Source organism: Desulfovibrio sp. JC010 (genome assembly GCF_010470675.1).
In the GTDB taxonomy this organism is placed as follows: Bacteria; Desulfobacterota; Desulfovibrionia; order Desulfovibrionales; family Desulfovibrionaceae; genus Maridesulfovibrio.
Genome location: NZ_VOIQ01000023.1, coordinates 1 through 42,095, shown reverse-complemented (window position 1 = coordinate 42,095; position 42,095 = coordinate 1). Strand labels below are relative to the sequence as shown.

Here is a 42,095-nt window from a genome sequence, read left to right as displayed (position 1 = left end):
CGCTGGCAAAGCTCATAAAGTTGCGATGGTCGCATCAATGAGAAAGTTACTTGGCATTTTGAATGCCCTAATTGCTAACGACCAATATTGGTCTGAGCAGCCTGCGTAGCTTGACTTTTGCCACCGTTGCTCCGGCGGCTCTCCGAGGGCCAGAAAAACTTTTTATTAAGGCTTCGCCGCTGGTTACGATTAATAATTATTAAACTAAAAAGCCCGGATTTGATTTCAAATCCGGGCTTTTAATTTCAGTAAATAAAAATTACTTAACTTTCGTATTATCTTCCACGTCCACGCCTTCGGGCGGGGTGAATTCGAATACTGAGTCATCCACATCGGGATCGATTTCAATGTTGCTCATGGCAACTTCATTTCCGTTGCCGTAGAAGTCAACTACCAGCACTTTGCTCATCATTTTTTTATCAGGATCAATCCACGCGAAAGCCAGCACCATGCCTGTTTCAGGTTCAAGGGGCAGCAATTTGAGCTTGATCAGCCCGTTGTCATCGCCCTGATTTTCAACCACAAAATCCTCTTCCAGCTTAGCCTGCCCGGAGATGAATTTGATCATGGTTTTGGAATTGAAAAGCTGCTTGGTGCGGTATTTCAGGGCCAGCTCATCTTCCGGAAAATAATCCCAGACAATAGATTCGCCCACAATGAGCAGTTCCGGTTCCGGTTTCACGGATTCCCAGCGCAGCAAAGAAGGTTGCTTGAAAACAATTTTGCCGGAACGGATGTCCTGTTCCTTACTTGCGGCATTGGTCAAAGTCTGGGTAAAATCCGCACTGAAAGTTTTAATGGAATCGTATGTTTTCTGAATCTCGGTGGTCAAATCATCAGCAATCGCTACTGTGCTGAAGGAAAGCAGAGCCGAGATAACAAGTATTAAAATCCTGAATCGCATTATTCTCCTCGTGAATTCGGGTTCATCTACAGAACCACCCTTAACCCTTTTGGATTGATTATGAAAGTACAACCTGTATCACAAATTTCCCGCCGCTTGATCGAAGCCGAGCTTTACGGCGAACTCTACGCAACCATGTCCGAACAGCTGGGTAAAGAACAAGCCCTGCAAATCATAACCGAAAACCTGCAAAAATCAGCCCGCAAAGCCGGACAGGGATTCGCCGCATCCGTAGACACGCCGAATCTCGAACATTTTTCCACAGTGGTGGAAATCTGGAAAAAAGAAGACGCCATCGAAGTCAGCGACATCTCCATCAACGGCAATGAACTGACAATCAAAGTAGTCCGCTGCCGCTATCAGGAATCATACCGCGAAATGGGCTTGCCCGAAGAACTATGCACCCTGCTCTCCTGCTCCCGCGACGAACCTTTCGCCAAAGGCTACAACGATAAATTAAGCATGGTCAGAGACACCACCCTCGCAGAAGGCGGAGACTGTTGCCCGTTTAAGTTTATTTGGAAATAACCTAAAAAAAGACCACAATATTTTTAATATTGCGGTCTTAAAATTTAAACTGCGAAGCATAATAAAAGTTTTTGGGATTCTTGAACCCTTTTTACAAAAAGGGTTTAAGGCCCCCGGCAGGCCTCGTAGCCGTTCGGCGAGAAGCTTTGCTTCGAGTCTTACGGATACGCGAGACCTGTGGTGTCGCCGAAGGCTAATCTTTAGTAACAAGTACTATGCGCGGCTTGCTGCCATCCTGCGGGCCGAGAATGCCGTCCTGTTCCATCTGTTCGATAAACCGGGCAGCTCGGTTGAATCCGATGCGGAAACGACGCTGCAGGAGAGAAATAGAAGCTTTGCCCTGCTCCATAACAAACTGAACGGCCTCGTTGTAGACCGGGTCATCGGATTCTCCGGGCATTGATCCGGCACCGGGTCCGGACTGGTCGGAATCTTTCCAGTCAGTGAAATCGAGTTCGAAATCCTGCGGATATTTCTTCTTCCAAAAATCCACTACGCCCTTGATCTCGTCATCTTCAACAAGGGCACCATGCAGCCTGCGCAGCTTGGAACCGCTGGGTTTGAAAAGCATGTCACCGCGTCCAAGCAACTTCTCCGCACCGACCATATCGAGAATGGTGCGTGAGTCGTGCTTGGAGGTTACCTGAAAAGAAATACGGGTCGGGAAGTTAGCCTTGATCAGCCCGGTTACGACATCAACGGACGGACGCTGGGTGGCGAGGATGATGTGAATCCCGGCAGCACGGGCCAGCTGCGCCAGACGCACGATGCTGATTTCCACTTCCTTTCCGGCAGTGAGCATGAGGTCGGCCAGCTCGTCCACAATGATGACCAGATACGGCATGGGTTCAAGATCTTCCAACTCTTCTGGAAGATCATCACCGGACTTGGCCAGCTTTTCGTTGTAACTGGCGATATTGCGCACGCCGAGGCGGGCCATATTCTCGTATCGCTTGTCCATCTCAAAGACGGCCCATTCAAGGGCGGACTTGGCAAGGGCCATATCGGTGACCACGGGATGCACAAGATGCGGCAGGCTGGCATACACAGCCAACTCAATGCGTTTGGGGTCGATGAGCAACAGCTTGAGCTCTTCCGGTCCGGCCTTGTAAAGCATGGACATGAGCAGACCGTTCAGGCAGACACTTTTACCGGCCCCGGTAGCCCCTGCAACGAGCAGGTGCGGCATTTTTGCGAGGTCGGCGGAAACTGGTTCACCCTGAATATCCTTACCAAGAGCCATGGTCAGCGCGGACTTGGACTTGGTAAAACAGCTGTGCTCAAAAATTTCACGTAAATATACAGTCTGGCGATTGTCGTTGGGAATCTCGATACCGACAGAATCCTTACCCGGAATGGGGGCTTCGATACGCACCGCAGTGGCTTTTAAAGCAAGAGCGATATCGTCAGTCAGGTTGGCAATTTTACTGACTTTTACACCCGGAGCAGGACGAAATTCAAACATGGTTACCACCGGACCGGGGATAACCTTCTGAACTTCACCGTCAATATTAAAATCCTTCAAGCAGACCTTTAAGGCTTCGGTCTTTTCCTCAAGATCCTTGGGATCAAACTGCACCCCGGCAACCTTGGGCTCGGCCAGAAAATCAAGGGCGGGAAAATCAGTGCTGGTGTCAATCTTCTTGGCTTTGGCTTTTTTGGGTTTGGCCTTGGCTTTTTCTTTCTTGGCAGGCTTATCGTCGAAAGGCTTAAGAACAAGGGCATCGCCCTCTTCTTCTGCATCCGCCGCTTCAGCTTCCTGCTCTGCTTCAAGTTCGGCTTCAGCCTCACGGCGGGCCTTTGCTTCGGCCTTGGCCTTTTTGCGCTCGGCCCGCTTGATCTTCTGCTCCGCCTTCATGCGCTTAGCCTTGCGCTCCACACGCTCCTTATTCTTAAGGAAGAAATCTGTAAGCAGAGAACGTATACGCTTGCCGATGGAGGCCCAGCTGAGATTAAGGGTCAGCTGAATCCCGGCAAGGCTGATAAACAGCCAGACCAGAAAGGCACCTACGGGGTTCAGGTATTTGAAAGACCACTTGGAAAATAAGCCTCCCAAAAAACCGCCCTCATGAACGGCAAGAACTTTCTGATACGGCACCAGCCACGGATGAGAGGCCCAGGCCAACAGGCAGACATAAAGAAGGATAAGTCCTATCCAACGCCACCACGGCTGACGCAGGCCGGGAAGAAATGAAGTAATTCCGAGAAAAAGAAAATAAAACGGAACCAGCCATGAACCGAGTCCGAGAAAATCCACCAGAATCCCGGCGGAATAAGACCCGGCGGGTCCGATGAGATTTTTGACTTTCCAGCTTCCGCTGACAGCCTGATTGAGGGTCGGGTCCCCCGGATGGTAGGAGTACATGCTTATAAAAAGAAATACGGCTAAAAATAACCAGAACATGCCGGAAATCTCTTTTGCGAATCTTCCGCTTGGCAGTGTCTCATCCTCCGTTTGGTCCCGGATAAGGGCTGGTGAAAATCAATTTTCGGGGAGCAGTAAGCCCCCCGAAACAAGTAAGTATCAAATTACTTTTCGCGACCGAGATATTCGCTGGAACGGGTATCAACCTTGATTTTGTCACCTTCGTTGATGAACAGGGGTACGTTGATGCCCAGTCCGGTTTCGAGGGTGGCGGGCTTGGTTGCGTTACTTACGCGGTCACCCTGCACACCGGGATCGGTCTGGGCAACTTCAAGGATTACGGAAGCAGGCAGGTCAACACCGATCACATCACCATTGTAAAGCAGAGCCTTGTTGGTTTCGCCTTCTTTCATGAAACCGCCGGCAGTAGCGATAACGTCAGCGGCAACGTTCATCTGCTCGTAGGATTCGAGGTCCATGAGCACATAATCTTCACCGTCTTTGTACAGGTACTGCATTTCTTTGGTAGCCATGTCGGGCTTAACTACTTTTTCACCGGAGCGAAAAGTCTGGTCGGTGATGCGGCCGGTGAACATGTTGCGCAGCTTGGTACGTACAAATGCGCCGCCCTTACCGGGCTTGAAATGCTGGAATTCAACAATTTCGTAAGGTTTACCGTCAATTTCGATCTTCAGTCCGTTTCTAAAATCTTTAGTAGAAATCATATTTCCTCCAAATAAATATTTTTTGCAGGGCCATCAGTCGGCACCTTTAAGCCTTGCCCCGCTGTCTTAATCAGCTGTTACATGCGAAAACAATGCTTGAACGGCCAAGGCATAGCTCATTATTCCGAATCCGGCAATTACTCCAATGCACTGTTTTCCCATAAAACTTTGCTGGCGAACAGGATCTTCTGTCCGCGCCCAGATGTTGCTGATGTGCACTTCCACGCAGGGAACTTCAATCCATGCAAGGCAATCCGCAATGGCAAGACTGGTATGGGTATAGGCTCCGGCGTTGAAAGCAACCCCGTCAATTCCGTCTTCACGGGCTTTTTCCAGCCTATCAATCAAGGCTCCTTCAGAATTGGACTGGAAGAATTCCAGCTTGATTTCATCGGCTCTGTCACCCATTAACACTTTAAGATGATCGGGAATATCTTCAATTTTATCAGAGCCGTATATCTCAGGCTGACGTTTGCCAACATATCCGAGATTCGGCCCGTTCAGGATCAGGAAAGTTTTCATTGAATCCGCCTATTATATTAAGGTTTGGGTTCAGGTTATTGGAAAATATCCTTGTAATGATCGTCCGGCTTGACTAACCTTAAGAAATAAGTGAACTAGCCGGGTTTACGCAACCACGAATAATCAAGGAAAATTCCTTATGGATAATACACTCACACTAATTAAAACAGTCTACGAGATCAATCAGCTTGAAGAGCTGGCCGCGCCGCAGATCATTCTGGCCGGGCGTTCCAATGTCGGCAAGTCCTCGCTGATCAACTGTCTTGCCAACAGAAAAAAGCTGGCCAAGATCAGTTCCTCACCGGGCAAGACCCGCAGTCTCAACTATTATGAAGTAAGCCCGCACGGCTACTTTTTAGTAGACCTGCCCGGCTACGGCTACGCCCGCTGCTCCAAGACCGAGCGCGCAAAATGGGGCAAACTCATCGACAAATATCTGCTCGACAACCCGCATGTAGCTGCTGCCGCGGTACTGCTGGACAGCCGTCACACCCCGCAGCAGAACGATCTGGATCTCATTGCCTACTTCCGGCACTGCAACATCCCCATCCTGCCCATCATGACCAAATCGGACAAGACCAAGCAGAGGGATCGCGCAAAAGTCCAGAACAAATGGGAAGATATCCTCAAAGTCAAGCCGCTTTGCGTTTCCAGCAAAACCGGCATGAACCGCACCAGACTCTGGAATATGCTGGATGTTACCGCGATTCCCGAACTAGCCGATATTGAGGAAGAATCTGAATAAATAATATGCCTCCGGCGGCCCTGCCGGGGGCCTTAAACCCTTTTCGAAAAAGGGTTTAAGAATCCCAAAACTTTTTGTTAAGGCTTCGCCTAATAGGGATTCCAAAGGGGCTTAGCTCCTTTGGCCGTCGGAGACAAAATCATTTCATAAAAAGCGCGTAGCGTATCAACTTATCTCTTAAAATACTTGCCGAAATGCTCCGGCACAAAGACCCACGCGATACGCCCAAGTGCTAATCCACTAATCAATATATTCCCGAACCATGCTGCAACAATAGGCGGCAAGGCCCCGCTATCCCCTGCTGAGGCTCCGACCATAAACAGGGCGTAATAAGCAAAAGTCATCCCCAGCCCAAGGCCGATGTTCAGGTAAATATTCTCGCTGATTGTAATCAGTGCCAACGAAACAAGGGCCATGGTCAGCAGCGAAAAGGCATAAGCCCACTTGGAATGCCACGCCGTGACCAGCCGATCCACACTGGAACCGGACAACTTGAGCTGCTCGATGACCTGATCAAGTTGCCATAACGGCAGTTGGGCGGGGTCAATATCCGGATCAACCACCTTGAAGACATCAAGATTGAGCTTGATGGGCATGGTGAACATAGGGTGCTTGCGGGAAGCGAAACGATCCGGACTGAGTTCCACCGCATTCTCCAGCTTCCAACCGTACTTGCTGCTTACCTCGGCACTTTCTGAGGTGATAACCCGCTTGATTCCGCCGTTGCCTTCGGCAAATTCGTAGACGGTTATCCCCTTGGCCTGGTTGCCGAAGGGCATAACCTGCTTGGCCTCGACCACAAAACGCCCCTGCTTGAGCCAGATATTCTTGAGTACTCGCTTGTCGAGCATGCTTTTACGCACATCTTCTTTCCAGATGCGATAGGCCTCCTGCTCACCGTAAACCCCGATCACCTGCGAAAAAAGCAGCTGTCCAAAAGACCAGATCACGGCATAGATCACAAAAAACCTGAGAAACCAGATCAGCGACAGCCCTCCGGTACGCAGAGCCAGAAGCTCTTTGCTCCGGGCCATAACGCAAAGCTGCACGATCATGGAGATTAGGAACACTGCGGGTAGAATCTGGGAAAAGATGAGCGGCATCTTAACCAGAAAATACTTTAGTATGGTCCCCATGCCCAGCCCGGCCTCAATGAAATCGTCCAGACGGTCAAAAAGGTCGGAAAGCAGGTAAATTCCGGTTCCCACGCCGAGACAGACGCACATGAGGAAAAGGTTCTGCTTCAGCACATAGGACGCAAGGTATCCGGGAAGAATTCTGCGGATCATGCTTCTTTCCTCCTGAATTTCTTCAGGAACGGAATCCTGATGCTGAATGAATGCTCCATAACTGCCATCTTAAGCAATACCACCGAAATCACTGCAAATGTTATATTGGGCAGCCACAGGCCGACCACCGGAGTCAGCACCCCGCTCTCGCCGAAAGTAACTCCTAGTGAAAGCATGGTGTAGTAGACAAGAAACAGCCCCATGGAGATTATCAAACCGTACTGCTGTTTGAGTCCCCGGAAAATACAGGCAATGGGCACGGCAAACATACCAAGGACCAGACAGGCCACGGGCAGGGCCAGCCGTTTTTGAACCTCTACTTGAACTTTTTTGAAAAAACTGGGGTCAATCTCCCCGGCGCGATCCCCGGCCCGGCTGATGCGGACCAGCTTTTCCCATGACATTTCCTTGGGACGCAGTTCTGCCACATCATAACCTTTCAGGATGTTGGCAAGAGGGATACGCACATCATAATTCTTGAATTTAAGCACGGAAAGCTGGTCATTTTCCTGCTGGTAAATGCGTCCGTTTTCCAGATGGATAAGCAAGCGGCCCATCTTCGGATCGGTACGGATTTCACCCAGCGGAGCCACGATAGTGGCGGTCATGCCTTTACGGGTGTTATCACGCACGAAGACGGAACTCATCACCCCGGTCTCCTCGTCCACTCCATCGGCATAAAAGACCAACCCCGGGAAATTCTTATTGAATACTCCGGGCTGAATGGCCAACTGACTCTGGGTGCGGGCGAATTCCATAAGCGCGTTACGAAAATTTTCCGTCCCCCATGAAAGCCCGTAAAGGGAAAAGTAAAAATCCGCCCCGGTGCAGAGCAAGCAGAATATGATCGGTGCGGGCAGCAGTCGGTACAGACTCAAACCGCCGGATTTGAGCGCAGTAATCTCATTGTCCGCATTCATCCTCAAAAAAGTGAGGAAAATCGAAAGCATGGTTGCAATCGGGGTGAGCATGAGCAGGAAAAACGGGCACAGGTACATGAACAGCTTGGCTATTTCCAATGCGCCGAGACTCTGCCCCATAAACAAATCCCTGAACTGCAGCAACCTGCCGATGAGGATCAAGCCCATGAAACCTGAAATGCTCAGGGTGAATATGGATATGAGTTCTTTAAAAATATTGCGATGCAGAAGCTTCAATTTAGCACTCTACCGGATCGCCGTTGTTTTCAGCGTAAAAACGTTCCAGAAATTCCATATCCTTGGGAGAAAGATTGAATCTCATACCAGCCTCTTCAAGCAGTGATTTCAGGGACTTGCCGGTTTCAGCCTGCTGCTCGGAAATCCATTTAACCGCTTTTCTGGTCAGTTCACAGGGAGGCACTACAGTAGTCATATATAAAATCCTTGTTTAAGACGTAATTGATTAAGTTTCATCAGTACACCAGCTTGCCGCCCCTTGCAACTTTGTGCAGGCTGGCTTACCCAAGGCTGATAACTTGAAAACAAGGCCGGAACTTCCGGCAATCATAAAGGATTACTAATGACATCGCTATTTACTGCCGCAATTCTCGGCATTGTGGAAGGCTTGACTGAATTCCTCCCGGTCTCCAGCACCGGACACCTGATCATCACCGGACACCTGCTCGGCTTTACCGGGGAAAAAGCGGCCTCGTTCGAGGTTGCTATCCAGCTTGGAGCAATTCTGGCCGTGGTAGTGCTCTACTGGTCCCGTTTCTGGGGATTGATCGTGCCCAACCCGACCCAGAAATTTTCCGGCATCCGGGGACTCTACCTGCTTTTTCTGACCAGTCTGCCAGCTTCAGTGCTCGGTCTGCTGGCCCATGACTTCATCAAACAGCACCTTTTCAATCCGTATACGGTCGCATGGGCACTCGGCGTAGGGGCAATCATGATCCTGATTGTTGAGAAAAAGGACATCCGTCCCAATTGCTATTCCCTTGATGAGGTCACCCCCAAGCTGGCCCTCGGTATCGGCTGCTTTCAATGTCTGGCCCTCTGGCCCGGATTCTCCCGTTCCGCAGCTACCATCATGGGCGGCATGCTGCTGGGTGCCAAACGCCAGATCGCTGCCGAGTACTCATTCATTGCCGCAGTTCCTATCATGTTTGCCGCCACCGGGTACGACATGCTTAAAAGCTACAAGCTCTTCACCATGGCCGACATCCCCTTTCTGGCTGTCGGATTTGTTGTCTCTTTTCTCTCCGCATGGGCGGCAGTAAAGGTATTCATCTACCTGCTGGGCAAACTGACCCTGCGTCCCTTTGCATATTACCGTCTGGCCATTGCTCCTCTGGTGCTTTTTTTCTGGAGCTAGGAGACATAACCAATTGATATTCAGGTGAGTTTAAAAAAAAGTTTAAAAAAAGTTTATTTTTTACTTGCCAAGTATCGGCAGACTGTATAGAAAGACTCCTCGTTGGACGGGAAGTCCAGCCCACAAAAAGTGTGGCGAGGTAGCTCAGTTGGTTAGAGCATGCGGCTCATATCCGCAGTGTCGGGGGTTCAATTCCCTTCCTCGCTACCACGATAGTCATAAAGCCCTGCAAAATTTTGCAGGGCTTTTTCTTTTGTATTCGCGACAATTCATTATATAATTATTATACCGAAATTTTTGTCATTTTTTACTTGCCAAGCTGCTCAGGAATGTATAAACACTTTCCTCGTTGGACAGGAAGTTCAACCCACAAAGCGTGGCGAGGTAGCTCAGTTGGTTAGAGCATGCGGCTCATATCCGCAGTGTCGGGGGTTCAATTCCCTTCCTCGCTACCACGATAATTACAAGGCTCTGCAGATTTTGCAGAGCCTTTTCTTTTATCCTGTCCTGTACCCGCCTTTTAATCCAAGGGAATTATTTCCAAAGAACGCCCTTTCTGTTAGCATTCAGGTAATTTCATACTCAAAAACACAGGATTTACATTTTGAATAATGAATTCTCCATGCCCAAGCCCCCCTGTAAGCGCACCGGCTCATTTCTTTCACTGCTACTCTGCGCTCTTATTGTTTTTTCGGCACTGTTTGTTCTTCCCGAAAGCAGTCTTGCCGACAAGCAACTGGACAAGGTAACCCTGCAGCTTAAATGGTTCCACCAGTTCCAGTTTGCCGGATATTATGCTGCCCTTGAAAAAGGATACTACAAAGACGAAGGCCTTGATGTAACAATCATTGAACGTGACCTGCGCCACAACCCAATTGATCAGGTACTTGGCGGCAAGGCTGACTTCGGAGTCAGCAATTCTGAAATACTGCTGCATTACCTGAAAGGGAAAAAAGTGGTCCTGCTGGCTTCCATATTTCAGCACTCCCCTCTTGTGTTTATTTCCAAAAACCAACCCCTTATACATACAGCACAGGCGATTAAGGGGAAAACCGTACTCATGAATTCAGCTTCGCAGGATATTGAACTGAAAGTCATGCTGGAAAGAAGTGGTATTTCTCTCAGCGACATCCAGCTTGTGGACCGCTTTGCTGTGCCGGAAGATTACTTTGATCCGCAACTTGACGTCATTGCCGCCTATATTACCAACCAACCGTATTATCTAAAAAAAGAGAATGTACCTTTTTCCATTATATATCCCTACACCCATGGGGTTGATTTTTACGGTGACACGCTTTTTACCTCGCGCGCTCAAATTCAAAAACACCCGGAAAGGGTTGATAAATTCCTGAGGGCAAGCCTGAAAGGATGGCAATACGCCCTTGAACACCCTGAAGAATTAATTGATATCATCATCGACAAATTCGGCTCGTTAAAATCAAAAGGACATTTAACATACGAAGCAGACACAATAAAAACTCTGATCCTGCCGGAACTGATAAGCATAGGTCACAGCAATCCCGCCCGCTGGGAACATATCGGAGAAGAATTCATAAAACAGGGACTGGTTGATAATAACCGCAATCTCGATAACTTTTTCTTCAATCCCACAGCAGGAAAAGTAACTATCAAGGAAGAAACGGCTTTTATCGCCGCCGTAATATTCGGAACAATAATGATCATCCTGCTGGCCTCAATATTTGTTGCCGGAAAATTCAAACACGAAATCAATACCCGCAGAGAAATTGAAGAAAAGCTCAAAAAAAGTGAAAAGTACTACCGCAGCATATTTGAAAACAGTGGTGCCGCAACTCTCATTTATACTGTCGAGAATCATTTGATAAAAAGATGCAATGAACAATATGCGGAACTTTGCGGAATTCCCCGTGAAGAAATTGAAAACAAGAAAAAGTGGTCGGACTTCATTGCCCCTGAAGAACTGGAAAGGATGAGCGGTTTTGCTCAGACCAGATTTTCCGAAGAGCACAACACACCTAAATCATATGATTTTAAATTCATGCGTGCCAATGGTGAAATACGAAATGTTCACGCAAATATCGAAATTATTGATGACAGCAAAGACTGCATCGCATCGATCGTCGACATGACCGAAAAAGTCAAAACACAGGAGCTGCTTATCCAGACGGAAAAAATGGTCTCCGTCGGCGGTCTTGCAGCAGGCATGGCCCACGAAATCAACAACCCCCTTGCCGGAATTCTGCAGGCAGTTCAGAATATTTACCGCCGCATTTCAGCAGACGTTCCTGCCAGCGTGAAAGTTGCGGAAAAACACGGCTGCACATGCGAACAGATTAACGGATTTCTTGAAGAACGTGGCATAATAAGAATGTTGGATGGAATCCACAGCTCAGGTGAGCGGGCGGCAAATATTGTCCGGACCATGCTCAATTTTACCCGCCGCAACGATGAGGGCATGAGCAGCTGCAGCCTGAACCAGCTTTTTGACGATATCATGAACATAATCACCTGTGATTATGATCTAAAAAAGAAATACGACTTCAAACACACAAAAATAGTTAAAGAATATCAAGAAGATCTTGGCATGATCAGTTGCCTGCGCATTGAAATTGAACAGGTACTGCTTAACCTCGTAAAAAATGCAGCATTTGCCACCAACGAAATTGCCGACATCAGGACACCGACCATCACACTGCGGACCAGAACAGATGACAGATTTATCATTGCCGAAGTGGAAGACAACGGCCCGGGCATGAGCCCGGAAGTAAAAAGACGTATTTTTGAACCCTTTTTCACCACCAAATCACCGGGAGTTGGAACCGGCCTTGGACTTTCTGTTTCATATTTTATAATAACACAGAATCACAACGGAACATTTGAAATTGATACCGAAATAGGCCGTGGTTCAAGATTCACCATAAAAATTCCCAAAATATAACAGATAAAATTATGATAAAAAAAATAATGTTTTTCACACTTACACTGATGATGCTGAGCTGTGCCGCGTGCGCCAAGAAACCGGTGCTCTATCCTAATGAACAATACGAAGAAGCCGGAGAGGCCAAGGTTGCCGAAGATATTGAATACTGTCTCGCCTTTGCTGAAAAAAGTGTCGGCAAAGAGTCCAAAGGTAAAAAATCTGCCAAATCAGGCATTAAAGGCGGACTGATCGGCGGAGCTGTCGGATTAGGTATCGGACTGGTTACCGGAAGTCCCGGAACTTCCGCCCTTGCAGGAGCTGCCGGAGGTGCCGCAGGAGGTGCTGCCAGCGGAGCTATTGAAGATGATTCCAACTCCCTCTACAAAAAATTCGTGGAACGCTGCCTGCGAGAAAAAGGCTACGAACCCATGGGCTGGAAATAATTCAGAATTTAAAATCCCTCGTGAATGGGAATATATTTGGAGATTATCTTTCGGTAAACGCCTTCGCGCTTCATCTTTTTCAGTTCGGCACTTACTTTTTTAAAAGCTGCGGGATGTTTTTTCCGTGAAAAAGCAAGGTAGGTGTCTGACTGGGAATAAACCAGCGGCAATCCACTCTTGGGCTCAAGTATGGTTTCAAGCTTTCCCAGCAAATTGTTATCATTTAAGAAATTAAGCACCGGATAATAGTCGGCAAAAAAGAAATCGATCCTGCCGAGTAATAATTTTTTTGTATTAAGATCAAGATTGGGGACTTCCTCAATCCTTTTGAATCTGTTTTCTTTGAGAGCCCTATCCACTTTCGGGCCATAGTAAAACCCCCGGCCGACTCCGCCGATATACTTCTCAGCTCCTGCAAAATCAGGGGAAAAATACACGTCAGATCCGGCACTGCGCACAGCAACAACCTTCTCCGTGATCAAAGTAGTCTCAGGATAACGCAAGAACTCAGCACGCTCTTCATTATATCCGGCGTTGAAAACAGCATCAGCTTTCCCTTTCTTGACCATGGCCATGGCTCTTTTCCATGGGACAACTCTGATATCAGGTGTATAGCCGGCCCGCCTGGCTGCTTCAGTCACAATTTCAACCAAAAAACCCGTCGGCTTGCCATTTTCAAGATACGTCTGGGGAGGAGTGTCCAGAGTAACAAAAATCAACTCTTCTGCGTGCAGTACAGACGGAAAAAGCAAAACTATAAGAATTACAAAAGCAAAGCTTTTAAACACTACAGCAACACCCTCCTTATATTTTATCCATATAATAACATTAATTACTTTTTGAAACAATGAACTCCGTTCAGACAAAAAATCAATCTGCTTGCTGACAGATTCATAAATGCGATAAGGTTAAACAAAATAATACTCAGGGGTGTTAAGTTTATCCGGTTAATGCCGATCATTTTTTTATTAAGTCCACATTTAACTTAAAAAGAATTTAATTATGCTGAGATTACTGACCGTTCTTATCACCATCCTCCTGCTTCCGGCCTTGGCTCTTGCCTGGCCCGGTAAAATAGTTGCGGTGGAAGGAGCAGCTACTTTTGTTGTTCTCAAGGATGGACAGACCCCGGTGAAGGTAAACGTTGCCGGAGTAAGACCTTCTGCCAATCTGGATCCGGCCAAGGCCCGCATGGAAAGCAGCAGCAATGTGCTTATGCGTGAAGTGGAAGTACGGGAACTCAGCAAGGCCGATGACGGCACTATCATCGGTGATATCACTGTTGACGGAAAGTCGCTTGCCAAGGAACTGCTCGATGAGGGCATAGTGGAAAGTACTGCTCAAGCCGCTCCGGCAATTGACACTACCCCGGTTGAAATCCCCAAGGAAATCAGCGAACCGGAAACTGCCCCTGTCCCGGAAACAGCACCACAGGCAACCGCCCCCACCTCCGAAGCCAGTGCTTCGGAAATAGCTAACGAGCTTTTACCTGCTGAATCATATCAGGCACAGCCTGAAACGCCTCCGGTCCCGGCCCAACAAGCAGCCCCCCCGCCCCTGCGAGCAGAACCTGAATCTGTCCGCTATGTTCAGGTATACCAGGCTCCTCAGCAGTTAGGGCTCTGGCCCGGCCGTCCGGCTCCGGTAGCCGCTCCACAGCCAGTGCAGCAGACTTACGCTACACAACAGCCTGTATACCAGACAGCACAGACTACTGCCCCGGTCATGGCTCCGCATGCAGCAGCCTCCCAGATGCAACAGCCCGGTGATACCGCAAAACGCGATTACGAACTTGCAGTAAGAGTGCAAAAAAACACCAGACGAACCAAGCGTAAGGGATTCTTTGTTCCCAAGAAAAAAAGTGAAACCTTTGTCGGTGCTTCCGGCGGCTTCCAAGCTTCCTTGAAGTCAAATGACAAAGAGCCCTACTCCTCCTTCGGCGGATTGGGCGGATTTACAACACGCCATTTCTTTCCTTCAGGTTTCGGTATCGGCGGCGATTTTTTCATGAGTTCCACAACAGGCAACTCCGGCACTTATGGTGCTACGTATTATGACAACGGGACACTCCAGACCAACGGAACAGCGTACGACTATAAAAATAAAAAGTTCAACACATACACCTTTACCGGATCACTGCTCTACCGCTTTTATACGGACCGCCAATTCACCCCGTATGTAGCAGCTCACGGCGGGTACTCTGTGTTCGATTATCCCGGAACTATTTTTAAACTTTCTGACGGTGCGCCAGTAGCTGGTGCCGGTGCAGGATTCCTTTATGAATTTGATTCCGGTTTCACAGTAGGCTTTGATACCCGTTACCTTAAAACCATAGGTGGAAAAAAGAACGACCCCAGCGGTTTTTTCGATTCCATGTTTAACATCGGTTTTACATTTGACTGACCGCAAACATTACATTCAGATTATAGTTAAGAGCCTTAACCCTAAGAAGTTAAGGCTCTTTTTTATTTCGCTATTGACTTCACTCTCTCGGCTTTGTACTACTCTTCCTAAAAGAGTAACACATTACAAATATCCATTTTGTTTTAACGCAATTCAAGGGGAAGAAATGTCGTTAAGAAAATACAGCTGCCCATTGCTCATTTTTATGCTCATTATGTTTTGCAGCACTCCGGCATTTGCCCACAGGGTGAATCTTTTTGCTTATGTTGAAGGAGATACAGTTTTTACCGAAAGCTACTTCAGCAAAAAAAGAAAAGTTCATCAGGGAGAGCTTGAAGTTTTCAGCACCGGCAACGGTGAATTGCTGCTCAAAGGTACTACCGACAATAAGGGCTTATTTAATTTTCCCATCCCTGAAGCAACCAAGGCAGAGAAAAGCGGACTTCTAATCAACCTCTACGCTTCTGAAGGGCACCGGGCAACATGGACACTACATGCAGACGAAATATTCCCGGAGACCCCGCAAACAGCCTCCAATACTGCTGCAAAAACCGTCCACGCCTCCTCCACCGTTCAAACATCCCCCGCAGACAAGGCTTCTTCTGCCGATCTGGCTGAACTCACAGCACAAGTAAAGACGCTGACAGACAAGGTTGAAACCTTGAAACGGCTGATAATCAGCCAGCAGGAAAAAGGTCCCGGCGTAAATGAAATATTTTCGGGGATAGGATATATCCTCGGTCTTTTCGGAGTGGCTGCATTTTTCCTTTCACGGAAAAAGTAGTTTTTTAATAAACTTTTATACGGAGTGACTTCATGCGCAAATCAATCGTTCTCGCCCTTACACTGATGCTGTTTACAGCCTTTTGCGGCTCTGCTTATGCCCATTTCGGTATGCTGATTCCTGAGAAATCAATCATCACACCGGACAATAAAAGTGCTGAAATCAAGCTTTCATTCTCGCACCCTTTTGAAGGACACGGCATGAATCTGGTCAAGCCGAAAAAATTCAGTGTTTTTCACGATGGCAAAGAAAGCAACCTCCTGCCCTCTTTGAAAGAATGCAAGGTTATGGATCACGATTCCTTTAAAACAGAATACAAATTCAAGCGTCCGGGCATGTACACTTTTTACATGGAACCTGTCGCCTACCCTGAGCCTGCAGAAGACAACTACATTATTCATTACACCAAGACCGTTGTTTCCGCTTTTAATGAAGGTGAAGAGTGGAATGCTCCACTTGGCGTGAAAACTGAAATCGTCCCCCTGACCCGCCCCTGGGGCAACTATGCCGGCAATGTTTTTCAGGGAATTGTTCTGCTGGACGGCAAGCCCGCACCTTTCACCCGTGTTGAAGTGGAACTCTACAACAAAGACGGCAAGCTGGAAGCACCCTACGAATGCATGGTGACTCAGGAAGTACTCTGCGACGAGAACGGCGTCTTCACATTTACCTGTCCCAAAGCCGGATGGTGGGGATTTGCAGCACTGAATGATGCTGATTATAAAATCAAAGGAAAAGATGTTGAACTCGGTGCAGTTCTCTGGATTGAAATGATTCCTTATAAAAGCAAGTAAATAGATTGCCTGATCAATCATTCCGGGCCGGAAACACTAAGTTTCCGGCCTTTACTTTTATCTCCAAGCTAATTATGTCTATTCTGTAGCAAATAATCACACGCGCTTAACGTGCTGTATTTCTGGAAAAAACAAATAAATTAATGGAGCCTGAATGCTTAACCCCCAAGTTTTGGTTGTCGATGACAGCAAAACGATCCGTACTGTGATCAGTTCGGAACTGAAAAAGCATTCCATTGATGTCACAGAAGCCGTCAACGGCCTCCAAGGGCTCAATTTCACCCGCGAACAGCATTACGATCTGGTCATCACCGATATAACCATGCCGGGCATAGACGGTTACCAGCTCTGCACGGAAATAAAACGCAACCCGGACACCCAATCCACCCCGGTCATCATTCTTTCCAGCAATGAAAAGCACGAGCAGATAGAAAAGGGTTTTGAGGTAGGTGCTGCGGCATACATAACCAAAAACAAAGCCCGGAAGGACCTGCTCCCGTATATCAAAGAAATTTTAGACCGCGCTAAACTGCTCCGCGACAAACTAGTGCTGGTTGTGGATGACTCAAAATACATCCTCAATGTTGTAGAATCAGGACTGACCTCAGCCGGTTTCAAGGTCATTACCGCCCGAAACGGCCATGAAGCCTTTGAAATAGCCAGCGAAATAGCCCCGCACCTGATTCTTTCCGACATCAACATGCCGATAATGGACGGCATCAAGCTGTGTGAAAAAGTACAGAACCACCCCGGACTGTCACACATTCCATTCGTGATAATGAGCTCCGGAGCGGATCGCCGGACCATGCGCGAACTGCTGCACAAAGGGGCGGCAGCCTTTCTGGTCAAACCTTTCAACATCGACCAGCTTGTAATCACCGCTGAAAAACTGCTCAGCGACCATTTCCAGATGATTTTGCAGCAGCGTGAGCTTTTCAAAAAGGAACGCACCCTGCTCATGGGCAGTATCACCAGCCTGATTCAGGCCCTGGAGGCACGCGACTCCTACACCAGAGGCCACTCGGATACAGTATCAAAACTGTCCGTCAAGATTGCGGAAAAATTAAGCTTAAATGATTTTGATTGCGAAAGGATAGCCTTTGCGGCCAGACTTCATGATCTGGGAAAAATCGGTATCCGCGATGATATCCTGCTCAAGAACGGACCGCTGGACGATGCTGAGTTTACTAAAATCAAAGAACATCCGGTGCTGGGTGCAGATATTCTGGAGCCCATCCCGAGTATGGAAGATATTATCCCGGCGGTGCTGCATCACCATGAAAGAATGAACGGCAAGGGCTACCCGCATGGACTTATCGGCAATGAAATCCCGCTCTGGGCGCGGATTATTTCAACTGCCGATGTTTATGATGCCCTGACAACAGACCGGCCTTACAAGAAAGCTTTCACCCATCAGAAGACAATGGAATTTATTAAAAATATTTGTCCTGATGAATTATGCCCGGAATGCGTCAGGGCTTTTCAGGCTGTAATGCTTGATATGTATACCCCCATAAACTAACAGCTAAGCCGGCTGTAGTTTATCCAGACCGGAAACTTCCCAAGCCTTATCTTTATCCACTTCTTCGCCGTTTTCCAGAATCAAATCCTGCATATCAGCAGCAACATCCGCGCTCTCATCCACGCCCATTTTAAAAATTAATTTCTGGTTGCTGTCGTAGATGTAAGCGGCCTCTTCATAGATATAAAACTTAAAAGGATTCTGCATAGTTCCTCCATAAAATTATTGTTCGTCAACATTCGGCTTTTACCACTTTGCGCAATGACAAGAAAGGGGTATTGTTATAAGAATTCAACTTGGTAAAAAACTAATCCTCAGACCAATCAGGCGGGTAGCATCATGAAATTCACATACATCCAAATAATCCTGACCGCGGCAATTCTGGCTGTCTTGGCCTTTTGCCCGGCTGCATACGCCGACGCCACCACCTACAAATGCAATCAAGGCCCGGCCTGCATTGATGAACGGGTTAATTTCGGTTCCGCAAAAATCCAATGCACAGATGTTAACGGCGACGTACTCTCCGATTGGGTCTGTGAATATGAAATGGAATACACTTGCAAAAACGAGCTTACCGGGGAAATCCGCAAGGGCGGCTTCAATCCTCTGGGCGCGTCACTCTGCTCAAAACTATGCGGGCCGTGTAAGCAGGGCTGGAAATAATTTCAATTTAGTACGTCCGCGGCACTTGCCAACTGTCCGGCAATGCTATAGATTAATGCACTTCACCTGAAGGGGTTAATGTATTTAATTTACTTTCAACCCCTTGCATCATCTTCCTGCGTACATACAGTTGAAAGGTGGGAGTAAATTTTACTCACACCCCCTTGCACCATCTGTTTACGTACATACAATATAAGCAGGAAGCAGTTCTTTGAAAATGGGGGCGCACTGGTTTCGACGGGGGTGAAAGAAGCCAAGGTTGCAGGTCGTGGCGCCGCTGGCCACGTAAAAAGCGGCACAATCATAATTGCAAACGACAATTACGATTACGCAATGGCAGCTTAATTAAGCTTGCCATGTCATAGCTTTGATGTCTGATATTAGCTTTGACAACAACCCCATCAGGCTGGCTACTCTCGCGTTGCACGTCCGTGAGAGGGTGAGAACCCAGCACGCGCTGGCTCATATGTTGCCTGTTCAGGGGCGTTCATTTGAGTGAGAAACAATACTTGAACTAAGCCTGTAGACATCTTGGTGGAGCATTCTCGGACGGGAGTTCGATTCTCCCCGCCTCCACCATTTCATCATTTTCATACCGTCCCATACGGTTCAAAGAAGAACGACAAACCCTTGTTATTCCTAGGAATATCAAGGGTTTTGTTGTTTCTGGGACGTTCGTTAAAGTCCAGTTAGGCGCGTTGACAACCATAGTTTTGTGTGAGTACGGATGGGCGTACTCACGGCGTACCACGCAGGTGTACTCACATCTACCCGCAGATAGGTACTCACAAAACAATGGAGGTCTTATGGCTCTAAATGTGAAGCAGATTCAAGCTGCAAAACCAAAAGAAAAGCTCTACCGCATAACTGACTCAAACGGACTTTGTCTGGAAATCCGACCCAACGGATCAAAGCTCTGGAGATATAGATACAGATTCAACGGCAAAGGCAAAATGATAGGACTGGGTTCTTACCCGGCCACAAGCCTGAAAGACGCCAGAGACAAACGCGACGAGCAGAGAAAAATCCTTGAACGCGATATTGATCCTTCAGAATACAGAAAAGACCAGCAGGCCACAGTAAGCGGAGAAAATGAATTCGAAGCAATAGCCCGCGAATGGCACACCAAATTCAAAAGCACTTGGACCAAAGGACACGCCCAGACAGTCATCAGACGCCTTGAGTTGAACTGCTTCCCGTGGATCGGCAAAATGGTTGTAAATGAGATTGAACCGCCGGATATTTTGAAAGTCCTCAGAAGGATTGAAAGCCGAGGTGCGCTCGAAACAGCACACCGGGTACGCAGCATTCTCGGACAGGTTTTACGCTATGCCGTTGCCACCGGACGAGCCACCCGCGATGCTACAGCGGACCTCAAAGGTGCCCTGCCCCCGGTAAAGCACAAACACATGGCAACCATCACCGATCCCAAGCAGATCGGTCCCCTGCTCAATAATATTGATGATTACCAAGGCAACACCATGACCAAATGCGCCTTGCAGCTCGCCCCGCTCGTTTTTGTCCGTCCCGGAGAGTTGCGCCATGGCGAATGGGAAGAAATTGATTTTGATGCTGCTGAGTGGAGAATCCCGGCAGAAAAGATGAAAGCCCGCCGTCCTCACATTGTACCGCTTTCCCGGCAGGCTCTGGAGGTCCTCTTCGAACTGAAGCCGCTTACTGGTGAGGGTAGATACCTGTTCCCCAGCATCCGCAGTAAATTATACCCCATGAGTGAAAACACCGTTAACGGTGCTCTGCGCCGCCTCGGTTACAGCAAAGAGGAAATCACCGGACACGGATTCCGCTCCATGGCCTCGACCAACCTTAATGAAAATGGCTGGAAGCCGGACGTAATTGAAAGACAGCTTGCCCACGTAGAAGGAAACAGCGTGCGAGCAGCATATAACCACGCCGACTATCTGCCGGAACGGCGCAAAATGATGCAGTGGTGGGCAGATTTTCTGGACGCTTTGAGAAACAAATTGGAAACACCTGCAATGGAAGACTATTAAGGATTTATATGAATAAAAACACAGTATTAATTGAGGCAGTTAATAAACAATTTAAAGATTTTCTGAAGCTGTTTCTGATCTTCTCCATTCTCATCATGGCTCTAATTTTCAGTTCATCCGATCATTCAAAAACAGAAATAACTATTCAATCCGGGATTCTGCTCTTATCATTATTGTTTGCCGGAATAATTATTTTCAAAAAGAACAAATCCATCGAATTGCTCGACAAGAAACTTGAAATTTATAGTAAAGCCCAACAACAGGGCTTAAGCCGGATTACTCCAACTCAAGAAGCTGCCGAAGATATATCCGAAGACGCAGAGACAGACGTAGAATCTGAATCGGTGGCACAGGAGCAGGTCGCAGCTTTTGAGGAGGAAATTAAGTCCTTGAAAACCAAGCTAGCCGAGAAGGAAGAAATCATAAATAAGAACGGCTGGAAAAAATGGTGTCTCGCAGCCTGTTCAGCCATGGGTGAAATCATCCGTGAAAATACGGTCAATTCGTCCAGTCCGGTGACGATCAAAAGGGATGCTTTTTTTGAGCGCATCAAATCAAACTACCCAGACCAGAATGAAAAGGAATTCGGCTCTGCTTTTCGTGAAGCATGGAAGTGTGTTCCCGACACGGTAAAGCACACAGACGGGTCTTCTTAGGGGGTAAAAACTGTTAAATAAGGCTATTTTACCCCTCCTGCCCTTAAAAAACATCCTCATTTAATACAGGGGTTTAAAATTTTAATTCACGATTTTAGCCCCTTTACCCCTTCTACCCGTCTAGCAAACAAATCCGGTTCTTGTAGGCTCCTCCGAAACGTCAAAACACGGAGGAAAAACTATGCGAACCGAAACCAATCACACCGCATACCATCTGCCCAATACGGGCTTTGTAAGACTTGTTGATGTCCTGAAAGTCATTCCTGTTTCCAAGACAACTTGGTGGAAAGGTATCCAGACCGGACGCTTTCCCAAGCCGGTAAAACTCACCAAACGGACTACCGCTTGGCGTGTCTGTGACATCCATAAACTCATCGAAGAGATTCCTGACCAGGGGGAAGCTTAAGACGCCTGCATGGCGTCAATAACGTATGAAGGGAGCATCCTGCTCCTTTCATACGTTATTCTATAAGCAAAAGCCTTGGAGTTAATACATTGGAGAACGGGCAGATTACATAGCTGTAATTTTCAAATAATCTGTAGGTAAGTAATACAATTCATTATTTCCATTAGATCACAGCCAAAGGGGGAATGGTTGTCCTTTGCTGTTTGTTCTTATGTGACTGGTCTTGTTTATGTTTCAGTGGTAAATTAAGGATAGCGCGGGCATAAAACCGCACTTTTAACTAGAGAGAGTATAGGGAGTCAAAATATGAGAATCTTGATTGTAGAAGATGATCCTACCATTGCCGAATATGTAGTCAACGGGTTACGTGAATCCGGATATACTGTGGATCATGCTGCTGATGGCAATGCCGGTTTGGAATACGCCCTTTCTACTGAATATGACGCCGTGGTAATGGACTGGATGCTTCCAGGACGCAGCGGATTGGATATAATTGCCGAGATGCGCGGCAAGAATATTGATACTCCTGTGCTTATTTTAAGTGCCCGCCAGGGGGTGGACGATAAGGTGACCGGACTCCAGACCGGAGGCGATGACTATTTGACCAAACCTTTTTCATTTGCCGAGCTGTCAGCCCGGTTGCAGGCTCTGATTCGCAGGTCTTCACGGACTCCTACCGAATCAAAATTGCGTGTGGGAGATCTTGTCTTGGATCGCTTTTCACGTGAGGTGACTCGTGATGGCCAAGCGTTGATTCTTCATGCTCGTGAATATGGTTTGCTGGAGTACATGATGAACAACGCAGGCAGAGTGGTAACCAAGACCATGATTCTTGAACATATTTGGGACTACAGCTTCAACCCCCAAACTAATGTTGTGGAGGTACTCCTGCATCGATTGCGTTCCAAGGTGGATAAACCCTTTCCCACAAATCTTATCTCGACTATTCGTGGTGTAGGCTATGTTATCAGTGCTCGAGAAGATTAAAGGACTGAGCGGACTCAGGCTGGTTCGGTGGTATTTCGTTGTTTTCGGAATGAGCACCCTGTTACTGTTTTTGATCAGCAACATTTTTTTTGATTCATACCTTACCCGCGTGGAACGAGAGCAATTGAGCAACCAGGCTGAAACCTACCACGCCCTGTACAATACCAATGGAATCGACGGTCTGCTTGCAATGATCCGCAACCGCCATCTTTCCAATCGCTTCAGCAACATTTTTTTGCGTCTTTCAGATAATCAGGGCAAAACAGTATGGCTGACCATTCCTGAAGAATTTAATGAACTGGAAGTGGAACATTTTATTCTGCCCACTGCCAATGACAAAACCTGGAAAGAGCTTGATCTTCCCACTGAAAACGATCTTGATATTTATACAACCCACCTTGCAGATGGACATATTCTGCAATTAGGTCGTACTACCGGACGCCAGGAAATGATCGTGGATGATCAGAGAATTTTTTTTCTGGTAATTATATGCGGCATCGCGGTGCTGGGAATTCTTGGCGGTGTTTTTTTCTCCCGTAACGTGCTGACCCCTGTGCGGGAATTGGAATCAACTGTGCGCAGAGTTTCATCCGGTGATATGAAAAGCCGGGTCCCGGTGGTGGAGCAAGCCGGGGAACTTCGTGAACTGGCTGTGCTTTTTAACAAGATGCTTGAGCGTAACGATAAATTAATCTCAGCCATGCGTGATACCCTTGGAAATGTCAGCCACGATCTTAAAACTCCGATGACCAGGATGAAAGCACGTATCGAGCATGGACTGATCGCTGACTTTTCCGCACAACAATTGCGTGAAATTTTGATGGACTGCGCGGAAGACGTTGAACGCATCAATCGTCAACTTAACATGCTCATGGATATCACAGAAGCTGAAACCGGACAGATGAAACTGTCATTCGAAGATTTGCTGTGCTCTTCACTGATTGATGAAGTGCTCGACATATATGAATTTGTCGCGGAAGAGCGAGAAATTGAAATTATCAACGATTCTACCCTGCTCACTATTAGCGGTGACCATCAACGAATATTGCAGATGCTGGGCAACCTTGTTGACAATAGTCTCAAATATACCCCACGCGGAGGAAAGGTCGCTCTGCGCACAGAACGCGACGGCGATTCCATCATAATCTCGGTTGAAGACAGTGGTCCGGGGATTGAACCGCTTGAGCGGGAGCGTATTTTTGAAAAATTATATCGTATAGATAAGAGTCGTTCTACTAAAGGACTTGGGCTTGGCTTGAGTTTGGCAAAAGCCGTAATGGAAGCTCATGGGGGAAATATCTCTATTCAATCAAGTAAGCTTGGGGGGGCTTTGTTTGAAGTAAGTTTTCCGTGCGAGAAAAAAATTACCCGTATGTAATTTTCAGATAAGCAAGCTGTAATGTTTGGCAGCGACGACATTCTCCAACAAAAGGAGTATGTTATGAACACAGTCATGTCCGGCAGGATGGAGGACAGAAATAGTTGCGAGAGCAATAACACAAAACTTATCTATGACCGGGAGAGGTGTGTCGGCGTAGATGTTTGTGGAGCCTGTATCGAACATTGTACTAACGGAGCTATTTCCCTCGGCAATGACGGCAGGATTGTTATTGATCAGGTATTGATAACGCAAAACCTTCACTTAGCCGAAATATGTCCCGTGCTGGCCCTTTATATTCGATCAGAATAGGCCCCCCAAAAAAGCCGTCTCTTTACAACTGGAAACAGTTTATAAGGGGCGGCCTTCTAATGTCCCTGCCCTGCGTATTTTTTCTACACACATTGCGACGCTGGTGTTTTTGTGTAATATTATAGTAAGCTATAAATATATTTCCCGCTAAGCAGTTGATTTAAGCAAAGCTATCACTACGATTCACAATAAATGTTCGGGATCAACCTTTATCTCTGGCAGGACTTGATATGAAAATTTCGATCAGCAAACGCATTTCCTTTCTTATAGCCGTCACAGTAATAATAGTAGCATGGCCTATTTTATTTATTTCAGAGGAAATGTATCAAGAACACATTTCAGAGGTTGTGAACAATACAGCACAGGGTCTTGTTTATCAAACTCTGCTGTACATGGATACTCTGCCTGAAGGATCGGAAGAAGACCTGAATGAGAACGAAAGACAGTACAGCTCGATGAGTAAAAAGTCCGGGCAACTAATTATATTTTTTGACCAAAACAAAAACATCATATCGGAAAATAAATCTGCACGAGCTCAAGATATAATAAGTCAACTTTTGTCTAAATTTCGCAATAAAGATACCATTTCATCCTTTGCTATTCAGACTGAAAGAGGAACTGAAAACCCTCAGGGATGGGATTGTACTCTCGGTTTTTCCAAAAAACAAAAACTCTTCGTCGCCATTTGTTATAACCGGGACTATACTTATGATGCCCGAGATGCCGTGCAAGTACGCACAACCCTGCTTATTTCTTTAGTTTTGTTACTAGGATTACTGGGTGCTAAATGGGCCTCAGGAAAAACGATCTCCCCAATTAAAGATCTGGCTGATTATGCACGCTCACTCCCTGAGCGGGATTTTTCCATCACAGAAGGAAATATACTTCTAACCAAGCTAAACAAAGTTAATGATGTAGAAATTAAAGAGCTTGTACAGGCATTTGCCTATATGGAAGATTCTCTTCTTGAGCATATTGAAAATAAGAAAAAAACCGCCGCAGAACGGGAAAAAATGAAAAGTGAATTGCGCATTGCGGCTGAAATTCAGCAGGGAGCATTGCCCAAAGAGCTCACTATTCCTGCTGAAACAGTATCAATCAATGCGCTGATGCAGCCAGCGAGAGAGGTCGGCGGTGATTTGTATGATTTCTTTATGGTCGACGAAAAAACTCTACAGTTCACAGTAGGAGATGTTGCAGGAAAAGGTGTTCCGGCCTCTTTATTCATGTTTGCCTGCCAGCACTTGTTTCGTTCAATTCCCCACCACGAAGTTTCTTTAGAGACCGCAATGACGATTTTGAACGACAATCTTTCAAAAGATAACAGTTCGGCAATGTTTGTGAGTCTGTTTGCCGGGAGATTCAATATTGAAACAGGTGAGCTTGAATATTCACTGGCCGGGCATCCTCCGCCATACTTGAAACGTGCAGACGGCACGATAACAACTCTGGAAGCTCCGGCCAATCTACCCATAGGTTCCATCGAAGGAATCCCCTTTGAAACAAGAAAAATTACAATTCAATCGGATGAAATATTGACTGTTTTTACTGACGGTCTTTTCGAAGTTTTTGATAAGAATGGAGAATTATTCGGCCTGCAGCGACTGCAAAATCTGATTGGCACATGTGCAGAAGGCAATTGTGATGAAATCTTGATTCACATTCTCGACTCGGTGAATAATTTTGCCAAAGACAGAGAAGGACAGGATGACGCTACTATTCTATGTCTTAAGCGAATGCCTTGAACAGGCTGAAAATGAAAGCAGACGCTCCCATGTCGCGAAAGCAGGGATGCGCATATATTACGCCGCTGTAATTTTCCTGTAATCTCCCAGCAAGAGTACTCTTTCAGAATCTCATGCAAGCCAGCAACGAGATTTGTGTTTTCTCGGTCTGGCCAAAACCTTACCAGAAAATAAAAATGAGGTACCGACCTCATTCAGAACTTGAAGGAGTACTTTTTATGCATGGGAAAAATTTTAAATTCAGATCATTTATCTCAGTATTAACCTTTATCTCATTTATTATACTTATGCTTACCGGGCTGGAGTTATTCGTGGCTCCGCACGACCATACCACTGACTGGCTGTCCTGGAGTTTCTATGGAATCAGTCAGGATATTTTTGCCGAACTGCACATAATTTTCGGCCTGCTTTTTCTGCTGACTTCACTGATTCATATTGCCTACAACCTGAAGCCGTTACTCAGCTACCTGAAAAAGCCAGCCAGAAGCAACGGACTCTTAAGCGAAGCTCTGGTTGCATTGATTGTATCTATCGTCATCACAGTTGGAACAGTGGCAGGAATGCCCGGTCCGGCGAATATCATTGAACTGGGTGAACGATTCCAGAAGTCATGGGCAATAGGCTACCCCGAAGCCCCTATGCCGAATACCGAAAGCCTTTCAATTGAGCAGTTGGGCTTATTGCTTCAGGTCGATCCAAATCTTCTTATTGATCAGCTCAGATCAATGGGAATCAGCGATGTAGACACTCAGGCTGTGATTGAAGACATCGCCGAGGAACATGATATCCCTCCCTACAAAATTTACACTGCAATAAAACAAGCCAAATAAATAATGTATTTATAACAATGTGGCTGCTGTCTCCGCCCTCCCAGATAACAGCTAGTATATACACAGGCCGTAAGCAGGCATTCAAAAACTGCTTACGGTCTGCATTTTTTGAAATTAAAAAAGGCCGATGCATAAACACCGGCCTTTAAATTCACGTTTTCCTTCCTATCGTTATATGAATCGGCGTTCAGCCATAACGGGTGATCCACTAAAATCAAAACAATACTCACTATCATCAAAACGATACTCACTCCGAAACCCCATATACGGTCCTTTCCGGGTAGGAAGTTTGCAGAGTTTTTTGTAACTGCGCTCAAAAAAAGTAAGCATGGAAAGCCCCAATCCATGATCCAGACTTTTAATGTACTCCCCATCCACATCGTCAGCATAAACAACATCAAGCAAGACATGCTTGAATCCGCAATTCTGCATTTCCTGCTCCATCTGCAGCTTTTCAGTGAGTGGCGCAATGGAGTCCTGCGAGGAGTGGATAAAAAAATAGCAGGTATCCCCTGCTCCTTGCGCAGCCATATCCGCAAGGCCCATAGGAGAAAAACTGCGTATTTCGAGTTTTCCCTTCTCCAATGAATTGGGAAGTCCGGGCTTCAGAGTCCATGGGGATTTCACAAACAAATTCAAGCGGACCATATCATCGAGCATAACTGCAAATTCAGGCTGACCAAGCTCTCTTCCCACCAAATATCTGTGATTGGGAACAGCCCATGATGAATTATCAAAAACAGCCCGCAAATATCCGGGAGCAATCTTGGAAACCATATTTGCAAGGTAGCCACCGTAGGATGAACCGATCAGTATTATATTATTTTCATTTATGTCGTAGCGCATTACAGCGTCGCGAATTGAATTCAAAATATCCAACGCAGGCAATAGTCCAAAATTCTGATACTCACCTCTGGATGGTGTTAATGATCCTGTTAAGTTTATGAACTGACCAGTTTTGCCCGCAAATTCAACAACATCTTTAGCCCAGTCATCACCGTAATGGCCAACCAGCCTTTGAACCAGATTCCGATCTTCAATCTCGAGGTCTATTTTTGCTCCAACATTTGGTCTTGAATTTATGCCAAAATACTCAACCGAAAGAGCGGCCAAGTTATACTTTGAAGATATTTTTTTACAAAAAACATCCGTATAATCACCTAAATCCGCACCAAACCCCGGAATATACACCACAAGACCATTTTTATTTTCGCTGCCATACAGATTGTATGAAACCTTTCGATCTCTGCCATTAAGTTCAAAGTCATTGCTGGTTGGGATAGTGTTATGTTCTACCAATTTATTCCTCCAAATTATTTATGTCCGGAGGATATTGAAGAAGCACTATGGCGGGATGATTACCCGAAAATTACATGGGTGTAATTCTGTATTATTTCAGTTGACTTACCTATTTCTATCATACAGAATTAAAACAAATGAACTGACATTCGTCTGTTCCGTAAGCGTTAACGTCAACCAACGCACCAACTTGTCCTTTCAGGGCCAGGGGTGCGTTTTTTTATGCCTTCCTTAGTCCTGATTGTGCAGTAATTTTGGAGGGCGTTATGCCAAATAATTCTCTTAAACAATGCCTAGCACGAATGGGCGTTGCCGTATTTATTTCCTATCTTTCTGTCGCCGTCGCACTTCCTGTTGTCCCAATCTTCGTTGCTCAAGAGCTTGGTTTAGCAAACTGGCTGGGAGGATTTGCCGTGGGAGCGGCATTCATATCCACAATCTTGTCGCGTAACTATGCCGGATTTTATGCAGATGTACGCAGCCCTAAAAAATGCACCCTGCTTGGATTGCTTTATTACATTAGCGCAGCCGGGGTATGCTTGGCATCTGCCTATTGCTGCATTCCGAAATCCACAGCTTTTTTCGTTTTGATCATTGGAAGACTTATCCTCGGTTTAGGAGAAAGCATGACTCTGGTTGGGCTTACAAGCTGGAATTTAGCACAGCTCGGTCCCCAATACTCAGGGAGAATTCTTTCAATTGTAGGAATAGCTATGTACGGAGCATTTGCCGTAGGCGGGCCGATAGGAATAATGATTTACGAACAACATGGTTTCGCAGCGGTTATGGGTATCTCTACCCTGTTACCGCTAATTGGTGGAGGACTGCTTATAAGTGCTGCGGATGTATCTCCTCAAATGAATATTGCCCCGCGAGTTCCATTTCTCAAAATCACCCACTTAATCTGGAAACAAGGCACTGTGGTATGCCTGCAAGGCGTCGGTTTTGCCGTGCTGGGGGCATTTATTTCTTTGTACTTCAAAAGCAAAGGATGGCCATATGCAGGCTACGGTATAAGCTTATTCGGTATTGGCTTTGTTGTTAGCCGCATTCTCTTCAGTGGATTACCTGACAAAATAGGTGGTATTGGTCTGGCATTCTTCTCGCTCATAGTAGAAATGCTGGGCCAAGGACTTCTTTGGGGGGCGCAGGATGTTTCCATTGCCCTGATAGGAGCTTTGCTTACCGGACTTGGTTGTTCCATGATTTTCCCGGCTATGGGAGTTGAAGTTATTAAACAGGTGCCGCAAGGACTTAGGGGGACTGCATTTGGCGGATTTGCCGCATTTCAGGATGTTGCCTATGCGTTCTCGGCACCAATTGCCGGTTGGTTGGCCGACACATTCAATTATTCGTCAGTTTTTTTGCTTGGAGCAATGGCTGCAGCCTCAGGATTGGCAATCGTTATATCCATGAGATATACTCCTAAACCAAAACGGAACCTCACTGTTATCGAAGAAAAATCAAATTAACTATTCTGATTTTTAACATTAAATAATTCCAACACACGTCCCTAATTGTCAGCAACAATGATGATTGGGGACGTTTTTTTTTGACAAAAACATTAATTTTTGAAGCCCACTCTAAATTTTACAGAATTACACCCCTGTAATTCTGCAGTAATGCGTACGCAATCCTGATTGTTCAATTTGAACCCATAAAACAAATTGAACCAAGGAGAAACGCATGAATAATGTAAGCATTGTAATTATCACACTTAATGAAGAATCCAGAATCGGCAACATCTTATCGGACCTGAAAAAACAGACCCGGAAAGGTTTCGAAGTAATCGTTGTCGACAGCAAGAGCTCTGATGCCACGGTTTCAACAGCAAAGGAATTCGAACCGGACTTCAATGAATTCAAAATCATTGAGATGGAACAACAAGGCGTAAGTCTGGGCCGAAACACCGGTGCGGAGCATGCCAAATATGAACGTCTGTTGTTCCTTGATGCAGATGTACGCCTTAGCCCCACTTTTCTTGAAGAAGCTGCCGACTACTTCGCTGAAACAAAAATCAAGGTTTGCACGGGTGCCATGACAGCGTCACCTGATGAAAACCGTCTGGTAAAAATTGGAGTAAATGTTTTTTATTGGGGAATGAAGCTGACCCAATTGGTTTTCCCCACTGCGGTTGGCGCATGTATTTTCTCGACTAAAACCGTCCATCAGGAGATCGGGGGTTTTGATGAAAGCATCAGCCTTTGTGAGGATTGTGACTATGCAAGAAGAGCCAGTCAAGTATACCAGTTCAGGGTTGCACCGTTAAAATTTGAATTTGATGCCAGACGATTAAATCAGGACGGCATTTTCAAAACAGGCCTGACCTATCTGAAAGCGAATATATACAGACTCTTCAAAGGCGAAATACGAAACAACGAAATTCCATACTCATTCGGACATTACCGGTAGAAGACGATGAATGAGATAGGTTTTTTGAGCGATCTTATCGCTACACCTATGGGGATTACCGTCATTGTCCTCGGAGCTATGGCTGATGCCGTTATCGGGTTGGGTTTCATTGTCTATGGGGAAGTTTTCTTCATTGCAGCGGGCTATCTTGCTGCCACTGAAGCAATGCATTTCCTATTGCCCATGGTCTATGTCTCGGCCTGGGGAGGTGACCTCATCAGCTATACGCTCGGTCGCCGGGGCGGACACCGTATTCTACTTAAGGTCGCCGGTAAATCACAGCAACGCCGAAGAGCTTATCGCAAAGCAAAAAACATTCTGACCAAATACGGCTATCCGGGCGTAACTGTCTCAAGGTTGCTGGGGCCGGTGTCCTGGGTAGTACCCTTTGCCGCCGGAAGCATGCAGATGCCCTCAGGCCGCTTTGCTTTATTCAGCTCTATGGGAGTATGCATCGGGGTCTCACAATTTGTGGTGATCGGTTATCTGCTTGGCAGCGGAATTGAATTACATTGGCAGAGCATAATTCATGAATTCATGCCCCTTATGGTATTCGGAATTATTGCTGTCTCAGCCTCTCTGATCATTTACCAAATAACAAAACAACATAATTGGAGACTGCCGACAAAAGTCCTGATGCATGGTATTATCTGGTGCTCAGCTTTTATGCTGATGAATTATTGGATGTTCTTCTATGGGGCCACTCATAGCAAAAATAAAGCGGTCCCCATAGTTACGTCCAGGCTTATTCAGGAAAAATTCAAGGTCTATCCCGGTATGTCCAAAGGTTACCTTGCCCAACCTATTAACGTCATGCTGGCTACAGATCTACCTTTAAAAGAAATTCATCAGAAAATGGGCTGGGTGGAAAATATGGCATTTTCCAAAAACCGGATTTCCATCATCGATTATTGGAGGTCCATTTTAAACAAAATACCTCCCGTGACCGACCTCTATCTTGCCCAGAGCCCGCAATTGGCTGCTTTTCAGAATCCTGAAGGCAACATTATGTCCCGGCACCATGTCAGATGGTGGGAGCTTGCGGATAGTCCATACCCTGAACGGACATACGCTGGCTCCATGAGCACGGATGATGAAATTCGACCTAAACCCTATAAAGGAATTCTCGCACTTATTCATGATATCGACCCCAACGTAGATGCAGCGCGGGACATGCTCGTAGAATTAATCAAGACAGCATACCCGCACGCATCGGTTGAGTATATTCAAGCCAATAGGCGGATCATCCCGGAAGCACCGGGCGACTACTCCACTGACGGCAGAATCGCCGTTATCCGGATAACTTCCAATGCAGCAGCACAGAAGAACATAAACATAAATTCACCACGTCTATTTTCAGCGGGAGACCTGTTTTCAGCTAAGCCCGCACCGAAATGTCCGAAGCAAAAATTACCTGCATGTAATATTGCCGCAAGCAGTGTGTAAGTATTGAAGGGCAGTCTCTCTTTAGGCGTTCAGTCAATTCTGTTGCCCGGCAACAGGAAATAAGGACGTCAAAACAGGATCATTTAACACATAGGAGACAAAATGAAATTTGGTGTTTTTTGTTTACTGGCTTTACTGCTGGCTGTTCCTAATATCAGCAGCGCAAATGAAAAAGATAATAGTGAAACATTTGTTTTTTATTACTTTATGGATGGCATAGCTACACACGTTTCGGAAACCGTACCGGCTCACGTAAAATACTGGAAATCCTTAAAGCTTGAAGGATATGGCGGCGGTCCTTTTGGCGACCGGTCCGGCGGAATGATTACTTTCAAAGCCAAGGACATGAAAACAGCAAGAACTATTTGTGCACAGGACCCATTTGCCCGCCAGGGTCTGATTGGCAGATTCTGGATCAAGAAGTGGCTGGTTCATCACTAAAATCCCCTCTGGTTTACATAATTTCAAGTCTTATAACCATATAATGTTCAGGTAAGACGGGAGTAATCATCTTCCACCATACTGGACTTAACAAACAAGGAGATCATTATGAATTTTAAATGGAAAGACAAACGTTTGGGCGCCGGGCTTATTGCTGCGGTAATTGCTTTAACTCCGGTTGCCTTAATGGCAGATGACCATGGAGATCATGAAGATGGCTATCGCAAGACGGCTACGGTCATCAGGAACTTTGAACATAACCAGATTACCTTGCCACAGTTGATTAAAACTGCAGAAAAAGCCGGTAAAGGAATCGCCATTGATGTTGAACTGGAAGACGACTCACCTGTTCAAAAATATGAAATAACCTTGCTGAGCGGCAAAGAAGTGCTGAGCGTATATCTTTCCGCCTTCAACGGTGAAGTTATCAAAGTCGGTAACCCTGAAGTCATTCACAGTGCCGTGGCCCGGATCACCAACCTTTATGATGGGTTGCAGAGCAAAAAAGTAAGCCTGCAGGAAGCAGTATCCATAGCGGAGAAATATGAAAAAGGAGTTGCGTACCAGGCACACATCGAAGAAATGGATAATTGGACTGGATATGAAATCGACCTCATCTCCAATGGCAAACAGGTCCGAATTGTTATCGATCCGGAAAACGGCCACATTGTAGGCAGGAAATCACAGGACGAAGAGGACGATGACGAATCCTGATCACTGCTGAAAATCACAACTCTTTCATTCAAGGGCAGATGGGGTGTTTTTAATCTCATCTGCCCAACTTAAACGAAAACAATTTTCGAAATGACAGTAAGTTAGTTTTAGCTAGTCCTAAGAAAGCCTTCCAGTTTGGAATGATTACATCATACCAATGGAAGGCTATTTTATGACTAGCAATTTCATGCGGAATAAATATGCTAATTTAAAACAGATGGCAGCCCACTAACTCAAATATAGAAAGAGTAATGTACTAAGAAGGCTTCATCTTTTCCTGGACTCTAAAAAAGAGGCTGGCCACATCAATATTGAGGACAACCGCAGCCTTCACTGCCTCAGAAACCGGCAATCCCTGCGGCTTTCCTGTTGGGGAACATTCACGTATTTTCCACCATTTACTGGGAGCTGTTGATGTGTTTCCATACATCAGCCTTGCAAATTCAGTATGTGCAAGTCCCTGATTCTGATATGTCTCGACAATTTCAGCAACTAGGGCACGTTCAAATTCATATTCGTAATTTTTCATGTAGTCATACTATACCAAAACGGCTGGAAATCATACACTAAATTAGCACTAATATTAAATATTAATTTTGCTTAAACGCAAATACTTGCCACATTTTTACCTATCTGCATCAGCAGATTGTAAAGCTGATTTATTTATAACTAAAATCAGTTGTTCCTAGTACCAAACAAAACTCCCACTAATTCAACTAAAAAAAAGTAGCTATTGCTGATTAACCTCCTAAGCAATAGAGACAATTTTGCGCCATTATTTATGCACCTTGCGATACTCAAACACTCAAAACAAATAAAATATCGGTCAATGCAATTAAATATTTTTCAAAATCACGGTTTACTTTTCAACATTTTTCTCATATCTCAACTAAACACAAAGTGCTATTTTAGCATTTAATTTAGAAGTTTTAAAAATTACAACAACTCATAAGCTAAGCTTGGAGCACTTAATGACAAATGAAATATCAAATCTATATAAGATCGCAGCAACAATTAACTTTTTATCTGGAGTTGTTAATGAGGAGGCAGGTCTATTGCTATACTTCCTCGGTAAGGAGATTCAAAAAATCACAGAAAACATTGATGACGCCACCAGCACACCAGAAACATCCTAAAATCACAACTTTTTTTTACACATCAACAGTTTTACAAACAGACAAATAAATCACTCTAATTCAAATAAATATCATACTAGGCAATATTAAATTGCCCAGCAAAACACCGTCTAAAATGCTACTATTAGACGGTGTTTTTCTTTGCCCTATCTCCATTCTGGCACCAGCCTCAGCCTTCCGTCTTTCATACATACGCATCACCGTCGTCCCTTCTCATTCATTCAAATCCCAACTATCAAGTCGATGCTAAATTAGCATTGACATCAAATGCTAATTTAGCATAGCAAGACTTCATGTCAATCAGCGACGAATACTTAGCAAAACAACTCCGCAAGAAGTTCAACTCCTACGAAGAAGCTGCAAAGGCTTTGGGATATTCGGGATACCGCCCTTTCAGAAATGCGATTGTGAAAGGGCTTCCTGAAGCAAAAAGGAAATTAGCTCTCATGCTTCTCTTGGAGGAACCTGATGAGCAAAAATAAGGGATTCGCAAAAGTCGAAATCATAGCAAATCTGCCAGAGATCAAAGCTCTTCACGAGAATGGATTCAACAAAAGAATGATCTATGACCACTTAGTTGAAAGCAATAAGATCACAATGACTTACCAGAATTTTTGCGCCTACAACCTGAATGGTGTTCGTAGAAAAAATAATCCCTCACCCTCCAAAGCAGGAAGAATCGTCTCCATCATCTCCAAACTCCCCGACACCGGCGGAGACGGTTCTCCTGCCAATAACACGGAAACAAGACCATTCAATCACGACAATCAAGTGACCTTAGAAGAAGTCGAAGAAAACCTCATCGGAAATGACTGATCTGGAGTATTAACATGGCGAAAATAAACATGATTCTGCAAGGCAAAGGCGGCGTGGGTAAAAGCCTCGTTGCCAGTCTGCTTACCCAATATCTTCTCGAATCCGGAAAAGAAATATCCTGCGTGGACACTGATCCGGTGAATGCGACATTTGCCGGTTACAAAAGTTTTAACGTCACTGCGCTGGACATTATGAAGGATGACGACATCGATCCCAGAAGATTCGACAAGCTTGTTGAACTCATGCTGGCCCTTCCTGATGACGCGGAAATGGTCATCGATAACGGAGCGGCCACCTTTGTTCCGCTCGCAAGCTATCTTTCTGAAAACGAAGTTTTTGAAATGCTCGATGAGACTGGAATAGAGATAAACCTGCACACGGTAATTACCGGCGGACAGGCTCTACCTGACACTCTTACTGGCTTAAATTCATTGGTTAAAACATTCCATGTTCCCATCTATATCTGGTTGAATAACTACTTCGGCTCTATCAGCAGGAAAGACAAAAATTTCGAAAGCTTCAAGGTCTACCGGGAAAACTCCCACCGCATTGCCGCACTGATTCGTCTTCCCCAAAAAAAGAAAGAAACCTTCGGCAAGGACCTTGAGAATTTGCTCACAGCAAAGATGTCCTTTGATGAAGCGCAGGAAAGCACCCTTCCGATCATGACCCGGCAGCGGCTGAAAATGATCTGGAAAGAAGTTCAGCAGGAACTTTCAAACAGCGGACTTTAGTGCGGTATGTCTGAGCAGATTTCTGAAAATGCCCCCCTCACCATTCAGGGCGTGCGCGACTTGATCGCTGAAAAGCACAAAATGCTGCTTGATGAGAATGATCCCATTCTCATGGCCGTGACCATGCATCGCGCCGCCCTGAATGAGTATGAATTGCTGCTGGCCGAACATCAGCAAAAGCTTTCCGCTGACATGTCCGGCCATGTTGCTTCTTTTGCTGCTGAGGTGCGCAAATCCACCAACAGCCTGTTGAGCAAAGCGGTCAAAGCCAACATCGACAATTGTCTGGCCCAGATCAGCGAGCATGAAAAGCAGATGAGCCGTTTTATCAGCTCAATCCGGGCCATGGCGATTTTCGCCGGGGTTCTTTTCGGGTTGTCCGTTGCCGTTTCAATCTCAGTCATTGTGTGGGGTTCGTGATGGATGAGCGGCTTGTCAGGAACCTGCTGCACAACATGGGACCGACCATTGTTTCAGCTCTTGAAGATGAACAAGTAGTTGAAATCATGGTCAACCCGGACGGTAAACTCTGGATTGAAAAGCTCGGTGAAGAAATGGTTATCGCAGGTGCTCTTGCTTCGAGCCAGACCGCCATGATCATTTCATTGGTTGCCAGTGCGCTAAATACCACCGTTACCGACAAAAATCCCATCATTGAGGGTGAATTACCCCCTGAAAAACCGCTCAACGGCAGTCGTTTTGAAGGTCTGTATCCGCCGGTCGTGCGCAGTGCTTCTTTTACCATCAGGAAGAAAGCCAGCCGGGTAATTCCTTTGGAAGAGTACGTGGTCAGCGGGATCATGAATCTTGAGGTGATGAAAGGGACTCTGGCCGCCGTGAAAGACAAGAAAAATATTGTCGTCATAGGTGGGACCGGGTCCGGCAAGACCACGCTGGTCAACGGCATTATCAAATCAATTTCGGAAGTCTCTCCTGCTGACCGGCTGGTCATCATCGAAGACACTGCGGAGCTGCAAAGTCAGTCCCGCAATTCAATTTTTCTGCACACCACTCCGTACACCTCCATCCAGTCATTGGTCCGGGCGACAATGAGGCTTCGCCCGGACCGGATACTTGTTGGCGAGGTGCGCGGGGGCGAAGCCCTCGACCTGCTCAAGGCTTGGAATACCGGACACCCCGGCGGCATTGCCACTGTTCACGCCAACTCTGCGGCAGAAGGTCTGCTGCGTATTGAGCAACTTATCTCGGAAGCATCCACCTCGCCCATGCCGCAACTGATCGGCTCGGCAGTGGACTTTCTGATATTCATCCGCCGCACCCGCAAGGGCCGGACAGTCTCCGAAGTGGCGGAAGTAATCGGATACGACCCCGTTAATCAAAAATACATCTTGGAGTACATCTACGATGAAAACAAATAAGCATAAATATCTGCCCCTTCTGGCAATACTCCTGCTGACTGCTCTGCCTGACGCGGCCTTTGCTTCCAACTCAATCAATGAACTCAGCACGCCCATGGAAATGGTCGTCGGCACCATCACCGGCCCTGTTGGCCGCTGGATCTGCATCGGCGGGATGGGTATTTCCGGCATCGCTTTTATCATGAAAAGAGAAGAACTTGAGGGCGGTTTCAAGACCCTGCTCAAAACCGTATTCGGCATGTCCTTTGTTGCGCTGGCCGCATCCATTGTCGATTCAATCTTCAGCTTCTCCGGGGCGGTAGTATGAGTGGAAGGAAGATCCCCATTCACGCTTCCCTGTACCGGCCTTCGCTGGTCATGGGTGCCGAGCGCGAACCGCTGCTTTATTCCGCGCTGTTCGCCATCCTGATCGCTCTTGGAGGATTCACCCTCTATGCTGGCGGTGCTGCCCTTGTATTCTGGGTTGTAACGGTCTTCATCCTGCAAAAAAACGCTAGCTTTGATCCGCAGCTTTCCAAGATCGGCCTGCGTCATTTCAACCAGCAGAATTTTTACGCTGCCCGTTCCACTCCGTGGCAGATCGGCGGGGCAAAGCTGAAATGATCGCACTCAAAGATTACCGCCACAAACCGAAAGGACTCCCGGACCTGCTGCCTTACGCGGCCATGATCAATAACGGCGTGCTGCTCTGCAAAGACGGTTCGCTCATGACCGGCTGGAAATTCCGCGCACAGGATACGGCTTCCAGTACTGCTGAAGAACTGGCTGTTGTCAGCAGCCGGGTGAACAGCGGCATCAAAAATCTGGATTCCGGCTGGATGCTGCATGTTGAGGCTATCCGCTCAACTGCGACTGAATATCCGCACGCCGGGACAAGTTTTTTCCCGGATTTCGTCACTCAAGCCATTGAAGATGAAAGGAGAAATATCTTTGAATCGTCCGGGACATTCTATTCCACCGAGACTTATCTGATCATCACCTATAAGCCTGAATTTTTGACCCAAAAGTTAAGCAGTCTTGCTTACGAAAATGCCGCTGCCGTCAATCATCTTGAAAAGGCTTTGGGTAAGTTCCTGACAGTTGCGCAGGAGCTGGAGGATTCCCTTTCGCTCTCAATGGAACTGACTCATCTTGCAGACATTGAGTTCCCGGACGAACACGGGAACCTGCATACTTATTCAACCTTCCTGTCTCTGCTGAATAAATGCCTTACCGGTGAAGAGCATCCGATACTGCTGCCCAAAGTGCCTATGTATCTTGATGCTCTTCTCGGCGGGCAGGATCTGACCGGGGGCTTGCAGCCCAGCATCGGCGGCAGGTTCATCAAAGTTCTGGCTGTGGACGGCTTTCCGCCGGACAGCTGGCCGTCCATGCTTTCCAATTTTGAATCACTGCCCATTGAATACAGGTTTTCCACCCGCTTCATCTGCATGGATCAGTACGAGGCCCAGCAGGAATTGGAGAAGTTCAGAAAGACTTGGTCGCAACAGATTTATAAAATCTGGGATCAGCTCAAGGACAATGCCAACGCCAAGGAAAACAGGGACGCCAGAAGCATGGCAGATGATGCCGAACAGGCCATTGAAGAACTTCAGTCCGGGCTGGTCGGTGCCGGTTTCTATACTGCCGTAATTGTCCTGATGAGCAGCGACTTGGGCGAGCTGGAAGAAAACAGCAGAGAGCTGCGCCGCAAACTGCTTGATCAGGGTTTCCCCAGCCGCATCGAAGGAATCAACGCCCTTGAAGCATGGCTTGGATCACATCCCGGTAATTCATACGCCAACGTACGCCGCCCGATCATCAACACCATGAATCTGGCCGACCTGCTCCCGCTGGCTACAATTTGGGCTGGCCTGGAACATAATCCTTCGGACAAGTTCCCGCCTTCATCACCGCCGCTCATGTACTGCGCAACCAACGGTTCTACCCCGTTCAGGCTGAACCTGCATGTGAACGACATCGGTCATACCCTGATTTTCGGCCCTACCGGTGCGGGTAAATCCACACTGCTGGGAATTCTGGCGGCCCAGTTCCGTCGTTATCAGAAGGCCACCATTTTTGCCTTCGACAAAGGCAAATCAATGCTCCCCCTCTGCCTTGGTGCTGGCGGATCTCATTATGAAATCGCTGCTGACGATTCTCTTTTGTCTTTTGCTCCGCTCCAGCACGTTGATTCGGATGCTGAACAAAGCTGGGCGGAAGAATGGATCGAAACACTGGCGACCATGCAGGGCTTGAACGTGCTTCCGGCCCACAGAAACGCCATCCATATCGCCATGTCCATGATCAGGAATAACCCTGAACACATGCGTTCCATGACCGACTTTTACCACAGCCTGCAAAACGAAGAACTGCGCGAGGCCATCAAACATTACACCGGCGAGGGAGCCATGGGCAGGCTGCTTGATGCCAGTTCCGACGATCTCGGCATTTCTGATTTCATGGTCTTTGAAATCGACGAGCTTATGAATCTCGGTGACAAGAACATCATCCCGGTCCTGCTCTATCTCTTCCATCGCATTGAAAAAGCACTGAACGGCCAGCCCGCGCTGCTCATCCTTGATGAAGCATGGATCATGCTCGGCCATAAGGTTTTCAGGGAAAAAATCCGGGAATGGCTGAAGGTTCTGCGTAAGGTCAACTGCGCGGTGGTTTTGGCGACACAATCCCTTTCAGATGCATGTCGTTCCGGGATTCTGGATGTGCTGGTGGAATCCTGCCCGACCAAAATCTACCTGCCTAATCCGGCGGCAATTCAGGAAGCCCAATACAAACTTTATCAGGGGCTGGGACTCAATTCCCGCCAGATTGAAATCATCGCTTCGGCCACACCCAAACGCGACTACTACGTGGTTTCCCCGGAAGGTCGGCGACTCATTGAGCTGGCTCTCGGCCCGGTCGCGCTTTCGTTTGTGGGGTCGTCGGACAAGGCGAGTCTGGCCCGGATTCGGGATCTTTCAAAAACTCACGGTCAGCAATGGCCAAAACATTGGCTTCAGGAAAGACAAGGAGATTTTATATGAAAATGCGACAAGTCGCGCCCGCAATAGCTCTGCTCGTGGGGATCATCAGCGCATCCCCGGCTTCTGCCATGACCGTGACCTGCGTCAATTGCAGTGACAAATTCCTGCAAATGCTGGAGCGGGTCACAAACATTGAACAGCTTGAATCAATGTGGCGGACCTACAAGGAAGAAATGATGCAGACCCAGCAGCAGATTATGATGGTCCAGCAAAATATCCAGCAGTACACCAACATGGTTCGGAACACGATCCGGTTGCCGTTTGCCATCAAAAACAGCGTCATCCGGGATTTTAAAAGACTGGCTCAGCTTTCAAAGAATCTGGTCACCACTGTGGGCGATATTGAGGTGCTGGACGGCATTTACGAGGCCCAGTACCCGGACTTCAATTCCGCCAAAAGACTGGTCGGCCAACCCAACGCCAAGTTCACCAAGAAATACAAGGAATACTGGTCCAAATGGTCTGAAAGAGTGGATGCCGCCACCAAGGCCACGTTCAAACTTTCCGGCAGTCAGTTGCAGGAAATCAGCGATTCTGCGGAATTTGATTCCTACATTGAAGGTCTGCTCAGCACCCCGGAAGGACGCATGCAGGCCCTTGAAGCTGCCAACCAGCTCAGCAGTGTTCAGATTCAGGAAATCCGCAAACTCCGTGCGCTGCTGGCTACCCAGATTCAGAATCAGTCCATGATCGAAGCCAAGAAGGAAAAGGATCAGCAAATTCTGCGGCAGGATAGCGAGAAATTCTTTGCCCCCACCTACGGCGAAGCCTGTAAAAAAGAAGCTGGCCCGGAGCCGCTCGGATTCTAGCCATGGTTGCTGTAAACTATCGTTTCATTCTCTTTGCGGGCTTTATCTTCTCCGCCCTGCTGGTTCTGTTCATGGCTGCTGACGCATCTGCAAACGCTTCGGTGGCTGGCACAGCCACAGCCGACACGCAGATACTCTCCCGCATCGCAACGGAATTCCATGCCAAGGCCGGTAAATGGGATGATCTGCTCACCGAGCACGCCAAGGTTCTGTTTAGACTTCTCCTGATTCTGGATGTCTGCTTTTTGGGCTTTCGTATAGCCACGAAACAGACCGGAATTGATGAAGCCATGGCCGAATTCATCATGCTCATGCTCTATGCCGGACTGATGTTCGCCATACTCATTTACTACAAGGAATGGACCAATCAGATCATTATCGGGCTGAGCAAGACGGCGCAGGAACTTGGAGCCCCGCCGGTGACGGCTGGCAGCATCTTTCTGGCCGGGGTTCAGGTCTTCGACACCATGCTTTCAAGCATGAGCTGGGACATAGCCAAATCCGCCGGGCTGGTGCTGGTCGCCATTGCCATCTGCATCAGCTTTTCCATGATTGCCGCGCAGGTAATTCTTGTAAAATGCGAAGCCTACATCGTCCTCAATGCGGGGATCATCCTGCTCGGCTTCAGCGGTTCCAAGATCACCAGAGATTACGCCATCAACTTCATCAAGTACGCCTT

General features: G+C 46.9%; 44 protein-coding genes, 2 tRNA genes, 1 other RNA gene and 1 pseudogene. 37 read left to right on the top strand and 11 right to left on the bottom strand.

Going from position 1 to position 42,095, the window contains the following annotated elements; translation table 11 throughout:
- Positions 1–109, top strand: a pseudogene (locus FMR86_RS20900) (IS110 family transposase); the annotation flags it as partial.
- 150 nt (positions 110–259) lie between these two features.
- Here the strand turns inward: FMR86_RS20900 and lolA are convergent.
- On the bottom strand, positions 260–904 hold the full coding sequence (lolA, locus tag FMR86_RS19560; RefSeq protein ID WP_163353097.1) for an outer membrane lipoprotein chaperone LolA: 645 nt from the start codon (positions 902–904) through the stop codon (positions 260–262).
- A 60-nt stretch (positions 905–964) separates the two neighbouring features.
- On the opposite strand from lolA, the gene FMR86_RS19555 reads away from it, so the two are divergent.
- Positions 965–1,432: an L-2-amino-thiazoline-4-carboxylic acid hydrolase gene (locus FMR86_RS19555; protein ID WP_163353096.1), complete on the top strand. Its 468-nt coding sequence runs from the start codon at positions 965–967 to the stop codon at positions 1,430–1,432.
- Between the two features lie 193 nt (positions 1,433–1,625).
- On the opposite strand, the gene FMR86_RS19550 is transcribed toward FMR86_RS19555, so the two are convergent.
- The 3 genes from FMR86_RS19550 to FMR86_RS19540 form a co-directional block, all read right to left on the bottom strand.
- The gene (locus FMR86_RS19550; protein WP_239057304.1) at positions 1,626–3,836 is read right to left on the bottom strand and encodes a DNA translocase FtsK; all 2,211 of its coding nucleotides are present in this window, start codon (positions 3,834–3,836) and stop codon (positions 1,626–1,628) included.
- A gap of 125 nt (positions 3,837–3,961) precedes the next feature.
- Complete coding sequence (gene efp / locus FMR86_RS19545) at positions 3,962–4,522, bottom strand: elongation factor P (protein WP_163353095.1); 561 nt, start codon at positions 4,520–4,522, stop codon at positions 3,962–3,964.
- A 66-nt stretch (positions 4,523–4,588) separates the two neighbouring features.
- A complete protein-coding gene (locus FMR86_RS19540) occupies positions 4,589–5,044 on the bottom strand; it encodes a type II 3-dehydroquinate dehydratase (protein WP_163353094.1) in 456 nt (151 codons plus the stop codon).
- Positions 5,045–5,183: 139 nt separating this feature from the next.
- On the opposite strand from FMR86_RS19540, the gene yihA reads away from it, so the two are divergent.
- Positions 5,184–5,789 (top strand): ribosome biogenesis GTP-binding protein YihA/YsxC, encoded by a 606-nt coding sequence (gene yihA, locus FMR86_RS19535; RefSeq protein ID WP_163353093.1) that lies wholly within the window; start codon positions 5,184–5,186, stop codon positions 5,787–5,789.
- Between the two features lie 170 nt (positions 5,790–5,959).
- Here yihA and FMR86_RS19530 read toward each other — a convergent pair whose 3' ends face one another.
- From FMR86_RS19530 to FMR86_RS19520, 3 genes are read right to left on the bottom strand one after another with little or no spacing between them, the layout of a single operon-like run.
- Positions 5,960–7,078 (bottom strand): LptF/LptG family permease, encoded by a 1,119-nt coding sequence (locus FMR86_RS19530; RefSeq protein WP_163353092.1) that lies wholly within the window; start codon positions 7,076–7,078, stop codon positions 5,960–5,962.
- A complete protein-coding gene (gene lptF / locus FMR86_RS19525; protein WP_163353091.1) occupies positions 7,075–8,235 on the bottom strand; it encodes an LPS export ABC transporter permease LptF in 1,161 nt (386 codons plus the stop codon). Before lptF ends, FMR86_RS19530 begins: the two co-directional genes overlap by 4 nt.
- Position 8,236: 1 nt before the next feature.
- A complete protein-coding gene (locus FMR86_RS19520; RefSeq protein ID WP_163353090.1) occupies positions 8,237–8,431 on the bottom strand; it encodes a hypothetical protein in 195 nt (64 codons plus the stop codon).
- A gap of 147 nt (positions 8,432–8,578) precedes the next feature.
- On the opposite strand from FMR86_RS19520, the gene FMR86_RS19515 reads away from it, so the two are divergent.
- From FMR86_RS19515 to FMR86_RS19495, 5 genes are all read left to right on the top strand, one after another.
- Positions 8,579–9,373, top strand: a complete 795-nt coding sequence (locus FMR86_RS19515; protein WP_163353088.1) for an undecaprenyl-diphosphate phosphatase — start codon at positions 8,579–8,581, stop codon at positions 9,371–9,373.
- A 133-nt stretch (positions 9,374–9,506) separates the two neighbouring features.
- A tRNA-Met gene (locus tag FMR86_RS19510) sits at positions 9,507–9,583 on the top strand.
- 168 nt (positions 9,584–9,751) lie between these two features.
- Positions 9,752–9,828 (top strand) — tRNA-Met (locus FMR86_RS19505).
- Between the two features lie 149 nt (positions 9,829–9,977).
- Positions 9,978–12,290, top strand: coding sequence for an ABC transporter substrate-binding protein (locus tag FMR86_RS19500; RefSeq protein ID WP_239057303.1), 2,313 nt, complete (start codon positions 9,978–9,980; stop codon positions 12,288–12,290).
- Between the two features lie 11 nt (positions 12,291–12,301).
- Positions 12,302–12,715, top strand: coding sequence for a hypothetical protein (locus tag FMR86_RS19495; protein WP_163353086.1), 414 nt, complete (start codon positions 12,302–12,304; stop codon positions 12,713–12,715).
- An 8-nt stretch (positions 12,716–12,723) separates the two neighbouring features.
- On the opposite strand, the gene FMR86_RS19490 is transcribed toward FMR86_RS19495, so the two are convergent.
- Positions 12,724–13,503, bottom strand: a complete 780-nt coding sequence (locus FMR86_RS19490) for a transporter substrate-binding domain-containing protein (protein WP_163353084.1) — start codon at positions 13,501–13,503, stop codon at positions 12,724–12,726.
- A 214-nt stretch (positions 13,504–13,717) separates the two neighbouring features.
- Between FMR86_RS19490 and FMR86_RS19485 the strand changes: the two genes are divergently transcribed.
- The 4 genes from FMR86_RS19485 to FMR86_RS19470 all read left to right on the top strand — a co-directional run bounded on the left by FMR86_RS19485 (position 13,718) and on the right by FMR86_RS19470 (position 18,218).
- Positions 13,718–15,118, top strand: coding sequence for a hypothetical protein (locus tag FMR86_RS19485; RefSeq protein ID WP_163353083.1), 1,401 nt, complete (start codon positions 13,718–13,720; stop codon positions 15,116–15,118).
- Between the two features lie 166 nt (positions 15,119–15,284).
- The gene (locus FMR86_RS19480) at positions 15,285–15,902 is read left to right on the top strand and encodes a hypothetical protein (protein WP_163353082.1); all 618 of its coding nucleotides are present in this window, start codon (positions 15,285–15,287) and stop codon (positions 15,900–15,902) included.
- A 32-nt stretch (positions 15,903–15,934) separates the two neighbouring features.
- Positions 15,935–16,696 (top strand): DUF4198 domain-containing protein, encoded by a 762-nt coding sequence (locus tag FMR86_RS19475; protein WP_163353081.1) that lies wholly within the window; start codon positions 15,935–15,937, stop codon positions 16,694–16,696.
- A 154-nt stretch (positions 16,697–16,850) separates the two neighbouring features.
- The gene (locus tag FMR86_RS19470) at positions 16,851–18,218 is read left to right on the top strand and encodes a response regulator (protein ID WP_163353080.1); all 1,368 of its coding nucleotides are present in this window, start codon (positions 16,851–16,853) and stop codon (positions 18,216–18,218) included.
- A gap of 3 nt (positions 18,219–18,221) precedes the next feature.
- On the opposite strand, the gene FMR86_RS19465 is transcribed toward FMR86_RS19470, so the two are convergent.
- Entirely contained in the window at positions 18,222–18,425 is a 204-nt protein-coding gene (locus tag FMR86_RS19465; RefSeq protein WP_163353079.1) for a hypothetical protein, read from the bottom strand.
- Positions 18,426–18,557: 132 nt separating this feature from the next.
- Here FMR86_RS19465 and FMR86_RS19460 point away from each other — a divergent pair, with 132 nt between their 5' ends.
- The 9 genes from FMR86_RS19460 to FMR86_RS19420 all read left to right on the top strand — a co-directional run bounded on the left by FMR86_RS19460 (position 18,558) and on the right by FMR86_RS19420 (position 27,207).
- Entirely contained in the window at positions 18,558–18,881 is a 324-nt protein-coding gene (locus FMR86_RS19460; protein ID WP_239057302.1) for a hypothetical protein, read from the top strand.
- Positions 18,882–19,100: 219 nt separating this feature from the next.
- Positions 19,101–19,460, top strand: a transfer-messenger RNA (tmRNA) gene (gene ssrA, locus FMR86_RS19455).
- A gap of 227 nt (positions 19,461–19,687) precedes the next feature.
- Entirely contained in the window at positions 19,688–20,893 is a 1,206-nt protein-coding gene (locus tag FMR86_RS19450) for a tyrosine-type recombinase/integrase (RefSeq protein ID WP_163353078.1), read from the top strand.
- Complete coding sequence (locus FMR86_RS19445) at positions 20,830–21,549, top strand: hypothetical protein (protein WP_163353053.1); 720 nt, start codon at positions 20,830–20,832, stop codon at positions 21,547–21,549. The genes FMR86_RS19450 and FMR86_RS19445 overlap by 64 nt, the downstream gene beginning before the upstream one ends.
- A gap of 181 nt (positions 21,550–21,730) precedes the next feature.
- Positions 21,731–21,955, top strand: a complete 225-nt coding sequence (locus FMR86_RS19440; RefSeq protein WP_163353077.1) for an AlpA family transcriptional regulator — start codon at positions 21,731–21,733, stop codon at positions 21,953–21,955.
- 306 nt (positions 21,956–22,261) lie between these two features.
- Positions 22,262–22,942, top strand: coding sequence for a response regulator transcription factor (locus FMR86_RS19435; protein ID WP_163353076.1), 681 nt, complete (start codon positions 22,262–22,264; stop codon positions 22,940–22,942).
- Positions 22,917–24,320 (top strand): HAMP domain-containing sensor histidine kinase, encoded by a 1,404-nt coding sequence (locus FMR86_RS19430; protein ID WP_163353075.1) that lies wholly within the window; start codon positions 22,917–22,919, stop codon positions 24,318–24,320. Before FMR86_RS19435 ends, FMR86_RS19430 begins: the two co-directional genes overlap by 26 nt.
- Before the next feature lie 542 nt (positions 24,321–24,862).
- On the top strand, positions 24,863–26,377 hold the full coding sequence (locus FMR86_RS19425) for a PP2C family protein-serine/threonine phosphatase (protein WP_163353074.1): 1,515 nt from the start codon (positions 24,863–24,865) through the stop codon (positions 26,375–26,377).
- A gap of 113 nt (positions 26,378–26,490) precedes the next feature.
- Positions 26,491–27,207, top strand: coding sequence for a DUF4405 domain-containing protein (locus FMR86_RS19420; protein WP_306770970.1), 717 nt, complete (start codon positions 26,491–26,493; stop codon positions 27,205–27,207).
- 171 nt (positions 27,208–27,378) lie between these two features.
- Here FMR86_RS19420 and FMR86_RS19415 read toward each other — a convergent pair whose 3' ends face one another.
- Positions 27,379–28,506, bottom strand: a complete 1,128-nt coding sequence (locus tag FMR86_RS19415) for a DUF2920 family protein (RefSeq protein WP_163353072.1) — start codon at positions 28,504–28,506, stop codon at positions 27,379–27,381.
- A gap of 266 nt (positions 28,507–28,772) precedes the next feature.
- Between FMR86_RS19415 and FMR86_RS19410 the strand changes: the two genes are divergently transcribed.
- The 5 genes from FMR86_RS19410 to FMR86_RS19390 all read left to right on the top strand — a co-directional run bounded on the left by FMR86_RS19410 (position 28,773) and on the right by FMR86_RS19390 (position 33,519).
- Complete coding sequence (locus tag FMR86_RS19410; RefSeq protein WP_163353071.1) at positions 28,773–29,978, top strand: arabinose transporter; 1,206 nt, start codon at positions 28,773–28,775, stop codon at positions 29,976–29,978.
- 214 nt (positions 29,979–30,192) lie between these two features.
- On the top strand, positions 30,193–30,918 hold the full coding sequence (locus tag FMR86_RS19405) for a glycosyltransferase (RefSeq protein WP_163353070.1): 726 nt from the start codon (positions 30,193–30,195) through the stop codon (positions 30,916–30,918).
- A gap of 6 nt (positions 30,919–30,924) precedes the next feature.
- Positions 30,925–32,364: an LssY C-terminal domain-containing protein gene (locus FMR86_RS19400; RefSeq protein ID WP_163353069.1), complete on the top strand. Its 1,440-nt coding sequence runs from the start codon at positions 30,925–30,927 to the stop codon at positions 32,362–32,364.
- Between the two features lie 102 nt (positions 32,365–32,466).
- Positions 32,467–32,805 (top strand): YciI family protein, encoded by a 339-nt coding sequence (locus FMR86_RS19395; RefSeq protein WP_163353067.1) that lies wholly within the window; start codon positions 32,467–32,469, stop codon positions 32,803–32,805.
- A 108-nt stretch (positions 32,806–32,913) separates the two neighbouring features.
- Positions 32,914–33,519 carry a PepSY domain-containing protein gene (locus FMR86_RS19390; RefSeq protein WP_163353066.1) on the top strand — a complete coding sequence of 202 codons (606 nt, stop codon included), beginning with the start codon at positions 32,914–32,916 and terminating at the stop codon, positions 33,517–33,519.
- Positions 33,520–33,775: 256 nt separating this feature from the next.
- Here FMR86_RS19390 and FMR86_RS19385 read toward each other — a convergent pair whose 3' ends face one another.
- Complete coding sequence (locus FMR86_RS19385; protein ID WP_163353064.1) at positions 33,776–34,048, bottom strand: hypothetical protein; 273 nt, start codon at positions 34,046–34,048, stop codon at positions 33,776–33,778.
- Positions 34,049–34,490: 442 nt separating this feature from the next.
- Here FMR86_RS19385 and FMR86_RS19380 point away from each other — a divergent pair, with 442 nt between their 5' ends.
- From FMR86_RS19380 to FMR86_RS19330, 11 genes are all read left to right on the top strand, one after another.
- Positions 34,491–34,655 carry a hypothetical protein gene (locus tag FMR86_RS19380; RefSeq protein WP_163353063.1) on the top strand — a complete coding sequence of 55 codons (165 nt, stop codon included), beginning with the start codon at positions 34,491–34,493 and terminating at the stop codon, positions 34,653–34,655.
- Positions 34,656–34,948: 293 nt separating this feature from the next.
- Positions 34,949–35,137: a hypothetical protein gene (locus FMR86_RS19375; RefSeq protein ID WP_163353062.1), complete on the top strand. Its 189-nt coding sequence runs from the start codon at positions 34,949–34,951 to the stop codon at positions 35,135–35,137.
- The gene (locus FMR86_RS19370; RefSeq protein ID WP_163353061.1) at positions 35,124–35,471 is read left to right on the top strand and encodes a TraK family protein; all 348 of its coding nucleotides are present in this window, start codon (positions 35,124–35,126) and stop codon (positions 35,469–35,471) included. The genes FMR86_RS19375 and FMR86_RS19370 overlap by 14 nt, the downstream gene beginning before the upstream one ends.
- 14 nt (positions 35,472–35,485) lie before the next feature.
- Entirely contained in the window at positions 35,486–36,205 is a 720-nt protein-coding gene (locus FMR86_RS19365; RefSeq protein ID WP_163353060.1) for a conjugal transfer protein TraL, read from the top strand.
- A gap of 6 nt (positions 36,206–36,211) precedes the next feature.
- Complete coding sequence (locus FMR86_RS19360; protein ID WP_163353059.1) at positions 36,212–36,625, top strand: hypothetical protein; 414 nt, start codon at positions 36,212–36,214, stop codon at positions 36,623–36,625.
- Positions 36,625–37,584 carry a P-type conjugative transfer ATPase TrbB gene (gene trbB, locus FMR86_RS19355; RefSeq protein ID WP_203545032.1) on the top strand — a complete coding sequence of 320 codons (960 nt, stop codon included), beginning with the start codon at positions 36,625–36,627 and terminating at the stop codon, positions 37,582–37,584. The genes FMR86_RS19360 and trbB overlap by 1 nt, the downstream gene beginning before the upstream one ends.
- Positions 37,571–37,891: a TrbC/VirB2 family protein gene (locus FMR86_RS19350; RefSeq protein ID WP_163294220.1), complete on the top strand. Its 321-nt coding sequence runs from the start codon at positions 37,571–37,573 to the stop codon at positions 37,889–37,891. Before trbB ends, FMR86_RS19350 begins: the two co-directional genes overlap by 14 nt.
- The gene (gene trbD, locus FMR86_RS19345) at positions 37,888–38,187 is read left to right on the top strand and encodes a conjugal transfer protein TrbD (protein WP_163353057.1); all 300 of its coding nucleotides are present in this window, start codon (positions 37,888–37,890) and stop codon (positions 38,185–38,187) included. Before FMR86_RS19350 ends, trbD begins: the two co-directional genes overlap by 4 nt.
- The gene (locus FMR86_RS19340) at positions 38,184–40,607 is read left to right on the top strand and encodes a conjugal transfer protein TrbE (RefSeq protein ID WP_163353056.1); all 2,424 of its coding nucleotides are present in this window, start codon (positions 38,184–38,186) and stop codon (positions 40,605–40,607) included. The genes trbD and FMR86_RS19340 overlap by 4 nt, the downstream gene beginning before the upstream one ends.
- Entirely contained in the window at positions 40,604–41,416 is an 813-nt protein-coding gene (trbJ, locus tag FMR86_RS19335; protein WP_163353055.1) for a P-type conjugative transfer protein TrbJ, read from the top strand. The genes FMR86_RS19340 and trbJ overlap by 4 nt, the downstream gene beginning before the upstream one ends.
- A gap of 2 nt (positions 41,417–41,418) precedes the next feature.
- Positions 41,419–42,095: type IV secretion system protein (locus FMR86_RS19330; RefSeq protein WP_163353054.1), on the top strand; the 677-nt coding region annotated here is incomplete at its 3' end.

Excerpts from the sequence above, each read along its gene's own strand:
- efp (WP_163353095.1), bottom strand. The coding sequence starts at position 4,522 with ATGATTTCTACTAAAGATTTTAGAAACGGACTGAAGATCGAAATTGAC.
- FMR86_RS19405 (WP_163353070.1), top strand. The coding sequence starts at position 30,193 with ATGAATAATGTAAGCATTGTAATTATCACACTTAATGAAGAATCCAGA.
- FMR86_RS19480 (WP_163353082.1), top strand. The coding sequence starts at position 15,285 with ATGTCGTTAAGAAAATACAGCTGCCCATTGCTCATTTTTATGCTCATT.
- FMR86_RS19555 (WP_163353096.1), top strand. The coding sequence starts at position 965 with ATGAAAGTACAACCTGTATCACAAATTTCCCGCCGCTTGATCGAAGCC.
- FMR86_RS19530 (WP_163353092.1), bottom strand. The coding sequence starts at position 7,078 with ATGATCCGCAGAATTCTTCCCGGATACCTTGCGTCCTATGTGCTGAAG.
- FMR86_RS19515 (WP_163353088.1), top strand. The coding sequence starts at position 8,579 with ATGACATCGCTATTTACTGCCGCAATTCTCGGCATTGTGGAAGGCTTG.
- FMR86_RS19410 (WP_163353071.1), top strand. The coding sequence starts at position 28,773 with ATGCCAAATAATTCTCTTAAACAATGCCTAGCACGAATGGGCGTTGCC.
- FMR86_RS19435 (WP_163353076.1), top strand. The coding sequence starts at position 22,262 with ATGAGAATCTTGATTGTAGAAGATGATCCTACCATTGCCGAATATGTA.
- FMR86_RS19460 (WP_239057302.1), top strand. The coding sequence starts at position 18,558 with ATGAAATTCACATACATCCAAATAATCCTGACCGCGGCAATTCTGGCT.
- FMR86_RS19485 (WP_163353083.1), top strand. The coding sequence starts at position 13,718 with ATGCTGAGATTACTGACCGTTCTTATCACCATCCTCCTGCTTCCGGCC.
- FMR86_RS19375 (WP_163353062.1), top strand. The coding sequence starts at position 34,949 with ATGTCAATCAGCGACGAATACTTAGCAAAACAACTCCGCAAGAAGTTC.
- FMR86_RS19430 (WP_163353075.1), top strand. The coding sequence starts at position 22,917 with ATGTTATCAGTGCTCGAGAAGATTAAAGGACTGAGCGGACTCAGGCTG.
- FMR86_RS19420 (WP_306770970.1), top strand. The coding sequence starts at position 26,491 with ATGCAAGCCAGCAACGAGATTTGTGTTTTCTCGGTCTGGCCAAAACCT.
- yihA (WP_163353093.1), top strand. The coding sequence starts at position 5,184 with ATGGATAATACACTCACACTAATTAAAACAGTCTACGAGATCAATCAG.
- FMR86_RS19550 (WP_239057304.1), bottom strand. The coding sequence starts at position 3,836 with ATGTTCTGGTTATTTTTAGCCGTATTTCTTTTTATAAGCATGTACTCC.
- FMR86_RS19365 (WP_163353060.1), top strand. The coding sequence starts at position 35,486 with ATGGCGAAAATAAACATGATTCTGCAAGGCAAAGGCGGCGTGGGTAAA.
- FMR86_RS19340 (WP_163353056.1), top strand. The coding sequence starts at position 38,184 with ATGATCGCACTCAAAGATTACCGCCACAAACCGAAAGGACTCCCGGAC.
- FMR86_RS19440 (WP_163353077.1), top strand. The coding sequence starts at position 21,731 with ATGCGAACCGAAACCAATCACACCGCATACCATCTGCCCAATACGGGC.
- trbJ (WP_163353055.1), top strand. The coding sequence starts at position 40,604 with ATGAAAATGCGACAAGTCGCGCCCGCAATAGCTCTGCTCGTGGGGATC.
- FMR86_RS19400 (WP_163353069.1), top strand. The coding sequence starts at position 30,925 with ATGAATGAGATAGGTTTTTTGAGCGATCTTATCGCTACACCTATGGGG.
- trbD (WP_163353057.1), top strand. The coding sequence starts at position 37,888 with ATGAGTGGAAGGAAGATCCCCATTCACGCTTCCCTGTACCGGCCTTCG.
- FMR86_RS19380 (WP_163353063.1), top strand. The coding sequence starts at position 34,491 with ATGACAAATGAAATATCAAATCTATATAAGATCGCAGCAACAATTAAC.
- lolA (WP_163353097.1), bottom strand. The coding sequence starts at position 904 with ATGCGATTCAGGATTTTAATACTTGTTATCTCGGCTCTGCTTTCCTTC.
- trbB (WP_203545032.1), top strand. The coding sequence starts at position 36,625 with ATGGATGAGCGGCTTGTCAGGAACCTGCTGCACAACATGGGACCGACC.
- FMR86_RS19360 (WP_163353059.1), top strand. The coding sequence starts at position 36,212 with ATGTCTGAGCAGATTTCTGAAAATGCCCCCCTCACCATTCAGGGCGTG.
- FMR86_RS19395 (WP_163353067.1), top strand. The coding sequence starts at position 32,467 with ATGAAATTTGGTGTTTTTTGTTTACTGGCTTTACTGCTGGCTGTTCCT.
- FMR86_RS19425 (WP_163353074.1), top strand. The coding sequence starts at position 24,863 with ATGAAAATTTCGATCAGCAAACGCATTTCCTTTCTTATAGCCGTCACA.
- FMR86_RS19540 (WP_163353094.1), bottom strand. The coding sequence starts at position 5,044 with ATGAAAACTTTCCTGATCCTGAACGGGCCGAATCTCGGATATGTTGGC.
- FMR86_RS19465 (WP_163353079.1), bottom strand. The coding sequence starts at position 18,425 with ATGCAGAATCCTTTTAAGTTTTATATCTATGAAGAGGCCGCTTACATC.
- FMR86_RS19470 (WP_163353080.1), top strand. The coding sequence starts at position 16,851 with ATGCTTAACCCCCAAGTTTTGGTTGTCGATGACAGCAAAACGATCCGT.
- FMR86_RS19450 (WP_163353078.1), top strand. The coding sequence starts at position 19,688 with ATGGCTCTAAATGTGAAGCAGATTCAAGCTGCAAAACCAAAAGAAAAG.
- FMR86_RS19350 (WP_163294220.1), top strand. The coding sequence starts at position 37,571 with ATGAAAACAAATAAGCATAAATATCTGCCCCTTCTGGCAATACTCCTG.
- FMR86_RS19475 (WP_163353081.1), top strand. The coding sequence starts at position 15,935 with ATGCGCAAATCAATCGTTCTCGCCCTTACACTGATGCTGTTTACAGCC.
- FMR86_RS19495 (WP_163353086.1), top strand. The coding sequence starts at position 12,302 with ATGATAAAAAAAATAATGTTTTTCACACTTACACTGATGATGCTGAGC.
- FMR86_RS19390 (WP_163353066.1), top strand. The coding sequence starts at position 32,914 with ATGAATTTTAAATGGAAAGACAAACGTTTGGGCGCCGGGCTTATTGCT.
- FMR86_RS19370 (WP_163353061.1), top strand. The coding sequence starts at position 35,124 with ATGAGCAAAAATAAGGGATTCGCAAAAGTCGAAATCATAGCAAATCTG.
- FMR86_RS19385 (WP_163353064.1), bottom strand. The coding sequence starts at position 34,048 with ATGAAAAATTACGAATATGAATTTGAACGTGCCCTAGTTGCTGAAATT.
- FMR86_RS19520 (WP_163353090.1), bottom strand. The coding sequence starts at position 8,431 with ATGACTACTGTAGTGCCTCCCTGTGAACTGACCAGAAAAGCGGTTAAA.